Annotated in this window: 46 protein-coding genes and 1 tRNA gene (1 of these 47 running past the window's edge); 37 read left to right on the top strand and 10 right to left on the bottom strand. The window is 41.9% G+C overall.

The window, feature by feature from the left end:
- From I3252_RS11755 to I3252_RS11745, 3 genes are all read left to right on the top strand, one after another.
- Positions 1–87 carry the end of a Fe(3+) ABC transporter substrate-binding protein gene (locus I3252_RS11755; RefSeq protein ID WP_238035321.1) on the top strand. The gene continues 1,038 nt to the left of window position 1, outside the view, so 87 of the gene's 1,125 nt are visible here — the last part of the coding sequence; the start codon falls outside the window, past its left edge; it ends in the stop codon at positions 85–87.
- A gap of 173 nt (positions 88–260) precedes the next feature.
- Positions 261–1,961 carry an iron ABC transporter permease gene (locus I3252_RS11750; RefSeq protein ID WP_238035320.1) on the top strand — a complete coding sequence of 567 codons (1,701 nt, stop codon included), beginning with the start codon at positions 261–263 and terminating at the stop codon, positions 1,959–1,961.
- A gap of 112 nt (positions 1,962–2,073) precedes the next feature.
- Positions 2,074–3,426: an ABC transporter ATP-binding protein gene (locus I3252_RS11745; protein ID WP_238035319.1), complete on the top strand. Its 1,353-nt coding sequence runs from the start codon at positions 2,074–2,076 to the stop codon at positions 3,424–3,426.
- Positions 3,427–3,572: 146 nt separating this feature from the next.
- Here the strand turns inward: I3252_RS11745 and I3252_RS11740 are convergent, their stop codons facing one another.
- A complete protein-coding gene (locus I3252_RS11740) occupies positions 3,573–4,445 on the bottom strand; it encodes a methyltransferase domain-containing protein (RefSeq protein ID WP_238035318.1) in 873 nt (290 codons plus the stop codon).
- 322 nt (positions 4,446–4,767) lie between these two features.
- Here I3252_RS11740 and I3252_RS11735 point away from each other — a divergent pair, with 322 nt between their 5' ends.
- The 9 genes from I3252_RS11735 to I3252_RS11695 all read left to right on the top strand — a co-directional run bounded on the left by I3252_RS11735 (position 4,768) and on the right by I3252_RS11695 (position 14,823).
- Positions 4,768–6,459 (top strand): alpha/beta fold hydrolase, encoded by a 1,692-nt coding sequence (locus tag I3252_RS11735; RefSeq protein ID WP_238035317.1) that lies wholly within the window; start codon positions 4,768–4,770, stop codon positions 6,457–6,459.
- A 105-nt stretch (positions 6,460–6,564) separates the two neighbouring features.
- Positions 6,565–6,744 carry a hypothetical protein gene (locus I3252_RS11730; protein ID WP_193009516.1) on the top strand — a complete coding sequence of 60 codons (180 nt, stop codon included), beginning with the start codon at positions 6,565–6,567 and terminating at the stop codon, positions 6,742–6,744.
- 305 nt (positions 6,745–7,049) lie between these two features.
- Positions 7,050–9,869 carry a DNA gyrase subunit A gene (gyrA, locus tag I3252_RS11725; RefSeq protein ID WP_238035316.1) on the top strand — a complete coding sequence of 940 codons (2,820 nt, stop codon included), beginning with the start codon at positions 7,050–7,052 and terminating at the stop codon, positions 9,867–9,869.
- 186 nt (positions 9,870–10,055) lie between these two features.
- Entirely contained in the window at positions 10,056–11,126 is a 1,071-nt protein-coding gene (gene rarD / locus I3252_RS11720) for an EamA family transporter RarD (protein WP_238035315.1), read from the top strand.
- Between the two features lie 241 nt (positions 11,127–11,367).
- A complete protein-coding gene (locus I3252_RS11715; RefSeq protein ID WP_238035314.1) occupies positions 11,368–11,745 on the top strand; it encodes a hypothetical protein in 378 nt (125 codons plus the stop codon).
- Between the two features lie 7 nt (positions 11,746–11,752).
- Positions 11,753–12,439: a hypothetical protein gene (locus tag I3252_RS11710; protein ID WP_238035313.1), complete on the top strand. Its 687-nt coding sequence runs from the start codon at positions 11,753–11,755 to the stop codon at positions 12,437–12,439.
- Between the two features lie 192 nt (positions 12,440–12,631).
- Entirely contained in the window at positions 12,632–13,300 is a 669-nt protein-coding gene (locus I3252_RS11705) for a glutathione S-transferase (protein WP_238035312.1), read from the top strand.
- Positions 13,301–13,393: 93 nt separating this feature from the next.
- Complete coding sequence (locus I3252_RS11700; RefSeq protein WP_238035311.1) at positions 13,394–13,663, top strand: hypothetical protein; 270 nt, start codon at positions 13,394–13,396, stop codon at positions 13,661–13,663.
- A gap of 32 nt (positions 13,664–13,695) precedes the next feature.
- Positions 13,696–14,823: a ribonuclease Z gene (locus I3252_RS11695; RefSeq protein WP_238035310.1), complete on the top strand. Its 1,128-nt coding sequence runs from the start codon at positions 13,696–13,698 to the stop codon at positions 14,821–14,823.
- A 38-nt stretch (positions 14,824–14,861) separates the two neighbouring features.
- On the opposite strand, the gene I3252_RS11690 is transcribed toward I3252_RS11695, so the two are convergent.
- Positions 14,862–15,824, bottom strand: a complete 963-nt coding sequence (locus I3252_RS11690; RefSeq protein ID WP_193009510.1) for an ATP-binding protein — start codon at positions 15,822–15,824, stop codon at positions 14,862–14,864.
- 69 nt (positions 15,825–15,893) lie between these two features.
- Here I3252_RS11690 and I3252_RS11685 point away from each other — a divergent pair, with 69 nt between their 5' ends.
- From I3252_RS11685 to I3252_RS11670, 4 genes are all read left to right on the top strand, one after another.
- Positions 15,894–16,907 carry a serine/threonine-protein kinase gene (locus tag I3252_RS11685; RefSeq protein WP_193009509.1) on the top strand — a complete coding sequence of 338 codons (1,014 nt, stop codon included), beginning with the start codon at positions 15,894–15,896 and terminating at the stop codon, positions 16,905–16,907.
- An 817-nt stretch (positions 16,908–17,724) separates the two neighbouring features.
- The gene (locus tag I3252_RS11680; RefSeq protein ID WP_238035309.1) at positions 17,725–18,651 is read left to right on the top strand and encodes an IS30 family transposase; all 927 of its coding nucleotides are present in this window, start codon (positions 17,725–17,727) and stop codon (positions 18,649–18,651) included.
- Between the two features lie 44 nt (positions 18,652–18,695).
- Entirely contained in the window at positions 18,696–19,187 is a 492-nt protein-coding gene (locus tag I3252_RS11675; protein ID WP_238035308.1) for a hypothetical protein, read from the top strand.
- A 406-nt stretch (positions 19,188–19,593) separates the two neighbouring features.
- Positions 19,594–20,250, top strand: coding sequence for a hypothetical protein (locus I3252_RS11670; RefSeq protein ID WP_238035307.1), 657 nt, complete (start codon positions 19,594–19,596; stop codon positions 20,248–20,250).
- A 312-nt stretch (positions 20,251–20,562) separates the two neighbouring features.
- Here I3252_RS11670 and I3252_RS11665 read toward each other — a convergent pair whose 3' ends face one another.
- The 4 genes from I3252_RS11665 to I3252_RS11650 form a co-directional block, all read right to left on the bottom strand.
- Entirely contained in the window at positions 20,563–21,738 is a 1,176-nt protein-coding gene (locus I3252_RS11665; protein WP_238035306.1) for a DUF3596 domain-containing protein, read from the bottom strand.
- A 424-nt stretch (positions 21,739–22,162) separates the two neighbouring features.
- The gene (locus tag I3252_RS11660; RefSeq protein WP_238035305.1) at positions 22,163–22,507 is read right to left on the bottom strand and encodes a hypothetical protein; all 345 of its coding nucleotides are present in this window, start codon (positions 22,505–22,507) and stop codon (positions 22,163–22,165) included.
- Positions 22,508–22,574: 67 nt separating this feature from the next.
- On the bottom strand, positions 22,575–25,325 hold the full coding sequence (locus I3252_RS11655; protein ID WP_238035304.1) for a toprim domain-containing protein: 2,751 nt from the start codon (positions 25,323–25,325) through the stop codon (positions 22,575–22,577).
- A 66-nt stretch (positions 25,326–25,391) separates the two neighbouring features.
- Complete coding sequence (locus tag I3252_RS11650) at positions 25,392–25,568, bottom strand: hypothetical protein (RefSeq protein ID WP_238035303.1); 177 nt, start codon at positions 25,566–25,568, stop codon at positions 25,392–25,394.
- 480 nt (positions 25,569–26,048) lie between these two features.
- Between I3252_RS11650 and I3252_RS11645 the strand changes: the two genes are divergently transcribed.
- The 9 genes from I3252_RS11645 to I3252_RS11605 all read left to right on the top strand — a co-directional run bounded on the left by I3252_RS11645 (position 26,049) and on the right by I3252_RS11605 (position 37,012).
- On the top strand, positions 26,049–26,498 hold the full coding sequence (locus I3252_RS11645) for a helix-turn-helix transcriptional regulator (protein ID WP_238035302.1): 450 nt from the start codon (positions 26,049–26,051) through the stop codon (positions 26,496–26,498).
- 77 nt (positions 26,499–26,575) lie between these two features.
- Complete coding sequence (locus I3252_RS11640) at positions 26,576–31,621, top strand: type ISP restriction/modification enzyme (protein WP_238035301.1); 5,046 nt, start codon at positions 26,576–26,578, stop codon at positions 31,619–31,621.
- A gap of 52 nt (positions 31,622–31,673) precedes the next feature.
- On the top strand, positions 31,674–32,333 hold the full coding sequence (locus tag I3252_RS11635; RefSeq protein ID WP_238035300.1) for a hypothetical protein: 660 nt from the start codon (positions 31,674–31,676) through the stop codon (positions 32,331–32,333).
- Positions 32,334–32,375: 42 nt separating this feature from the next.
- Positions 32,376–32,771 carry a Rab GDP-dissociation inhibitor gene (locus tag I3252_RS11630; protein WP_238035299.1) on the top strand — a complete coding sequence of 132 codons (396 nt, stop codon included), beginning with the start codon at positions 32,376–32,378 and terminating at the stop codon, positions 32,769–32,771.
- 485 nt (positions 32,772–33,256) lie between these two features.
- Positions 33,257–33,727, top strand: coding sequence for a hypothetical protein (locus I3252_RS11625; protein WP_238035298.1), 471 nt, complete (start codon positions 33,257–33,259; stop codon positions 33,725–33,727).
- Positions 33,728–33,738: 11 nt separating this feature from the next.
- Positions 33,739–34,074: a plasmid mobilization relaxosome protein MobC gene (gene mobC / locus I3252_RS11620; RefSeq protein ID WP_238035297.1), complete on the top strand. Its 336-nt coding sequence runs from the start codon at positions 33,739–33,741 to the stop codon at positions 34,072–34,074.
- Positions 34,064–35,914: a relaxase/mobilization nuclease domain-containing protein gene (locus tag I3252_RS11615; protein WP_238035296.1), complete on the top strand. Its 1,851-nt coding sequence runs from the start codon at positions 34,064–34,066 to the stop codon at positions 35,912–35,914. Before mobC ends, I3252_RS11615 begins: the two co-directional genes overlap by 11 nt.
- 81 nt (positions 35,915–35,995) lie before the next feature.
- Positions 35,996–36,145, top strand: a complete 150-nt coding sequence (locus I3252_RS11610; protein ID WP_238035295.1) for a DNA-binding protein — start codon at positions 35,996–35,998, stop codon at positions 36,143–36,145.
- A gap of 30 nt (positions 36,146–36,175) precedes the next feature.
- Positions 36,176–37,012, top strand: a complete 837-nt coding sequence (locus I3252_RS11605; RefSeq protein WP_238035294.1) for a hypothetical protein — start codon at positions 36,176–36,178, stop codon at positions 37,010–37,012.
- Between the two features lie 216 nt (positions 37,013–37,228).
- On the opposite strand, the gene I3252_RS11600 is transcribed toward I3252_RS11605, so the two are convergent.
- The 3 genes from I3252_RS11600 to I3252_RS11590 form a co-directional block, all read right to left on the bottom strand.
- Positions 37,229–37,313: transfer RNA gene (locus tag I3252_RS11600), tRNA-Leu, on the bottom strand.
- 215 nt (positions 37,314–37,528) lie between these two features.
- Positions 37,529–39,373 (bottom strand): sigma 54-interacting transcriptional regulator, encoded by a 1,845-nt coding sequence (locus tag I3252_RS11595; RefSeq protein WP_238035293.1) that lies wholly within the window; start codon positions 39,371–39,373, stop codon positions 37,529–37,531.
- A gap of 83 nt (positions 39,374–39,456) precedes the next feature.
- Positions 39,457–40,872 carry an ATP-binding protein gene (locus tag I3252_RS11590; protein ID WP_238035292.1) on the bottom strand — a complete coding sequence of 472 codons (1,416 nt, stop codon included), beginning with the start codon at positions 40,870–40,872 and terminating at the stop codon, positions 39,457–39,459.
- Between the two features lie 135 nt (positions 40,873–41,007).
- Between I3252_RS11590 and rimO the strand changes: the two genes are divergently transcribed.
- From rimO to I3252_RS11530, 12 genes are all read left to right on the top strand, one after another.
- The gene (gene rimO, locus I3252_RS11585) at positions 41,008–42,615 is read left to right on the top strand and encodes a 30S ribosomal protein S12 methylthiotransferase RimO (protein WP_238035291.1); all 1,608 of its coding nucleotides are present in this window, start codon (positions 41,008–41,010) and stop codon (positions 42,613–42,615) included.
- Positions 42,616–42,843: 228 nt separating this feature from the next.
- The gene (gene pyrH, locus I3252_RS11580; protein WP_045444979.1) at positions 42,844–43,569 is read left to right on the top strand and encodes a UMP kinase; all 726 of its coding nucleotides are present in this window, start codon (positions 42,844–42,846) and stop codon (positions 43,567–43,569) included.
- 172 nt (positions 43,570–43,741) lie between these two features.
- The gene (frr, locus tag I3252_RS11575; protein ID WP_045451790.1) at positions 43,742–44,296 is read left to right on the top strand and encodes a ribosome recycling factor; all 555 of its coding nucleotides are present in this window, start codon (positions 43,742–43,744) and stop codon (positions 44,294–44,296) included.
- Positions 44,297–44,608: 312 nt separating this feature from the next.
- On the top strand, positions 44,609–45,367 hold the full coding sequence (gene uppS / locus I3252_RS11570; RefSeq protein WP_238035290.1) for a polyprenyl diphosphate synthase: 759 nt from the start codon (positions 44,609–44,611) through the stop codon (positions 45,365–45,367).
- A 201-nt stretch (positions 45,368–45,568) separates the two neighbouring features.
- Positions 45,569–46,378, top strand: coding sequence for a phosphatidate cytidylyltransferase (locus I3252_RS11565; protein ID WP_238035289.1), 810 nt, complete (start codon positions 45,569–45,571; stop codon positions 46,376–46,378).
- 153 nt (positions 46,379–46,531) lie between these two features.
- Positions 46,532–47,740, top strand: coding sequence for a 1-deoxy-D-xylulose-5-phosphate reductoisomerase (gene ispC / locus I3252_RS11560; RefSeq protein WP_238035288.1), 1,209 nt, complete (start codon positions 46,532–46,534; stop codon positions 47,738–47,740).
- Between the two features lie 85 nt (positions 47,741–47,825).
- Positions 47,826–49,202: an RIP metalloprotease RseP gene (gene rseP / locus I3252_RS11555; RefSeq protein WP_238035287.1), complete on the top strand. Its 1,377-nt coding sequence runs from the start codon at positions 47,826–47,828 to the stop codon at positions 49,200–49,202.
- Between the two features lie 262 nt (positions 49,203–49,464).
- Positions 49,465–51,888 (top strand): outer membrane protein assembly factor BamA, encoded by a 2,424-nt coding sequence (bamA, locus tag I3252_RS11550; protein WP_193216919.1) that lies wholly within the window; start codon positions 49,465–49,467, stop codon positions 51,886–51,888.
- A 146-nt stretch (positions 51,889–52,034) separates the two neighbouring features.
- Entirely contained in the window at positions 52,035–53,051 is a 1,017-nt protein-coding gene (gene lpxD / locus I3252_RS11545; RefSeq protein ID WP_238035286.1) for a UDP-3-O-(3-hydroxymyristoyl)glucosamine N-acyltransferase, read from the top strand.
- A 72-nt stretch (positions 53,052–53,123) separates the two neighbouring features.
- The gene (gene fabZ / locus I3252_RS11540; RefSeq protein ID WP_045444990.1) at positions 53,124–53,633 is read left to right on the top strand and encodes a 3-hydroxyacyl-ACP dehydratase FabZ; all 510 of its coding nucleotides are present in this window, start codon (positions 53,124–53,126) and stop codon (positions 53,631–53,633) included.
- A gap of 202 nt (positions 53,634–53,835) precedes the next feature.
- Positions 53,836–54,615 (top strand): acyl-ACP--UDP-N-acetylglucosamine O-acyltransferase, encoded by a 780-nt coding sequence (lpxA, locus tag I3252_RS11535; protein WP_238035285.1) that lies wholly within the window; start codon positions 53,836–53,838, stop codon positions 54,613–54,615.
- 310 nt (positions 54,616–54,925) lie between these two features.
- Positions 54,926–56,278, top strand: a complete 1,353-nt coding sequence (locus tag I3252_RS11530; RefSeq protein ID WP_087814621.1) for a sodium-dependent transporter — start codon at positions 54,926–54,928, stop codon at positions 56,276–56,278.
- 96 nt (positions 56,279–56,374) lie between these two features.
- Here the strand turns inward: I3252_RS11530 and tgt are convergent, their stop codons facing one another.
- Entirely contained in the window at positions 56,375–57,526 is a 1,152-nt protein-coding gene (tgt, locus tag I3252_RS11525) for a tRNA guanosine(34) transglycosylase Tgt (protein WP_193009500.1), read from the bottom strand.
- Positions 57,527–57,671: the final 145 nt, after the last annotated feature.

Here is a 57,671-nt window from a genome sequence, read left to right as displayed (position 1 = left end):
TTCAAAAAAGACGATATCAATGTGCAAAAGTTTGGTGAGCTGCAAACCCAAGCCATTCAGTTGATGGACAAAGCAGGCTATAAATAAGGTATTGACAGTCATACCATTCTCAAAAATGACAATGCCTATCAAGCACGAGTATCAAGCTTGATAGGCTAAATGATAGTGTTTATGTTCAAAGCAGACAGTGTTTTTAGCCGTATTTTTGAGTTTGGTATAATGTTATAAGGTCTTTATGCGTATGACACGGTAATAATGATATGATCAAAACGCCAGACGCGTCTGTACGTCAAAACGATACAGTCAATGATAGTGCTAATGCCAACAATATGGATAATCATAATATTGATGGAAAGCAGACTGTCAGCCAAGACCACGCCGTCCGTAAACGTATTATCTCAAAATCAGTCTTAGGACTGATTTCGTCGTTTATGCTTTTGCCAATTTTGATTGTGTTGCTGTCTTGGACGCAGCCAATTGCCGATATCTGGACGCACATGGCAGATTATGTGCTGCCGCAAGTGCTTAAAAATACCGCGATTTTATTGCTGATGGTAACGGTCGTGTCTGGCACTATTGGCACCGCGCTTGCTTGGGTAACCAGTATGTACCGCTTCCCTGGACAGCGGTTTTTTTCGTGGGCGCTGATGTTACCACTGGCGATACCTGCCTATGTATTGGCGTTTGTCACCATTGGTATTGTTGATTTTAGTGGACCATTACAGACAGGTTTGCGCGACCTAGGCTTTGATGCAGCGATTCCTTCGATCCGTAATGTCTGGGGAGCAGGTTTGGTATTGTCCCTAGCATTTTATCCCTATGTCTATTTGTTGGCGCGTCAAGCGTTCTTATCGCAAGGCAGGCGCGCGATTGAAGCAGGACAAATGCTGGGCTTAAGCCGTAGCCGCGTGTTTTTTCGGTTGGCCTTACCACAAGCATTGCCATGGATTATTGGCGGACTATTGCTTGCCAGTATGGAAACTTTGGCAGACTTTGGTGCCGTGTCAGTCTTTAATGTTGATACCTTTACCACGGCTATTTACAAAGCATGGTTTGGCTTCTTTAGTTTGACCACTGCGGCACAATTGGCAGCTTTGCTCATCGGTGTGATCTTTATTGTGGTATTGTTTGAGCAGTATTGGCAAACCAAGCGCGGCAATAACGTGACTCAAGGCAGCAGTCAGCGTTTTGATGCCAGCACGCCTGCGAAATTAGGTATGACATTGCTGTGTACCTTGGTGTTTGCTGGCGCTTTTTTAATCCCATTTTTGCAGCTCATCTACTGGACGGCATTGAATTTTCGCCAAGATTTTGATGCGCGCTATATTGATTTTGTGACCAACAGCCTCATGATTGCTAGCATGACCACGATTTTTATTGCCTTTTTAGCGATTATCATTGCGTGGATTAAGCGGCAGTATCCTGATAAATTGACCAAGCTCATGACTACTTTGGCAAATTTGGGTTATGTGGTGCCGGGTACAGTATTGGCAGTGGGCATCTTTATCCCAATTGCTTGGCTAGACAACCAAATGATTGCGTTTGGGATTACCACGCAGCAAGTGCTATCAGGCAGTGTGATAGTGATGCTATTGGCATTATCGACGCGTTTTATGACGGTGAGTTTTCAGCCAGTTGATCGACAGCTACAGCGACTAACGGTCAATCAAGAAGCGGCTGCCAAATTACTGAGTGACAGTCCTTATCAGCGCTGGCGTCAAGTGATGTTGCCCGTTATTAGTCCAGGAATATTGACTGGACTATTGATGGGGTTTGTTGAAGTCATGAAAGAGATGCCGATTACGTTAATGACGCGTCGCCAAGGCTGGGATACGCTGGCAGTGCGGGTATTTGAGATGACCAGTGAAGGAATGTGGGGACGAGCTGCATTGCCAAGTTTATTGATTGTGCTGGTTGGTCTGCTGCCTGTTTGGATATTATTGCGTCAAAGCGATAAGTAAAGTTAAGGTGTTTTTAGAGTGAATCTGAATTGTCCGATGACGCTCCATTTTATGATTGTTTTCACTGTTTTATCTATGGGTTTTATTTACTAATAGCTAACTGGTACCGTCTATGTACACTGATTCAATGAAAGGCTCAGCAGACTCTAAATCAATCAATGCCAAGTCAATAAAGGCGAAGGCAAGACTGGAGCATATAAAAAAATTACCAGTTGCTCAAGTTAAGACGCCGCCCGCCCAGCCTAGTAAGTTTTTAGAAAAAAGCAGTGCTTTTAGCCAAGATGTTGAGACAGATACTGAGGCAGCTACGGCTACTAGTCCTTATTTTAGTGTGCAAGATTTAATCGTCGGTTATGACGATACGATTATCGTCAATGGTTTGTCATTGCAATTGAAGCAAGGCGAGATTGGTTGCTTTTTGGGCTATAGCGGCTGCGGCAAGACCACGGCACTAAGAGCGATTGCAGGGCTGGAACAAAGCCGTGATGGTACGGTTCTCTTAAACAATCAATGTCTTACTGATAAAACTGACCGCAACTCATTTGCCGTCGCACCCGCCAAACGCGGTATGGGTATGGTGTTTCAGGATTATGCGTTATTTGGGCATTTGAGCGTGGCAAAAAACATCGCTTTTGGTCTGAATAAATGGTCTGCCTCTGACAAAAAATCCCGTGTCGCTGAGATGCTAGAGCTGGTTGAATTGTCTGAGCATGCTGACAAACGTCCAAATGAGCTATCAGGTGGTCAGCAGCAGCGGGTGGCATTAGCCCGTGCATTAGCGCCAAAGCCAAAACTATTACTACTTGATGAGCCGTTTTCTAATCTAGATGTGGTGCTACGTGAATCATTGGCAATGAATGTCCGTGATATTCTTAAACGCACTAATACCACGGCAATACTGGTCACTCATGATCAAAACGAAGCCTTTGCACTGGCTGATAAAGTGGGGGTGATGCATAAAGGTAAACTGGTACAGTGGGCAACCCCAAGTGAGCTATATCACGAGCCAATCAGTCCTTTTGTCGCTGAGTTTGTCGGCGAAGGCGCGATGATAGATGGTATCATCAAAGAAGGCCATGTTGAGACGGCATTAGGCGATATCTATCGGCGTATGGAAGTGTACGATGAATCAGGGTACCCACAGTATTGCGAGTATGATTATCCTAATGGCACACCGATTAAGGTGTTGGTGCGCCCTGATGATATCATTCATGACGATGAGAGCACACAAACCGCTTTAGTCGTTGGACGCGTATTTCGCGGTGCCAACTATCTATATCGCTTGCAGCTCGATGACGGGCAAACGGTACTGTCTTTAGTCGCCAGCCACCATAATCACGAGATTGGGTCACAGATTGGTATTTTACCTATCTTAGAGCACGTCGTGGTATTTGATGAAAAAGACATTAATGCGACGACTTGGTCAGAGTATGATAGGTCAGAAAGAGTTGATGAGACAGAATAGTCGCAGCATTTATAAATGATTAGGGTATTAACCTCGCGACATGCACACGGTATGCTATTGACGCTTGGCTGCCTTGTATCTACTTTAAACTGCGGCGACTATATTAATTCATGTTTACGTCAAACAACTGCGGCTTGCACTTACGCTTATCGCGTCGCCAATATGTGCAAATAACGTCCCAACCATTTATATGGCTCTAATTGCGAGTAGCGCAGCTCCATGCGTATCACGGCTTCTGGGTCATTGTGACCACCACGCTTAAGCGGGGCATAATCATGAAATACGCGCAGACCACTGGTGCGTATGGTCTGATAATGATGCGCAGTCAACCAAGATTCAACTTCTTCTTTGGCGACAGGATGGTTGGGCGTGAGGCTTTTTTTGTTATCAGCCTTATATTCTGTATTATCAAGTAAGTTAAAATTACCCATGATTAGGTTGCGATAATCAAAGCTTGCTGGGTTATAAAAGCATAAAGATAGCGCACCATTATCCGCTAATTGCTGATCAAAAAAGTCCATCACCGCAGCGGGCTCTGCCAACCATTCAAGCAGCGCATGACACATGATTAAATCAAACTTTTCACTATTTTCTGTACCCAACTTTTCTGGCAGCTCCTGATAGGGGCAAACGTACCATGTGATATTCAGGTCTTCGTCTATCTGCGCGGCACTCGCTTTCGCTTTTTCTAGCATGTTGGCTGAGATATCATTGATGACCAATGTATGACCTTGAGCTGCCAGCTCTATTGCAATCTGTGCTAGCCCTGCACCCACATCCAAAATACGTAAAGGTCGCCCAAGGCTTTCACTCATTTGCGCGCTATATTCAAAGATATCACGGCGTAGCACCGCCAATCGAATATCGCCTTTTAAGCCACCGTAGACCTTTTTTTCAAAATGATCCGCAATCGCATCGAAGCTACGATCGGCACGTATATCGCCTGATGCGTCGATTGGTTGTGTCAGATCAGCCGATTGGTTGTCATGTTCTTTGATACTTTCATTATTGGTTTGCATAAAGCGCTATCTGTATTAGGATGGTATTTTGGAACATCGTACAACAAAGACAAAATCTAAGCTAGGCTTGACGCCAATACTAGCTTTACCATAGCGTCAAAGATGCCATTAAATACCTGTTTTCCAGTAGCTTTTCACAATATTTTACGGTATAAGTAGTAAGGTTTAAGAAACAATTATTGAGTAAGTTTTATTGGAAATATCTGATACTTCACTGTATTCAATAAAAACCGTTCAATAAAAAGAGTCTGCCATACTGAAATTTTTTATTGTCAAGGACTCTCAGCAAACGTCTGATCTACCACCGCTAAGGACAGTAACCATGATCGTATCTAAATCTACTACCGCTATAAATAACAAATCATCTAGCAGTACCCATCAATCAGTATCCATTACGACGGGCAAGCCTGTGATGCTACGCTGCCTATTATCGGTCGCCATTGCCAGTAGCTTGCTGCTCGTCGGTTGTGGCGATGACAATGACTTTGATACTGTCATAGGCTCTGACTCTGCGATGTCAGTTAAATCAATCAGCTCATTTAACATCGCGCAAATAAATACCCAGTTCGGTCTTGATGGTGCGGCAACCCCTGATGCCAAATGCGATATCAAAATCGAAAAAGTCAGCTATCCGACAGTAGGGGCAGCGGGTGAGCGTACCAACGCGACAGCAGCTTTGATGCTACCAAGTGGTGACAGTGCTGACTGCCAAGGCGATCGACCTATCTTGCTGTATGCCCATGGCACAACTACGGATAAAGGCTACGATTTTAGTCAAGTCGCTAATCCTCAAAATCCAGCCGCTGGTGAGTCGACATTAATCGCTGCCAACTTTGCGGCTCAAGGCTACATCGTCGTTGCACCAAACTATGCTGGCTATGATGACTCAGATCTCGATTATCATCCATACCTTGTGGCTGAGCAACAAGCCACTGACATGGCTGATGCATTAGACAGTGCCCGTACCATCATTGCAAGACAACAGCGCGCTAATGATCCTGACTACACCAACCTTGATGACTCTGGTAAGTTATTCATCAGTGGTTACTCACAGGGCGGGCATGTGGCGATGGCAACTGCAAGAATGTTCGAGCAAAATGATGAGCCTGTCACTGCCATTGCACCTTTATCAGGGCCTTATGCACTGGCAGCGTTTGGTGATGAAATATTTAGAGGAAACGTCAATATTGGAGCGTCTAGATTTGCGCCATTACTTGGCATTGGTTTACAAGAAAAGTATGGCAATATTTATGGTAAAAAATCAGACATATTCTTGGATAAGTATGCTGATGCCCAGTTACCAAGTGAGACAGCATTTGGCGACTTAGTCACGGCGGGCAAACTGCCCAATAATGCTTTGTTTCAAAAGAACCCTACCGACGCAATATTTGCTGGTTTATCACAAGGGAAGTTGTTTTCTGTGCTGGGCGGTTATGATGAAAATGACTATTTGATTAAGACGGATTTTCGCGCAGCTTATGTAGCGGACACCATTAAGCATCCCGATGGGTTAATGACAGAAAACGGCGACAAAATGCCAGCTGTAGCTCCTGAGAATAACTTACGTAAAGCACTAAAGGATAATGACTTACGTGGCTATGTGCCGACAATGCCGACACTTATTTGTGGCGGTAACCAAGACCCGACGGTTTATTTTGATACTAATACAGGCTCTATGGTAGAAATATTACAAGCAGCCTCTGACAAAAACTCCGCCAAAAAGCTAAATATTACGGTATTGGATGTCGATAAAGACAATGCTGCCGAGCGTCCAGATAAATCGACCTTTATGATGATTGGACAGGCATCAATGAACAAATGGAATGCCACTGATATCGTAACCAATGTACAAACAAACTTCAGCAATAGCGTTGAAAAGGTGAAAGCGGATGCGACTGCACAAGGTGGCGTGCCGTTATTGGCTTTTTATACCAACTATCATGGCGGCTTAGTTAGCCCAGCGTGTACGCAAGCCACACGTGAGTTCTTTAATCAGGAATTTAAACCTGCTTAATAGAGGTCATTTTAACCATAAAAAATAGCCTGACTATCGAAAAGACTGTATCCACTGGATGCAGTTTTTTCATGAATATCATTTAATCCTCAATAAGAGAAAAATATGAAATCGATAATATTATCACTAATTGCTTGTGTCTTTATCACAGCTCCGATCAGTCAAGCGCAGGCTAAGAATACACCTTGTTCGGGCAAAATGGGCGGCGTATCTCACTGCTCAAAAGATGGTAAGTTTGTTTGCAAAAACGGCAAAATCAGTCAATCAAAACAAGTATGTCGTTAAAGTTGTTTTTACCCTTGTCATTAGAGTGAAAAAAACCGCTAATCAGCTGTTTTGCTTAATTTTAATAACAGCCAGACGCCCCTAAATCAGCAAATTTGTGCTAAAATAGCTTCTTTAATTGAACATTATTTTTAACAAAAACCGTATCACTATTTTCCTATTGTTTTGCACCTTTGACAGTGCTTTTTTAGGGTCACTATTCTGATAGTAGCTGCGCATTGATGCAGCTATATTTTTGTATAACCCATGAGTATCTTGAACAAACGTGTCAACATTAGAAAAACAATGTGAGTGAAGGAGTGTATATGAGCGAATCGGTCAGTCCTATTGGCATCGTAGAGGAACTAAAGCAATCCTATCTGGATTATGCGATGAGCGTGATTGTCTCGCGTGCGCTGCCTGATGTGCGTGATGGGTTCAAACCTGTACACCGCCGTGTGATGTACGCCATGCACGTGCTATCTAACGACTATAATAAGCCATATAAGAAGTCTGCACGTGTCGTCGGCGATGTCATTGGTAAATATCACCCACATGGCGATAGTGCGGTCTATGATGCCATTGTGCGGATGGCGCAGGATTTTAGTTTGCGTTATCCGATGGTTGACGGTCAAGGTAACTTTGGTTCGATCGATGATGATCCTCCGGCAGCGATGCGTTATACCGAAGTACGTATGACCAAGCTGACGCATCAGATGCTTGCTGATTTAGACAAAGACACGGTTGATTGGGAAGACAACTACGATGGTTCTGAGCGTATGCCTAGCGTCATGCCAGCGCGTGTTCCAAACTTACTAATCAATGGTGCGACTGGTATTGCTGTTGGTATGGCGACTAATATGGCGCCGCACAACCTGACAGAAGTGATTAATGCTTGTTTGGCTTATGCCGAAAACCCGCAAGTATCAGCTGAAGAGTTGATGTCACACATCTCAGGTCCTGACTTTCCTACAGGCGGTATCATTTATGGTCGCGCTGGTATTTTAGATGCTTATCGCACGGGTAAAGGTCGTTTGCACATCCGTGGTCGCTATCATATTGAAGCCATGAGTGATACGGGTGTCAACCGCGATCGTGAGCGTATTGTGTTTACCGAAGTACCTTATCAATCTAATAAAGCCAAAATGATTGAGCGTATCGCAGAACTCGTACGTGATAAAAAGATTGAAGGTATTAGCGAGATTCGTGATGAATCTGACAAAGATGGTATGCGTATCGCCATTGATTTGCGCCGTGGTGAGACAGCTGAAGTCATCGTTAATAACTTGTTCTTGCAAACGCCGCTCGAATCAAGCTTTAGTATCAACATGGTGGCGCTCGATAATGGTCAGCCTAAGCTACTAACTTTGCGTCAGCTGATTGCCGCCTTTGTACGTCATCGCCAAGAAGTGGTGACACGCCGTACGATTTACGAGTTAAACAAAGCACGCGTACGTGGTCATTTACTCGAAGGTTTGACCGTTGCGTTAGCCAATATCGACGAGATTATTGCAACGATCAAAGCCTCTGCTAACCGCGGTTTGGCACGTGAAAGCCTATTAAATAATACGTGGGGTTCAGGTAGCGTGGTGGCGATGTTGACCGCTGCTGGTAGCCAATCTGTGCGTCCTGACTATATCGAAGGCGAAGATCCTAAAGCACCATTTGGCTTGATTGAGGGCGAAGAACGTTATCGCTTATCACTTGAGCAGGTCAACGCGATTTTAGATATGCAGTTGCATCGTCTAACGGGTCTTGAGCAAGACAAATTAACCGAAGAATACCAAGATTTGCTACGTGAAATCGCTCATTTAGAGTCTATTCTTGGTGATTTTGATAAGCTAATGACCATTATCTCCAATGAGATGATTGAGATTCGTGATAACTTTGGTGATGAGCGCCGTACCGATATTATTGACTCACGTACTGACTTTAACCGTGAAGATTTGATTCCTGAACAGACGGTTGTCATGACGGTCTCGCGTACAGGTTATGCAAAAACTCAGCCGATTGATGATTATGTCGCACAAAAACGTGGCGGTAAAGGCAAGTCTGCAACCGCAATGAAAGAAGATGATGTGATTGATCATTTGGTTGTGACTTCAACGCATGCTACCGTATTGTGTTTCACGGATAGCGGTCGTGTCTTTAGCTTACGTGGTTTTGAAGTGCCGATTGCCAGTCGCGGTGCTCGTGGTCGTCCATTAGTGAATTTAATTGGCTTAAATCCTGATGAAACCGTCACTACGATACTGCCAATTCCAAAAATAGTGGAAGAATTATCGGTAAAAGGTGACGCGTTAACAGATGCTCTAATAGATGGGGATGATGATTCATTAGACGCTATCACGCAAGCAGAGCCACCTTTTGTATTCTTTGCAACTGCCAATGGTACGGTGAAGCGGGTAGAGCTTAAGCAGTTTGCCAATATTCGCTCGAACGGCTTGATTGCGGTTGGACTAGAAGAGGGCGATAAGCTGGTCAGTGCTCGTATCACTAATGGTAGCCAAGAAGTGATGTTGTTTGCATCCAGTGGTAAAGCCATTCGTTTTGATGAAAATGATGCTCGTGTGATGGGTCGTATGGCTAAAGGTGTCCGTGGTATGCGTTTGGCGGCTAATGAGTCGATAAGATCATTGGTTGTGATCGAAGATGATGTACGCGAAATCCTTATTGCTTGTGAAAACGGCTTTGGTAAACGTACCTTTATCGATGAGTTCAATACCCAAAATCGTGGCGGCGGCGGTGTAATTGCTATCAAAACCAGTGAGCGTAATGGTGCGCTAGTAAGAGCCACTAAGGTTGACTCTACGGACGATATTATTTTAATCTCTGATAAAGGTACATTGGTTCGTACGCCCGTTGAGCACGTCGCTAGCTCTGGTCGTAATACGCAAGGCGTGACGCTGATTCGTCTATCAAAAGACGAGAAGCTGGTCGCTATGGCGCGTGTTGAGCATGAAGAAGGTGACGATGAGCTGGTTGATGCCATGAGAGAAGACGGTACATTTGATGTGGCAGGTCAAGAGCAGATAGATATTGATGCGGCGACTGGCAACACAGCAACGAATGACGTTATGGATATTGCTACTGACAATGAATTAGATGTTGATAGTACAGACGGTGAAAACGCAGACGACGAATAAATGTCTCAGTAGTTAGCTTTTTGATCTAGTCTTATATGATTGTTCTATAAAAAGCCTCTGACGTTATCGTCGGAGGCTTTTATTTTTTTCTGTATGTCATCTATTGTTAGAGTCTGCCTTTAAGTTTCCGCTGCTCTAATTTTTTATAAATAATGCCCATAAAGTTCTATTTTTAAGGCTCTTGTTATGCTCTCGACCAATCAAACTTTCCAAGGAACCCTTGCTTCGATATCATCGAGCTTTTTATTTTCGATGATGTTTGTGTTTGGGCTATTTATGCTGCCTTTGACAGGTACGCAGGTAGCCTCATGGCGCGTACTCATGATGCTGCTAAGTTTGCTATTGTTGGTCAGTTTTACCAAGCAATGGCAACACGTTTTTGATTATTTGAAAACCTTAAAAACTCCGAAAGAGTGGCTGATATTTATTTTGCCCACACCGATTTTGGGTGGTCAAATTTGGCTATTTATGTGGGCACCAGTCAATGGCTTTGGTCTGGATGTTACCTTGGGCTATTTTCTATTACCGCTGGTGATGATAGTGCTGGGTCGTTTCTTTTATCACGAGCATATGAGTGCGTTGCAGTGGGTGGCCGCGCTATGTGCAGCCTTAGGTATTGGCTATGATATCTTTCAATATGGCTCAGTATCTTGGGTAACGTTGTTTGTGTGCTTGGGCTATCCACCCTATTATCTATTGCGGCGTAAACTGGCAGTGCCGCCTATCACAGGGCTGTTGTCCGATTTGGCTCTGTTAACCCCAGTAGTGCTCATTATGTTGTATTTTAGCGGCGGCTTTAGTACGGCAGCACAGGACATCAAGTTCTGGTATTTATTACCACTGCTAGGAGCCTTTAGTGCGCTGGCGATGTCCTTAACCATGATTGCCAGTAGCAAATTACCTGTATCATTATTTGGGGCGCTAAGCTATGTCGAACCTATGCTGCTGTTTGTTTTATCCATCACTGTTCTAAGTCAAAGCCTCGATGAGGGCGGCTCTTTGTTCATGTATGGTATGGTAAGTTTGGCGTTACTGGTGATGATTGCTGATAGTATAAAAGGTTATCTTAAGCGCCGCCGTGACAATCATTTGCATGGCTATCGAGAGCCACAAGTGGGCGGGTTTCCGCCGCGTCGTCGTTTCATAGATCAGCGTATTGATGGGGTTTTAACCGCGCATCGTTTTCGCAAGATTCGGCGCTATCAAAAAAAGATGGATAGAATGCAGCAAAAAATCGAGCAGTTGAGTGCAAAGTAAGATGCTGGATGGGTAGGTGAACGCTTTAGTAAAGCAGGTGTATTGCTTATCTATTCTGACTTTGACATAATACCGACCACAAGATAAACACGATATATTCCAAGTGTTTATCTCAATATTATATGATTATGTTGTAGATAACAGAGTTTATAGATCAAAAAGCCTTCGACGTCCGCGTCGGAGGCTTTTGTTTTTTTCTAAAATTGCCAAGGACGTGCGCTCATTTTTCAAGGTTGTCATTATGCTCACCACGAATCAAACGTCGCAGGGTACCATCGCTGCAGTGGCAGCAAATTTTTTATATTCATTGCTATTCTTATTTGGTCTATTGATGCAGCCGTTGTCAGGGACGCAAGTCGCTTCTTGGCGCGTACTGATGATGCTATTGAGTCTGGTGCTGCTGATTAGTGTGCTTAAGCAGTGGCAGCATATTTTTGATTATCTAAAAACTCTGAAGACGCCTAAAGAATGGTTTTTATTTATCATACCCACACCAATATTGGGCGCGCAAATCTGGATATTTATGTGGGCACCTGTCAATGATTTGGGAATTGAGGTGACATTGGGTTACTTTTTATATCCAATGATAATGATTATGGTTGGTCGGTTTTTTTTATAACGAAGACATGAGCTTGTTACAATGGATTGCCACCATATGCGCAGGCGCAGGTATTGCTTATGATGTCTTTCAGTACGGCAGTATTTCTTGGGCGACTTTATTTGTTTGCTTGGGTTATCCGCCTTATTATCTACTGCGTCGTAAATTGGCAGTGCCGCCGATCACAGGGCTTATCTCTGACCTTGTTTTATTGACGCCAGTGGTGTTGATTGCTTTATATCTCAATGGCGGGTTTACGCTGGCGATATCTACCGATAAGTTTTGGTATCTGTTGCCACTATTAGGCATTATCAGTACGGCTGCGATGTCATTGACCATGGTTGCCAGTCAAAAGCTGCCCGTCTCATTATTTGGTACTTTATGCTACCTTGAGCCGATATTTTTATTTATATTTTCCATCACGATTTTGCATCAAAGTATCGATGAGGGCGGCTCTTTATTTATGTACGGCATGATTTTTGTCGCGCTGTTGATGATGATTGTGGATAGTGCGCTTGGTTACTTGGCACGTAAGCGTGATGACCGTTTGCATGGTTATAATGAGCCACAAGTGGGTAGCTTCCCGCCACGTCGCCGTCTGAAAAACCGCCGTATTAAAGGTGTGTTAACTACGCATCGTTTCCGAAAAATTAGAAAGTATCAGCAAAAAATACATAAGATGACACGCAAAATTGAAGAGCTGCATTCAAAGTAGCACCTGCCAGCAAGTCGATATAGATTTGACTTAGCGGGCAATGTTTTTCGTCATTACTCTACACAGTTTCTGTGTTAAAGAGGCATTAATTACGCTATTATCGATGACAATAGCGTCACGCTTAATTGAAAGCGTGGCACTGTATCAAAGAGATTATGGCTGATTTAAAACAATATATAACTAGGACGGTTTATGTTACACCTTCATCATTTAGCAAATTCGCGCTCATTTCGTATTATTTGGCTGTTAGAAGAGCTTGGCGTCGATTATCAATTGACTTGCTATGAGCGCAATAAAGCATACCGTGCGCCTGACAGTTTAAAAAAAATAAATCCGCTCGGTCACGCACCCATGTTAGAAGTAAATGACCGTGTGCTCATCGAATCAGGTTTTATTATTGAGTACTTGATTAAGCATTATGATAGCGAGAAACAGTTCAAGCCTGCGGATGATAATGAAGCGGCGTGGGAGGCTTACACGTTTTGGTTGCATTTCTCTGAAGCATCAGTGATGCCGCCATTGGTCATGCGTTTGGTATTTACCAAAGTGGTCGAGCAGTCGCCCATGCTCATCAAGCCTGTGAGCAAAAGCATCCGTAACCAAGTCGAAAAAAATATGATAAGCAAAAGTCTGGATGCTATATTGGCGATGATGGAGCAGCATTTGCAAGACAATCATTGGTTTGCAGGGGCTGAATTTAGTGCCGCTGATATCCAAATGCATCTTGCGGTTGTGGGTGCCAATGCTGGTACAGGATTAGATAGCAGTAAATATGCCAATATCTTAATTTGGCTAAAACGTTGTGAAGAGCGCGATGCCTTTAAGCGTGCAGAAGAAAAGGGTGGTCGTTTGCAGTTCTAAAAGCGGCGCATTTAATCGTTCATAAATGACTGATTTGATATTAAAATGAAGGGTTTTGTTTATTCATAGACAAAACCTTTTTTAGGATAAGAAATGACAGACTTAAATAAATCGCATAACAAGCATACTGATGTCGATACTGGTATTGCTGCTAAGCCAGTGCTTGATACTACCGCCGACAATGTGAACCATCAGCAGGTATCCATTAAAGCATGGTCACAAAAATTGCTCGTAGTGATTCTATGTATTGCCAGCTTTTATGGCGGCTGGAAATCTTATGAGTCCAATATGGTCAGTGAATGTACGGCTAATGGTGGGCAGATGGTTGCAGCGCAAAAAACCATGATGTGCCAATTGTCATAGCAGATAAGCATCATGTGTCAGAGAGGTAATCTATGTTGAAGCTGACTTTTTTGGGTACCTCTGCTGGTGTGCCAACCAAACAGCGTAATGTGACCGCACTGGCGATTGAATGTCTGAATCCTTATTTATCTGGCGCACAGCAGGGTAATAAGTCACAGAGTGCTAATCAAAATAAAAAATCGCGTCCATGGCTACTGATAGATTGCGGTGAAGGCACGCAGCAGCAGCTATTGCATACAAAGCTCTCTTTGCATCAACTAGCCGCTATCTGTATCACCCATGTGCATGGCGATCATTGCTATGGGTTACCAGGGTTGTTGGCGAGTGCCGCCATGTCAGGACGCCGTGAGCCGCTGACCCTCATTGCTCCAAAAGCAATCGCGACATTGCTTGAAGCCATTACCTTAACCACGGAATTGTATTTACCCTTTGCTCTTAATTTTATAGCGATTGAAGAGGTGCTATCTGAGCAAAGTGATACAAACAAGGTGAATATCCTATTAAGCGACCAGCATCAGCTTGATATTGATATCACGCTGCTATCACATCGGGTTGCTTCTCATGCATTTGGTATCACGCAGACTATCCATCATCGCACGCTTGATACGGATAAACTGCTGGCGCAAGGTATTCCTGCAAGCGCACTATGGGGTAAATTGCAGCAAGGTCACGATGTCATCACTGAAGAGGGGCAGCAATTATGTGCAGGTGATTATGTCAATGATGACCTGTCACGAACGCGAGTAGTGGTGGCTGGTGATAACGATACGCCAGCGTGTCTCACTGCGGCGTTGGTTGATACGGATTTATTGGTGCATGAAGCAACATATACGCATGAGGTGTTGACTAAAATTCAAGGCAAAAATCCAGAGTTTGATCCAATGCATAGTAGTGCGCAATCGGTGGCGGGTTTTGTAGAAAAAAGTGGCGTAAATAATCTAATTTTGACTCACTTCAGCGCTCGTTATCAAAGCTTTGATAATCCTAATAGCAAGACACCAAATATGGCATACATTCGCTTGGATGCTGAGAGCGTTTACAAAGGTAATCTATGGTTAGCCGCAGATTTTGACCAATATATAGTCAATGGTGCAGCTGAATTGGTAGATAAACCTGATAATAACCACGTGCAGTATCTAGGCTCTGCACGCGGTCGTTAAGCACTGAGTGTCATCATAAAAATAACTTTTAATGAAGCTTACGATGGACTGTCTTCAGCTGCTAATCGTGTCTGTCCTATCCAGTAGCGGCTAAACTGATAAGCCACTCGTCCTGAACGTCCACCGCGCTCTGATGCCCAACGTAGCGCTGCTGCTCTGACGTTATCAGGTAGCGTCTTATTATTTTCTTTATTATTACTTTCTTTAACGTCATTTGCATTATCTAGATGGCGGTTTGGCGAAAGTGATAAATAATGGCGCACGATGTGTAAATAGGTATTTTGATCCATTGGATGAAAGGACAACCAAAGCCCAAAGCGATCAGACAGCGATACCGTCTCATCAATGGTTTCATAAGGATTAACCTCATCGGTTTGACCATTATAAATATTGACATTGTCTTTCATTAGCTGGGGCAATAGATGACGGCGATTACTGGTCGCATAAACCAATAACTTGTCTTGCTCCGAATCTAGCGAGCCGTCCAATACGCTTTTCAATGTCCGATAACTTTCATCTTGACCGTTAAACGCCAAGTCATCACAGTACACCACATAGTGACAACCACACTTGGTCGGCAGTGCATTAATGGCGGCGCGTATCTTATCAAGCACGCGCAGGTCATCACGGGCAATTTCAATAATGCGCAGTCCCTCACTATGATAGGCTTGTAGCAATGCCCGAATCAGCGATGATTTGCCAGCACCACGTGTCCCTGTCATTAAGACATGATTGGCAGGATAGCCCTTTAGAAATTGCCGTGTGTTTTGTACCAGTTTTGCCTTTTGGGTATCGATACCGTGCAAATCATCTAAACTTAAAAATAAGTTCACTGCCAATGGCTCCAAATGTCCATTATGACCACCGACCCAGCGATAGGCGAGCTGTGCAGGGTCAATCTCGATAGTTGGCGTGACTTGCTCTTGTAGATACTGTCCGAGTAAATCCAATAAATGGTCGGGTAGGGCGTAATTCGTAACAGGCTTAGTGGATTGGGGCATAATACTCAGTCGCTCATAAAAATTAAAATGACGTTCGGCATACTAGCTATATAGAGGTATCACTTTACCATGAAAAATAGTGCCAGTAATTCCTCTAATGCAAAAGCGTGTGCAAAACAAGCATTACAAATGCAAGCGCAGCAAATGTTGCCAACATTGACTACGTTATTCTCAAGCTTGAATTATAGCGAGATTTCGCATCAGCGCATCAGCCAGCAAGCTCAGAATAACGAGAATGACTTTCAAGGCTTGACGCGTGCCCAGCATCCACAATTTGGTCGAGTGATGATTAAATGGCAGTTAACGGCTGCTAGCAATCAAAATTTGGCTGGCTTAACCCATGAAATCGGTGTTCTAAAATCTATCAATAATTTATCAGCCAATCAAAATAGATTTCAAGACAGTCTTTTTGCTATTGCTCCGCCAATGCTCGCTTATGAAACTCTAAGGGTACAGGTACTAGATCAGTTTTCGCAGCTGACGATACTCACCATGCCATATTATCCCAGTGGTAGCTTAGCAACTCAGCTTAATGTTCGAAATCATTCGTTATTAAATTCTCAACGAAAGCATCATTTTATGGTGCAATCTGCGCACCTTATCGCCACTCTACATAGCGCTGGCTGGCTACACAATGATATTAAGCCTAGCAATATTTTGCTAGATGATTTTTTGCCAAATCATGTGGATGATAGCTGTATCAAGGCTGATTTATTGTTAACCGATTTTGCCTTAGCAGAATGTCTTAACGCCCCAATTTTGGCAAGTCCTGCTGGTACACCTGCGTATCTTGCCCCTGAACGCTGGCAGGGACAGAGTGCAACAGTACAAAGTGATATCTATGCGTTCGGTATCATGATGGTTGAAATACTAACAGGCAAGCGACCGTTTCAGATAAGTGCTAACAGTAATGACAAATTAAAAGCATGGGCGATTCAGCATTACCAACAGCCTATTCCAACCTTGCCGTTAAAATATAGTCACTATCAAGGTATCATTAATAAAGCATTGGCAAAGCGGGTGGAGAGAAGGTATCGGAGTATGGAGCAGATACTTTTAGATTTAGAAAATATTGCCAGGTAATGGCTCTACGAAAATAAATCGGAAAATATAAATCCACCACACTCTAAATACAAAAAGAACAGACACAAAAAAACCTGCTAAAAAGCAGGCTTTGATATTTGGTCTAAGATGTACTATCCGAAAATGGTGGGGCTGGAGAGACTCGAATTCACTGCTTACAGCATATTAACTTATTTTTCCCCAAGAGTCTATATAGATCAATGGTTTCAGATTTGATTTACGTAGAATAGGCAGCCCATGGATAGCCCATGATATTGTTCAATATATATATAAATCTTGATATGTAATGTAGGGTTTTAAAGTTTTTAGAATTTTAGGGGTAGTAAGAAAAATATGTAATGTAAGTAAGGTCTTTGATATTAAAGGAAATATCTTGTAATTTTAAGGTAATATCATTGTAATTAAATACCAATAAGAACGTAATATTAATATATTTAATTTCCTAATTAAATCAATTGGTTAGTGTTATTCCGTAAATTAGTTACTAGATAATACCTCTGATAAGTAATCTTAGAGCTATTGAAAATAAAGAGGTTGAGTAGAGTCTATTATGCTATTACATGTTTTACTGGTTTCAGCTGGTGCTATCGTTTGTGAGTAATAATTCACAAAAAACTCTTTATTGGAACTCTTAGATCAATATTCAAAATTAGTTGACTGTTACAATCGTGTAACTTAAACTGGAGCTGATATGAAAAGTTGTTTTTATGAATCTTAGATTAACACATGAAGTGCAATACCAAATGTGAGGTGAAAAAAAGGCCTAGATGCGCTAGCATCAAAGTCTTTATCCACCGACCAAAGTGAGATTGCAACCATGAACTATACGCATCTAAGCCTAGGGGAACGATACCAGATTTATGCCCTTATAGGGGCAGAACATAGTATTAATTTTATAGCGCGGGCGTTAAACAGAAGTCCCAGTACCATATTAAGAGAAATCAGACGCAATAAAAGCCTGCGCGGTTATCGAGTCAATAACGCTCATAAGAAAGCTTGTGCAAGACGATCAAACAATGCGCTCAGCATCATCGCTGACGTATGGGACTGGGTCACAGACAAGCTTAAAGAGAACTGGAGTCCCCAGCAAATAGCAGGTGTTCATGGTGGACTCAGTCATATGAGCATTTATCGCTATATATGGACAAACAAGCGTAAGGGCGGCAGGTTATGGCAGTGTCTCAGACGTAAAGCCAAGCCTTATCGGCAGCGTTTAACTGCTGAGACTCGTGGTCGTATTAATGACAGAGTCTCTATCCATGAGCGCCCCTCCATCGTTGATGCGCGCACGCGGATTGGCGACTGGGAGGCGGATACCATTATCGGTCAGCATCACAAGCAAGCGATTGTAACGCTCGTTGAACGTAAAACAGGGCTACTGAAGATGAAGCGTGTGGGTCATAAAACAGCACAGCAAGTATCAGAGGCAATGATAGGACTCTTAAAGCCAGTGAGGTTGCAGGTTAAGACCATTACCTCTGACAATGGTAAAGAGTTTGCTCAGCATAAAAAGGTGAAACAAAAGCTCTTTAGCTCTTTCTTCTTTGCCGATGCTTATGCGTCATGGCAGCGAGGAACCAACGAGAATACCAATGGCTTGATCAGAGAGTACTTGCCTAAGGGTTGTGACTTTAGACAAGTCTCTGACAATGAGATGCAGAACATTGAGAACAAACTAAATAACAGACCAAGAAAACGCTTAGGGTTTAAAACGCCTATGCAGGCGTTCTATAATATTAATTAGCGTTGCACTTGGTGTGTTAATCTAAGAATTTAAAGGAATGATAAATGAAGATTTTGCCGTTGGTTGTGACTACTATAGCCTTGAGTTTTTGCAGTATTGCTAACGCTGACATGATTGAGTATGAAAATAAATACTCGGATGAGGTTCCATTTATTGACTTAGGTTCCAGCTACGCTAACGTTTTCGATTATGATCAAAAAAAGAAAAAAATTTACAGTGATTCACCTGAGGTCAGAAATAACTCTTGGTACACAAAGCCCCATACTATTGTTAAAAATAAAGGTAAAGTCAAATATGTATTGGCTGATGTTAGAGGTGCAGGCTATAGCTTCAATGAACCTTTTGAAGATCTTGTCCTAGTTAATTGTGATAACCCAAGAAATTCTTATATAGACCGAGGAGACAGAGAACAGGTTTCTTTAAAAGATTCTATGGCCATTGGTCTTGAAGACAATATGGGGCCTTGGAATGAGAAATGGACTGACCATATCCCTAAAGAAGCAGTTAGTAGTCTATTTGCCTATTATTGTAAATAATAATCTAGCTCTATTTTGGGTGTGGATAGTGCGGAAGAGTTGCGTAGCTGTATTAGTGAAAAAATAGCGATTGTACACGTTTAGGCTGATAACCAAAAAGATAAATAATGTAGAATGCTAGCAAGAGTTGAGTTAGGAGAACTTGACTGTAATCAACAGCAGATGAAAAAAGTGTATGCCTTGGTTCTTTGAGAATACAGACGATAAGCTAAGCTATGATGACCACGCATTAGAAAATGAGATAGGTGTTTTAATAGTAGACTATAAAAGCGGCTTAGCCGAACATACAAAATAGAGATAAGTAATTATTTTTTGAAACTTAACATAAAAGCTTTGATTATTTATAATTTACGGAAAGAAGAAGTATAGTTATAAATTAAATGTTATGAATACAGGAGGTTTCAAAATGCTAGCTACAGCATCAGAGGTTTTTGCAGACAGTCTAATAGAAGAATTCGAGTTAAAATACGTTGAAGGACCCTTAAGAAGTATAGAGGACTCAGTATTTAACAGTATAAAATCTTTAACTAACAATAGGATAAAAGCTCAACAGTACTTGGGTGAAAATACTCTCGAATTTAGACAAATAGAAAGTAATATAAAAAGTAGAATAAAACAAGTAATTAAGTCGTCTAGAGAAGACTACATAATAGAGGTACTACAACAATTATTAGAGAATTCGCAGAAGTCATCTGAACATTTCACATTGTCCTTATGGAAAGAGCTTGCAAAGTCTTTGTTTGGTAAAGCTCCATCAGAGCTATCCTTGAAAAGAATGAGTTATAAATATACTAGTAATTCTAATAAGAATAAGCTTCCTAAAGACTGTTTTCCTGAGAAAATCATAGAAGTGTTACTTGATAGCCATCAGATACAAGTCAAAAAAATAAAAATTGATTATACTGACTATGTTGAGAATGCTAATAAGTATGCTAAAGATATGAATTCTATAAAAGCTGAAATAAAGTCTGCAGAAACTATAAAGTCTGAGCAAGCAGCCTATCAGGTTGGTCTAGAAGCATTTCAAAAAGCTTACGAAAAAGAACTTCACGATAAATATTAATATTATAGAACCAACCTCAAGGCTTACAACGTTCTTGGTGTGATGTGTGCTAATGGTTATGGTATGCGTTAAAGCAAGGAAAAGCCTAATAATTGATTAGGGCGTGTCCTCAATTCAAGCGATTGTATCTAAAGGGGTTAAAAGTGGCTAAATTTTGCCAAACATCGTCAAAAAGCTGATTAATACACCAATATTATTTGCGCTATTTTCCTCATTTGACTGCAATTCATCCCATTTTTATAACCATTCTTAAAATGAGGTTACGCCCTAGTCACTCTTGCATTATTTATCAAAATATATTAATAACGAAAGTTAAATGTTTGGTATCTTGCTTGAGAGTGCTTGCGATAATCTACTAATAATATGTTTGGAATCTTCAGGAATAAATTTTCCATAGTGTTTGTGGATCATATTGGTATTAGCATGACCTAACTGATTGGCTAACCATTCCGCAGTAACGACACCAGTAGATAATACTTGACTAGCGTATGTATGCCGACCAGTATTTAGTGGTCTATATTCGACCTTACATCTAGAAAGATGGGTTTTCCAACGTTTTTCAAGCTGAGAGTAAGTGTAGTGGCTAGTCGTATTGGGATTTGGCCATAAAAACGTTAATTCTTCACTCCGGTACGTACAGTTGTCACGGTCTAATACTTTAATTCTGACCATCTTATTTTCTTTTATAATACTTATCTGATCGAGAAGTGCATCAGTCGCGATGGGAAGTAGTTCAATTTGACGTTTGCGTCGGCGATTTTTGGTGACTCTGTAAGCACCTTTGACAAATCCTCTTTTTATATAAGCACATTCTTGCGCTAGATCTAAGTCTTCTATTGCTAATGGCATAAGCTCATGAGTAGATAGTCCTGACCAAATCATTACAGTCCAGAGATTACGTAATGTAGGCTGTGTTTCCATAGCTAAAATAGTAGTAATTTCTTGCTTGGTAAATGGGTTGATGTCATCGCTATCACGTATACCAAGCTTAATATATTGTGTTGGGTCATTAGCATTTTTTTGATCACGCGCCCAATATGTCCAAATAGTCTGAAATAGACCTAAAATATCTTTAATAGTCTTTGGGCTTAGCGACTGCATTAGAGTCTTGTAAACCCAGCGTTCGACATCTTCTGCTTTAATCTTAGCAACTATTTTACGTTCCCAATAAGGTTTGATATGGTTTTCAACTTTACTGACATATGAACTCCACGATGATGGTGCAACTGTGGATTCTGCTGTATCTAACCAAAGTTGAATATAATATTCAAAATATGAACTTTTCTTTTTTTCCGAATCTGGAAATATTTGATCTCGATCAAAAATACCTTTCTTTATTTGTCTATCAATAAGATCAGCTATGCTTTCAGCATATTCAATGTTAGCTGGAGTAGGTGGAGTGCCTTTTAGTGTCTCTCGATCTCTAACACCGTCGATACGCCACCAAATTCTTATACTAGTTTTTAGTTTTTCGATACCTGCTGACATGTTGACTCACTTATTGATGTAGAAAGGAATTAAATTTTTGTTATAAATGAATTTTGTGCATACTAATGTGATGGAATAATTTTCTGATTTTCCTACCTATAGTTTATTAGCACTTATTGATTGACTCGGGTGAGTTCATTGGTAATGGTATTAAAGCCTAGTGATTCGCATGCTTAGTTTGACAGTTGATATGTGGGACGAACCTACAGACCATTGTCTGTTTACTGAGATATAGATGCCGTGTTCTGGGTTGAGGGTTAATTAGAGATTAATTTATTAAACCTCTTACGTAAGTCATTGCTAGCCCTTGTAACGGCATTAGTGGAAGTCAATGAATTGATTCTTTTGCAAGAGGTCTAATAGTTAATCCGTTATCTACTATTTTTCAGAAAATGTAATTCAATATTTTGATGAGTCTTTCTGATTAATTTGTAGGAGCCCTGTCACATTCAGCACGTCTTTCTTTAAGAATATCAAAGTAATGTTCACCATTTTTCCACCATCTATGAATTTCTTTTGGGAAATTAGGTCGACAGTCCATTTCCATGATTGTGATGATATCAGCATATAAACTATGCCCAAGGTTGCGTAAGTCATTCATATTGAAAGGAAAGGCATATCCGTTATAGAGAGATAGTAAGAAGTCACGACATACTCTACTGGCTCCGCAACCATCAAGTGCCATTTTCATTACTGTTTCAAGAGACTCTATAAACTTAGATAGTTTCAGTGCTTCTTCTGCACGTTCTAATTCGATATGTGATTGCATAAATATATTTCCTGTATTGTTTTGGGTTGAGGGTTGAGGGTTGAGGGTTGAGGGTTGAGGGTTGAGGTTAAGTAATAGGTTCAGTTTTGGATTGCTCAAAAACCCAACAGCGTTTGCTTTTGCCTGTTTGTGCTGAGTTTATAACTTTGTTAGCAGCGATAAATTTGAATTGACGCGACTTTTTTAGTGCTTCTTCCATCTCTTTTTGAGGCGGTAAGGTGTAACGATATTCATTAGCTAGTTTATATATATCTACTAAACTTATAGCTAATGAGCTACTATCTTTAGAGTGATTAAGATGCATACGTCGAAAGGTATGATTGTTTTCCGGACTCTCCATAGGCTGAGAGTTCATGCTATATAAAATATCAAAAAACTGAATATTGAGTGCATTTTCAGTATTCAATGTATAATCACGTTCTTTTGCCATTGCAAATATCTCTTTATATACATCGTCTTCAACACTTTTAAGATCAGGAAATAAATGGATTTTAATAGCTTCGAATAGCGCCAATAATTGAGCATGACAATGTGCTACTCGAAACGTCTGAATACCTTCTTTTTTCAACCAGTTCTCTTTTGACATTTTGACATCGAAGAATGTTTCTAGAATTTTACTTTCTAGCTTGAGAATGTCGCTTAAAAAGTGACTAACGTTCTCAGTTTGCATGCTTTCAATACGACGAGCGGCAGCTTCCGATTCGGGTGTTTGGCTTTCTGTGGTCAGATAAAGATGACAAATTCGACTCATGATTGCTTGAGAGCCTACAACGGGCAGATTTTGACTAATGACGATAGTTCCTCGGAAGGGTGGTTCATATACTTCATTACCACCAGTTTTAACTCCTCGCGTACCAATAGTACCTCCGTCATATAAGTTTTTTAGCTCATCCCAATCAAATTGGCTATTACGATTCACTCCTGCGCCATCACGATCTGACTCGATAAATACACTGGGCATATTCGAGGTTTGTGACAGTGATCGTAAGCGTCCAGCTTTAGTTGTTTTATTGGGGTCAATGCCTTCGTAGTTGTCACGACCTATAAGTCGCCAGAAAAAACTAAGCAATGTTGACTTACCTGTACCTGGTTCCCCCACGATTTCCAAAAATGGATAAGACTTTTGATGTTTGCGTATTTGCTGTACAAACAGGCTCCCCATGAACCCTATTAAAGTGATAATACCTTTAGCACCCCAGCCTAGGATGATGTCACTTAACCACTCTATAGACTGCTCTGGACGTTTGTTAATAGTAATAATAGGGCTAGTAGATAATGTCTTTAAGCTTTTATTATTTGGAAGATCGAAGTAATCATCTTCATTCAAATAATATGTTTGCCCATTGCAAATAGCTGTTTTATTGAAAAGATAGGTTTTGTGCTTTTCGCTATAACCAATGAAATCAATAGTCTCTACAGTTTTTATATCAGTTATCATCTGACTTAGAATTGTATCTAGCTGCTTAGAGTTTCCCTGATAGATAACCCCTGGAGCCACTCCTAGTAGCCGTTTTTTGAAATCACTCGCACTAGATAACTGGCCACCTGTGAATGTATTTTTCGACACATTCTGTTTTGTCAAAATCCTAAAGTAATACCAACTCTCATCAGTAATCGTATTCTGCTGGTAATATAATGCTTGAGGTTCACAGTTCATAATTTGATTGACAGTAATACAAGACTGCATCAAGTCATCATGCCAGAGCTGACGTGCTTCCTTTAATTCCTCTTCAGTATCAAATAAGTCTTCAGCTGGTTCACTATCTGCATCCATCTTTTTTGCTTTATCATAGCTTTCGATATCAACTTTTATCCAGTAGGTGTACTGATTAAAAAATATATGGAAGTTAGTATTGCCTTTATAGTTATAAGATAATAAAGCTTTGTCTTTGACTGTATCGGCAATTAATAGTTCACCAAAATATATATATCTTGGTATATCTGACTTAGTAAGCTTTCTATTTTTGTGTAAGTCGTTCCAATCTTTTGATCCGCTTTGCTCACTTGACTGAGCAGCTGTCGCAGTGAAGCCTTGTTGACGAGCAAATGCCACTAATTTATCTGTCTGATCTCTCCCAGCTTTGTCGCTATCTAGCGCAATAATAATTTTGGGATAAGGTTTGCCTAGCTCATCCAGTCTTGCCTTTATTTGCGCCAAAGTTATATTGGGATAATTACCAGCCGTAATATTACTGATAGCATGAATGCCATTTTCAGTCAGAGCCATTGCGTCGAATATACCTTCAGTAATCCAAAGCTCAGTAACATATGACCAAACCCCATTTTTTAGATTTAGTTTAGAAGGTAACCAACCTAAGCCTTGAAATTTAAAACCTCCCTTTACTTTAGCTTTTGCGATTCCTGGCGCAGGTTCTATAAGCCGTTCCCAATAGCCAACAGCTTGACTGTCGCTAGTGACACTGAATCGCACGGTTGGACAAGTGAAGCCTGATTGATAGTCTTTATATACTTCTTGCGAATAACTGCCTTTCCATTTTTCTATATCAAAGCCACGCTCAGACTGTAAATAAGCATCTGCAGTAGCATTTGGATTGATTTCAGTGGGAGGATAGCGTTTTGACCAGTTAGCAAACACATCAGGATATAGTTCTGTTACTAACGCTTTATGGTTGCACTTGTTTTTTCGCCCACATTGTATAGACCAAGGTGCATTAGCATTAGCGAATAATTCGTTTTTATTACATGATGGGCATTTTCCATAGCGTAGATATTGCCCATCCAAGGAAATTTTGAGTGCAAAATCTCGTTTGAGACGAGTTATTAACTCGTCTCGAGTTTGTATGTTCATAGGTTTCATTTGAGTACTCTTCAGCTTCTAGTAGATGAGTATCTATAAGAGTTTTTTAGTATTAATATCGATGAGCTAATAATCAGCTGTGTAATTTTTTTGGTTATTGATTGTGCTATCAAGGTTATCAGTGAGCGCTTGTCGCAATACGTAAGCAATGTATTCCGTTACATACATATTGTGCTGAGCAGCTTTTTGTTCTAAAAGTTTAAGTTCATAAACTGTTGGAGAAACAATAATACTATTTAACATTTCGAGCTCCTTCTTAGGGGGTTATACTACTATTTTTAATATACGATTTAGAACTTGATAGTTCTTGATTACGACCAGTTAAATAGCGACGTATAGCAACGAAGTTCATTGATCTTTGTTGCTCATTAGCTGCGTCTTTTAGCTCTGCGTAGTCTTCATCTAGTAAGCGTATAGATATCGAAACTCGCTTCGATTTTAGTAGTTGTTTATTTAGTGTAGAATTTAATGTAGACATGAATTGTCGCCTTTGCTTTGGTTTAAAGTGTTTTGCTTCGATAATTAGATTCTAATAAGTATTTAAGAGATATGCAAGTGTTTTTATCTACAAACGACAATTATTTATACGTTTAGCAAGTAATTAGTAGTCTAATGACAGCTAATTTTAGTCATTAGACAATTATTTCTAGTCATATGACTTTATTTTTTATATATGATTAATATTGATCTGAGTTGCATTTTTAAATTTTATAGGAGATTTATATGGCTAATGACAGTACCGAATCGATTGGTAAAAGAGTAGAGCTAGAAAAAACACGTTTGGATTTAAAAAACTCAGAGGTTTGCTCAGCGCTAGATATTCATCTGAGCACTTATCGTAACTATGAAACAGGTAAGCGAGATATGCCTATCTCTCTATTAGTTAAGCTATGGGAAATGGGTTTTGATGTAATGTATATATTGACTGGAAATACGTTGCGCGAACTTCAGGCGCAGCAAATAAGCACTGATGCTAGTAGTAATGTTTCATCAGACTTAAACCAGCGCCTAATACCTTCAATTAATAGTGACTCCTCGAACTTCTTATTAGATAAAATGATACATGTTGAAGATGCATTTCAAATTGCGGGGGCCAAAGGTGGAGAGGATTACACGTACAAGGATTTGGTGCAGATAGCTTTGGTGACAGCCGATAAGCCGAATACGATATAGCTTTATAACTCTTTACATGTATTGATTAGCCGTTACTATGTACCAACAACCTCTATTACACTTTTTCGGAACTAAATATGAATAACGTCACACCATCTACTTTGCAACAAATTCTCAATGACTACCGTGAAGTAACCCAAAGCCAAAGAGATTCAGGAACGCTGTTTGAAGATTTGATGATCAAGTATTTTGAGCATGAGCCAAAATTTAAGTCCGAATACGAAACTGTTTTAAGCTATGCCGACTGGGCAGAAAAATATGAGGAGGCGCTAGGCCTACCGAATAAAAAAGATACCGGCATTGACCTTGTCGCCACTACTTATTCAGGAGAGCATCACGCGATCCAGTGTAAAAACTATCTGCCAAGCCACACTATGGCAAAGTCTGATATTGATAGTTTTATGGGTGCCTCTGGTAAAACTTACTTTAGCTATCGCATCATTGTTAGTACGGTGACGAATTGGACAGATAACGCCAATGACATGCTAGAAGAGCAAAACCCACCTATCACCACCATTAACCTATCTGATCTTGAGCAATCGGTTATCGACTGGGATTTGTACTATAAATCTCATGAGGTAAAGGCAGTTGAGAAATATGAGTTAAGACTACACCAACAGCAGTCTCATGATGCCGTTATCAAGGGCTTAGAAAATGCGGATCGCGGTAAGCTCATCTTAGCTTGTGGGACAGGTAAAACTTTCACTTCGTTAAGAATTGCCGAGACTATGGCAGGGAAAGGCAAAAAGGTACTGTTTTTAGTGCCAAGCTTAGCATTACTCAGCCAAACGCTGAATGAATGGACGCAGCAAGCAAAATTACCGCTAAAAAACTTTGCCGTGTGCTCAGATAGTGATATTGGTAAGACCAAAATCAGTGAGGACGACCGTGTGGTCGCCACACGCTCAGAGCTAGACTTCCCATCAACAACTAATGCAAAGAGCTTAGCTAACAGCATTAAAGCCTTGCACGATGATGAGCACATGACGGTAGTGTATAGCACTTATCACTCCATCAACGTGCTATCAGACGCGCAGATGAGCCATAACATCGGTGAGTTTGACCTAATTATCTGTGATGAAGCGCATCGTACCACTGGGGCTACCTTTGCAGACGAAGATGAATCCAACTTTGTTATGGTACATAGCGATGACAATGTCATGGCTAAAAAACGCTTATACATGACCGCCACACCGCGCATCTATAGCGAAGATGCCAAATCTACTGAAGCTGTAGAGCTGTGCTCGATGGACGATGAAGCCTTATTCGGTAAAGAGCTGCATGTCATTAACTTCTCTACTGCTGTCTCATTAGGGCTATTGGTTGATTACAAAGTCATTGTTCTTAGCGTTGAAGAAAGCGTAATCAACCGTAGGCTGCAAACCCTACTTCAAGACGATAATAATCAGCTTAACGTCGATGATGCCGCTAAAATTATCGGCTGCTGGAAAGCACTGTCAAAACAGGGCTTAGAAGGTCATGGCGATCCGATGCAGCGAGCAGTCGCCTTTTGCCAAGTCATCAACACTGACTATAAGGGTAAAAAGCATAAGGTGTCTTCTAAACTCATATCTAGCATGTTTAGTGAGGTTGTAGAAGCCTACCAAACCGCTGAGATTGCCGCTTTATTGGCAGAAGACCCTGATGCTGTCATACCGCCTTCGTTAAGCCTAAGCTGTCAGAGTAAGCACGTTGACGGCAGCATGAATGCTAGTAAGAAACAAGAAAAACTGGACTGGCTCAAACAAGATTTAGAAGATAACACCTGTCATATCCTCTCAAACGTGCGCTGTTTATCTGAAGGCGTTGATGTTCCTGCACTTGATGCGGTGATGTTTATGACACCAAGGCAGTCACAAGTTGATGTGGTGCAGTCAGTAGGTCGTGTGATGCGTAAGGCCCCAGGAAAGACGCAAGGCTACGTTATTCTACCTGTGGTCGTTCCTGCGGGAATGGAGCCTTCTGACGCCCTTAATGATAATCAGGTCTATAAAGTAGTATGGCAAGTGCTCAACGCCTTGCGCTCACACGATGATAGCTTTGATGCCATGATCAATAAGTTAGAGTTCAATGGTCGTGATACCAGTAAGATGGAAGTGATTGCCATTACCGATAAAGTGCAAAAGAAAACGAGTAGTAGTGGCGGTAAAGGAAAGGGTCAAGGCAAAGGGCGTGGTATCGGTGGTAGCGATACAGGTGGCGATGCTTTACCTGAGCAGATGTCAATGGAGTTTGAAGTCGGTGAGATAGAACGTGCCTTATACGCTAAGGTCGTCAAAAAATGTGGCAACCGCCACCATTGGGAAGATTGGGCAAATGATATCTCCAAAATTGCCAACACCCATATTGATCGTATCAGAGCCATTTTAGAAGATGACCAATACGAGAAAGAAATCAAACTGTTCAATAGCTTTGCTAATGAGCTACGTGACGACTTAAACAGCAGTATCAGTGATGAAGAAGTGATTGAAATGCTAGCCCAGCACTTGATCACTAAGCCTGTATTTGATGCTTTGTTTGAAGAATATGAATTTGCTAAGAAAAACCCGATATCGGTTGCTATGCAAGAGCTGCTTGATGTTATGCAAGCGCATAACATTGATAAAGAGGCCAAAACACTAGAATCCTTCTATGAGTCGGTCAAAATGCGAGCCAGTGGCATTCACAGTGCTGAGGGTAAACAGCGCATCATTCTTGAGCTATATGATAAGTTCTTCAAAAACGCTTTTCCTAAGATTACTGAACGCTTAGGTATCGTCTATACCCCTACCGAGGTAGTGGATTTTATCATTCACAGTATCGAAAACGTCCTAAACGATGAGTTTGGTTCAAGTCTTGCTGATGAAAATGTCCATATTATTGACCCATTCACGGGTACAGGTACTTTTGTCACTCGTCTCTTGCAAAGTAGCATCATTCCTAATGACAAATTGGCTCATAAGTATAAGCATGAAATCCATGCCAATGAGATCGTGCTATTGGCATACTACATTGCCTGTATCAATATTGAGACCGTCTATCACTCAGTTATGCTAGGTGACACTACAGACAATTCTAAGAGTAATGAGATAGGTTATGAACCATTTGAAGGTATTTGTCTAACTGATACTTTTGAGATGTACGAGAAAGAGGACTTAGTCAGCGAGCTACTAGAGGACAATAGTGAACGTCGTAAGCGTCAAAAGGCGTTAGATATTCGGGTAATTATGGGTAATCCTCCTTATTCGGCAGGTCAAGCTAGTGCTAATGATAACAATGCGAACGTAGCTTATAAAAACTTAGATAATAAAATTTCAGAAACTTATGCTGCTTTTAGTAATGCTACCCTTCAGAGAAATCTATACGACAGCTATATTAGAGCCATTCGTTGGGCATCTGATCGGATTGGAAATAAAGGAGTCGTTGGCTTTGTTACTAATGCTAGTTTTGTAGACGGCAACTCTATGGATGGCTTACGTCACTGCTTAGCACATGAGTTTAGCAATCTCTACATCTTTCACTTGCGAGGCAATGCGCGCACTAGTGGTGAAAAACGTCGTAAAGAAAAAGATAATGTTTTTGGACAAGGTACAAGAACTCCTATAGCAATCTCTATTTTAGTAAAAAATCCTGAATCTGAACACGTAGGCCAGATAAAGATACATGATATTGGTGATTACCATACTCGTGAGCAAAAGCTAGAAATTATTACTAAATATAAAGACTTAAGTGGTATTACTGCTGTAAATGGTTGGCAGGATATTTTCCCTAACGAATTTAATGATTGGGTCAACCAACGCGACCCTAATTTCGATAATTATATGGTTCTGGGAGATAAAAAGGATAAAAATGCCACAACTATATTTGATAATTATTCAGCTGGTGTCGTTACTAGTCGTGATATGTGGTTATATAATTTCAGTAAGAAAGCTTTGGTTAAATCAGTAAAAACCACAATCCAAACCTATAGTTATTCATTAGTAAATGATGTTGAAGTATTAGATGAAAAAAGAATCAGTTGGTCACGAGGCTTAAGAAATCTTCTTAACTCAAAAAAACCAATAGTTCTAAACTCTAATCTTGTTATACATGCTTCATACAGACCTTTTACTAAAACAAATATTTATTTTGATCGACCGTTAATTGAAATGATGTTACAGGTACCAAAAATATTTCCAAGCAATAAAATACCTAACTTAGCTTTCAGTATTACAGGACGAGGAGCTAATAAAGGTTTCTCCACTTTAATGACTAACGAAGTTCCAGACTTTGAATTTATTTCAAAAGGTCAATGCTTTCCTCTGTATTTGTATGAGAAAATCGAAGAAGATGAAACATCTAGAGGAGAAAGCTTTGATTTATTAACAGACTCTAATCAAGAATTTGTCAATAATGAATATATAGTCACTGATACAAATGGCGTTCCGATATATCGTCGCAAGGATGCCATTACTGACGAAGGTCTAGCCCATTTTGTTGACTATTATCTTGACCAAATGAGTTCAGACGATAGCATCGGTAAAGAAGACTTGTTCTACTATATTTACGGATTACTTCATAGCGAGGATTATCGTGAGCGATATGCGGAGAACTTAACTAAGCAACTTCCTAACATACCAAGAGTTAAGGCGTATAAAGATTTTTCTGCATTTAGCCAAGCTGGTCGCGAATTAGCAGATATGCATATTAACTACGAAAACGTAGATATGTACCAAGGCGTGAAAATTGTCTCTAAGCCTATTAATCTAAAGCTTGCAGACGGTCAGAATTGGGCAAAATCTAATATAGAAGATGCTAAGTTTTACGTTACTAAAATGAAGCGTCCAAAGCGCAAAAATGATGAAACAGGTAAGAATGAAGACGATCCTACTAAAATCATTTATAACAACCACATAACCATAGAACATATACCTGAAGAAGCCTACGACTACGTGGTAAATGGCAAACCTGCTATTGATTGGATTATGGAGCGCCAGTCTGTGAAAACGGATAAGAAGTCTGAGATTACTAACGATGCGAATGATTGGGCTATTGAAACGATGGGTAACGCTCGTTATCCGTTAGAGCTGTTGTTGCGTGTGATTAACGTCAGCTTAAAGACTCAGAAGATAGTGAATGGCTTGCCTGAATTGATGCTGGAATAAATGTATATTTTACAAATTTAAGAAACAATACAAAAGATAGGGTAAATCAGATATGGATATTGAGCTTTTTACAAAAGAGCGCATCAAATTTACTAAATATTTTTATGAGAATGGATGTATTCCGTTTCAAGAAACTATAGATTTGATTGAAAGAGAACAACATCCTTATGTGCCTGTCTATGATGAGTCAGGTGAGCCTCAGTTTATGAGCGAGTGGCTACAAGCACGAGATGGTATAGAGTCTATTGGTCTAGCTTCATTGTCGATGTTTTCATCGTCATTACAGATATATATGAATGCATGGTTGGATCGCTTTAACGTACCGAAATCTAAACGCAAGGGTAAAAAGGGGTGGTTTGATGCTATGAAAAAAGCGATGCGAAACCGTGGAGTGGAATTTACTACTTGTAAGTTAGACCTAGATATTTTGGAGCAGCTAGTTTTAGCAAGAAATAGGGTTCAGCATGCCGATAATATAACTAGCAACACTGTTACTCATCTACCCAAAGAGCTCGCTAGATTTCCTTCACCTACGTTTGTAGAGCCTAGTTATTCAAGCTCATCAAATACATGGTTTAGCTACCCTCGTGTTTATATAGATCAACCTAAAGTTGATGAAACTGCTTCGCTGATAGAAAGTTTTTGTGAATGGCTAGAAACTGAGTTTGTCCGTTTAGAACAAGACAGAGTGAGGAAAAAGCAAAAAGTATAAGTATCATATATTATTAACAGTATGAATATATAGGATATCAAAATGGGACAGGCAAAAAAAAGAGGCACTAAAGAGCAGCGTATAGCTGAAGCTAGAGAGAAGCAGATGGAATCACTTGATATCAGTCAGAAGCCGATGGAGGAGATTTATCAAGAATTTGATTTACCTGAAGATAGTGATTTTTTAGGCTACGTTATCAATATCGTAAAGTCAGATGAATACTTAGCTAGTTTTAGTGATTCAATCGATGAAAGACGAGTTAGCTACGCAAAATTTCCTGAGTTAGGGTTACGTTTTGAGGATTTCCACGAAGCTCTAGACGTAGGTAAAAAAGTAGCAGAGAAGTACGAAACTGATATATGTCTTTTATTTGAGACTGCTGAGCAGTATAGAGTTATACCTACATTCACGATAAATCTAGCTGACTTTAGCCAGTAAGCTATATAGTAAATCAGTATAAAGGCAATTTCTAAGCTCATCGCAAGATGGGCTTTTTTGTTGTCAAAAACATTTGATCTAATTGCACTTTGCTGTCCATGTCACTCTTATGATTTAAGGGAAAATAGAAGACTAGATAACATCCCAACATATAAAAAACAAACAAGCCTTGGCATCCTATTTGCTAAATTCAAAAATTTTACAAAAAAAATACAAAGAATTATTGATTCGATATATCTTCAAAACCTTTACGGGCATTAGAGCTGCTAGTAGCAAAATTTATTAAGCTATAAATACCTATAATAAGGCGATTTTTATCCGCTATCTATTGATATTAGTGCGATGTAGGCTGTTCCTACTAGTAAATATTTACAGTATAGCCAGCATATTCAGTACCCACAAAATCGCCCTATCGGTCAATTTTATGAGTACTGATGCAGGTAAGGGGAAACCCCTTAACCCCAAAAACTAAAAAGGTCTACGACATGAGCGACATTAATCCATACTTCTCAACATTAGAATTTCAAGAAGGTCTATTTCAGCTTAACTTCAATGCGGATGCTGATACCGATATAGAGCTATTGGTAACTGCGGAGGGTTGGAGCTTTATTCTCATGAAAACAAACAATATTTGTAGTGCTGATATCGAGACACATGATAATAAAATAGTCGTTAGTTTTGTTGACTTAGAAACTAAAGGACCTCCAGTCCCTAGGGTAAACAACCCTTATAGCGTTACCGTATCTGTTGACCAAACTAACCTCATCCCGCACTTTGATTTAGAGCGTAATGCTATTGTTATTAATACTGACGATATAGCAAGCCGAACTCACACACTCAAAGTCTACACAGAAGATAGCATAGAGCCAGTAGCTGAATTTAAGAATGTCAGAGCTTTTCGTAATGATAAACGAATAGTTAAAAATCACGTAGATAGATATATACGTTACAGCTAAGAGGTAGCAGCATGTCAGTACGTAGTAAGTTCTTAAAGCTAAGAGTTACTGATGAGGAGCGAGCACAAATTAAGCAAAAGGCAGGCGGCATATCAACGTCTGCCTTTTTGCGTCAACTTGCATTATCTCAACCGATACCACAACCATCACCCAAAGCAAAAGTAGTCATCCACTCAGCCGATCCCGAACTTGTCCGAGCTGTGGCATGGATTGGCAACAATATAAATCAGATTGCTAAGCACTTGAATAGTGGCAATGCCACAGATAATAGTATTTTGCTAAAGCTGATTGAGATACAGGCGGTACTTGATGACGAGCTAAAGCGAGTAATGACCGATGATCGTTAAGATGTTCAAACATGGCACAGGTAGTGCAAGCGGAGTTTTTAACTATCTGTTAGGTAAAGATAACAACCGCGAAGATGCCGAGCTACTGCGTGGTGACGTTGATACGCAAAAGCTGCTCATTGATAGTCTGTCATTTAAACAAAAATATACCAGCGGTTGCCTATCGTTTGAAGAAGCGCCCGATCAAATTAGTGAGCGGCAAAAAGCCGACCTTATGGATGGTTTCGAGAAAACGATTACCGCAGGGCTTGACGATAGAATCTCTATGACTTGGATAGAACACAGAGACAAAGGGCGCTTAGAGCTAAATTTTGTTATTGCTAATATTGATCTGAAGCATGGGCGACTATTTCAGCCCTATGTCCACAGCCAAGACCTTAAACGAGTCAACGCATGGAAAGATATACAGAATATTGAACAAGGCTTTACTGACCCTAACGACCCCAAAAAAAAGCGAATATTAGGTCAACGCGATAACCTACCGCGTGACATTAAAGAAGTGCGCGAACTTATCAATAAGTCATTAAAAGAGATGGTAGCTGACGGCTTGATAACTAATCGTGATGATGTTGCCAAAGCATTAAAAGATAATGATTTTAAAATAACCAGACAGACCAACAAGTCTATATCTATTGAAAACCCCGACCCTGATGCAACCCGACCCATAAGACTTACAGGCGTATTATATGAGCGAGCTTTTAAATTTAGTGCAGAAATTCGAAACGAAGTCATCAGCGCAAGCGAAGATTATCGAGGATCAGATCGAGAAAGACTTAGCACAGCTAAACAAGTCTATGAGCGAGAAATTAGCAGAAAACAAGATTATCATCGACAACGCCACCACAAGCCTAAGCAAAAGCACGAAGTTGATATACGATTACGAGACACGATGCAAAGACTTGATAGACGACTCACTTTTGAAGCTCCAAACCCATACGAACGAAAGCTTACAACAGCACAAGCTACAGATGAGTCAGATCATGAGCGATCATTTAGAGAGTATGAATACAATCGTGACCGACAAGCAAACACGCTTCATAAAATTGATGACTACAAAGCTATGGGTAGTCGTATTATTGAGCCTGTTACTAATGGCACTTGGCTTCGTGAACGGTTTAATGTGGGGATAATGGCAGATGCAAAAACAGTTACTAGATCAGATGCAGGAAGCACTACAAGCGAACTTAGACACGATAGCGCGTCAGTCACAAATGCTGGACGACAAAGACAAACTGATAGCCGAGTTAAGCAGCTCATTGAAGCCATCAGTGACGCAACAATCCGAGTTACTGCCGAACCACTTGCAGAAGCTAAAAGAGTTATTGATAACGCACTCAGAGAGTTACAGTGCAGCGATAGTCAAGCTCGACACAGCTACAGTACTACAGCAGCGCATGACAGAGATAGAGAAGCTTTTGAAGTCATTGGCTCAGCAACTAAGAGAGTTGAATCTATAGCGAGCAGTAAGCAGGATTTAATTCAAGAAGCTATCGAGAAGTACAAAGATGTTAAGAATTATCAGCCCATCTTATCCCGTAGTGATTGGGGAGAACCTAACTTGTCTGCTCCTACTGCTACGCTTAACCCTGAACCTGATCCACGCGATAATTATGATGCGCGACAGCTCGATATTATAAATAGTATAAGGAGCAGCGACAGTCTAAAGTTATCTGATAACAAGCACATAGTAGCCATGCTTGTTGACCCCGAAGCAGACCATGCAGAGCATAGTGCTGAAAATGAAATAACTAAGCATGAGACAGTCATTGAATCTCATGACATACCAACACTCGAGCCCACGCTACCAACCCCTGCGCCTTATCAAAGACCGCGCCTATAATGAAACAAAAATTCATTTCACCTAACTATTGTATTATGTATTGTAATACAAAATACAATATAATATAAAAAGGAAGTTATTATGGCCCTTACAACAGAAGGCATCCACGCAGCAGCCGACAAGTTACAGGCTAATGGCACCACACCAACGCAAACAAAAGTACGTGAAGCGCTTGGTGGTGGCTCATTTTCAACTATTGGAGAAGCACTAAAGACATGGAAGCAAGAGTAGCAAGAGAATGAGCAACTTAAACGAACCGAGATGCCTGATAACCTACGTGATGAGGGAGTTGTATTCATAGCTAAGCTTTGGCAAGAAGCGAATCAGATCGCTAATGCTAATCTAAGCACTGAACGTGAGGCCCTTACTATTGCTCAGACTGAGATACAAATAGAGATTAATAATGTCAACGAAGCAATAGTAGCACTCGAAGCCGAGCAGCTAGAAACGCTCAATCTACTAAAGCTCAGTAAGAATAAAGAGCAAATAGCAATTAGTGAAACTGCTGCATCTGCTATTAAGATCACTTCTCTTAATACCTTTATTACAGACCTGACCCATAAGCTAGATATTGAGAAAGAGCGTACAGCTACAGCCAAAGCTTTATCAACAGACGCTAATAACAAGCTTGATACTATACATTCAGAGCTTGACACCATTAGTAATAGTCTTATCCAATCGCGTGAGACTATCGCTACATACAAGGCAAATAACCAAGCTCAATCAAACGATATAGAGCGCTTACAAGTTGATGCTGTTAAACATAAGCAGACACATGATGTGACACTCTCGCAGCTAACAAAACGCACCTTAGAGCGTGACGATTTAACTAAGCAGTTAGCATCAGTAAGCGGTAAACTTGAAGCTGTAGCAGAACAGAGCAAGCAGCTTGTAGCAGAGCGAGATAGCTCTGTCGGTGATAACAAAATATTAGCAGCAACTAACACCAAGCTTGAAGCTATTAACGAGCGTTTAGTTTTGGATATAGAAAAGCTTGAAAATGAGATAGATAGCTTACGTGCAGAGCGTGATAGCGTTGTCACTGATAATGAAGCTTTGCTTAATGAGATTAGTAAGCTTACAGATACTAGTAAATAATTTAGAAGCTACTTTTAGCCCACGGAAGAATCTGGGCCAAGCCTATCTAGAACCCTCTAAACACATGTAATTAAAGCCTTCTATAGAAATGGAATAGATTCTACTATCCCATAGATAAGCCCACGATGAGTTTCACTATCAAATTTCAGACATAAAAAAACCTGCTTAAGGGCAGGTTCTATATAGGTTTGAGACAATCTAATCACTATCGAAAAATGGTGGGGCTGGAGAGACTCGAACTCTCACACCTTGCGGCGCCAGAACCTAAATCTGGTGCGTCTACCAATTCCGCCACAGCCCCATTTTCCGTTACTCTATCATTATTAGCGTTTAAACTCAAACACAGTATAGACAGTTAACTGATTCGGTAGTGCGTCTCAGTGGTTGGCTATTATATAGAGTTTGAAACGTTTGGCAACCCCTATTTGCAATTATTTTTAAATATTTATCATTTATTTTCACTTATTTTTATAAGTTATTGATATTAATGGTATTAATATTTATAAATTTGCGCCTTTAATGACGATTATTTTGCCCTTCTGCTGAAGAAATATCTAATTGCTGTAATTTACGTGTCAGGGTATTGCGCCCCCAACCGAGTAAATTAGCAGCAGCGATCTTTTTGCCACCACTATGGTTGAGCGCCGCCGTCAATAAAACACGTTCAAACTCAGGGGTTGCCGCCTGCAAGATATCGGTTTCTCCTGTTTGTAGCGATTGCTCAGCCCAAGCAGCCAATGCTTGTTGCCAACTTGAACTGTGGGAATGAGGGCGTATTTGCTCATTGTGAGTCATAGCTTGTGAAGGCTGACTTTGCTCTTGATATTCTTCTAAATCAGACGAGATATTTTCAAGTAGCTCTGGTGGCAAATCATCCACCATCACGGTGTCGCCTGTGGCCATCACGGTCAACCAAAGGCAGACGTTCTCAAGTTGGCGGACATTGCCGCGCCATTCAAAAGCCTGCATGATATGTAGTGCTGTCGGATGTAACTGTTTCTCTGCACTGTTCATCTGTTCAGCAGCGCGCTGCATAAAATAATTGGCTAATGCTGGAATGTCTTCAGGTCGTGTCCGTAATGGTGGCAGGGGCAAGCGAATAACGTTAAGGCGATAAAACAGATCTTCACGGAATTTGCCTTGTTTGACGAGTTCTTCTAAGTTTTGATGAGTAGCGGCAATGATGCGTACATTCACTTTGACCGGCTGCTGTCCACCGACGCGAAAAAACTCACCATTGGCCAGTACTCGTAGCAGCCGAGTTTGGGTACTATAAGGCATATCGCCAATTTCATCTAGAAATAATGTTCCACCATCCGCTTGCTCAAAACGCCCTTGTCGCGTCGTCGTCGCACCAGTAAACGCCCCTTTTTCGTGACCGAATAATTCAGATTCAATCAAATCATGTGGTATGGCAGCCATGTTGAGGGCAATAAAAGGCTGCTGGTGACGCGGTGAATGCTGGTGCAACGCACTGGCGACCAACTCTTTACCCGTGCCTGATTCACCAGTAATTAAGACGGTAATAGGCGAGTGCGCTAAGCGCCCAATGGCACGAAACACCGTCTGCATCGCTTGAGATTGTCCAATGATGCCACTTGGATTGTCATTAGCGCTGATGGCAGGTTTAACTTTGATTTTAGGGCTGGATGTTTTATTGGTTTTGCTGACCAGAGTAGCCTTGCTAGCAAGCTTGGGTCTGGTATTGGTATTGGGTTGTACCTGCATATTGGGTAAAGTATCTGATAGATTTTTGGTAATTGTCTTCGGAGCAGATTCAGCTGTAGAGTTTGCTGCCGCCGCTGCCAGCATATTGGGCTGATAATTAATGGCTTTATAAATCGTGACGACTGCATCATCTAAGTCAAAAGGTTTTGGCAGATATTCAAAAGCACCTGTTTGATAGCTATTAATAGCAGAGGTGAGGTCAGAATGCGCCGTCATAATGACAATAGGCAGCTTAGGGAAATGCTCATGTACCCAATCACTAAAAGACAAACCATCCATCATGGGCATACGAATATCGGTCAATATCACGTCAGGCAACTGAGCAACTGATTCCTGCTGTTGCAAAATATCGTTGAGGCGTGTCCACGCCGCTTGCGCTTGGGTAAAGCTGATAACCGTCAATCCTGCGTCTTCAAAAGTATCTGCCAACACCAAACGCAGGGCTGCATCGTCATCGATGAGCCATAACGTTGCAGGGTTAGTATTAGGTGCATTATTGACCGTTACTTTTGTAGCTTGGTTATCAGGTTCTCGTTTATCAGACTCTCGGTTACTAGACTCTTGATTGTCTGATGTTTGGGCAGAGCCTTGATTGTCGCTGTTAGATGTGGCGTGGTCATTATATGCAGTCATTTATCAGGCCTAATAAGCAAGTGATTCAGGGTGATTGTTTCATAAGTTAGGTCATGGTTTCTAAGCCTTGGGTGCTGGCTGTTTTAAGCATGGTGCGCTGGCTGATTGAAAGGCAAGTACAGCGTAAAACTGGTGTGTTGATGGTTATGATTGTTTTTGACACTGTCGTGAAGGTTTTTTGATTGTTGGGAGCTCACGTCAATCATACCATGGTGATGACTGATGATATCTTGCACGATAGACAATCCTAGCCCGGTCCCTGCGGCACGGCTGGTCACCATTGGGAAAAATATCTGTCCGATCAATGCCGGATCAATGCCTGAACCGTTATCGGCAATATTGATTTGTAGCACTTGCTTGTGCTGTTGCCCAGCAATGGTATGTTGAAAGGCAATGCGAGTTTGAATGTGTAGCGTTGGCTTATAACTGGTGCTGTCGTGATTGCTCATTTGTGAAGTGACAGGTTGTCGCAGCTTAGGCTCGGACAACTCTCTTTGCTGCAGCGTTTGCTCAAACTCAGTCATCGATTCACAGGCATTATTAATCAAATTTAAAAACACCTGTATTAGCTGATCTTTATCAGCGCATAACTCAGGCAATGACAAATCATAATCGCGCTGTAGCGTCACTTGCGGATATTGATTGACGACCAAAGATAAAACATGCTCCAGTGGCTCATGGATATTTAGCGTTTGCCAATTTGGTAATTGATTGGAGCCAAGGAATTTCCCAATAAGATGGGTTAGACGATCCGTCTCTGAGATGATGATATCAGTATAATTACGCAGTTTTTCAGCCGTTTTTTGCAGATGGCTATTCGGGTTTACCATAGGGTTTGTGCCAAGAATAGCAGGAGGAGCACTGTTAATAGGCGAGGCGTCACTGAATTTGATGAATTGCCGCTGTAATAATTGCGCCGCCCCGCGAATACCGGCAAGCGGATTTTTGATTTCATGAGCGACCGAGCGCAGCATATGACGGGCAACATTATATTGTTGCTGCTGGCGTTGTTCCTCTGATATGCGACTTTGGCGATCCTTGCCCCACATCTCAATAATAAAATAAGGTTGCTGCTCATAAATGACAGGGGTCACGCTATAATCAACTGAGAATGATAAATTACCATTTAGCGGTGTGCTGATAAGGTGATCATGATCGATAAAGGGTTGTTGATACTGCTTTGCTTGCTGAAATCGTTCTTTTAAAGAGCAAGTTTGTTCATGAGTATCTTCACCACTACTTTTATCGACAGCTACATGGTTATCACTGTCATGATTACTATCGGCTGATTTCAATGCTTTGGATGTTTCGGATGCAAGCAGGGTCAATATAGACTGACCCAGTAAGCGTCCACTACTAATAGCAAGTAGTTGTTCGGCTTGGGCATTTAGCCAAGTGATCGATAAGTCATCATTGATCCATAAAATAGCGGTGAACAAATGCTGTGACATAAATGCTAAGTCAGGTGTCGGTTTTACGGTTGTCAAATGGGTTGTCATGGCTATTGCCTAGAATAAAAGAAGACGCGATATAATATTTAACCATAAATCAACACTATAGAGCGGCAAAACTGGCGATTTTTGCAAAAAAAACGTACAATGCGCACAGCCAATTTATCTCTAGCAAGGTCAGCCATGCCCAACACTTCTACCGAGTCGGTTAATACGACTGTTACTACCTCACCGTCAACTTCTACGCCAACAGATTCTATGTTAAAAGACACTGCCACCGTTTTTAATCCTGCCAAACCAAATATAGCACAAGACAATCAGGCAGATGTCAGTCAAGCAAACACTAACCAACCTTACCATCATAAAGCCAATCACAATCAAAACCGTAGCATTGAGCAAAGCAGCGATGTGACTTCAGGTGCTTTATCGACTGAAAATGCGCCAGTGAACGCAGCGCCAAAGATTGGGTTTGTGTCACTAGGTTGCCCAAAAGCCTTGGTTGATAGTGAGCGCATTATCACTGAGCTTAGCCGTGATGGTTATCAAGTGGCGAGTGATTACGAAGGCGCTGATTTAGTGGTGGTCAATACCTGCGGCTTTATCGAGTCAGCAGTACAAGAGTCGCTAGATGCCATCGGCGAAGCGATTAGCAAAAACGGTAAAGTAATCGTTACTGGTTGCTTGGGTAAAGAGGCGGACAAAATCCGTGAAATGCACCCAGCCGTGCTAGCTGTAACTGGCGCTCATGCTTATGATGAAGTCATTAGAGCCGTTTCGCTGCATGTGCCCAAGCCTGACCGCAGTCAGGACGCTAGTTATGATCCAAAGATAGATTTGATTAATGAAGCGGGTATCAAATTGACGCCAAGCCATTATGCTTATCTAAAAATATCGGAAGGCTGTAACCATCGTTGTACTTTCTGCATCATTCCAAGCTTACGTGGAGACTTGGTTTCACGTCCGATTGACAGTGTGATGAATGAAGCGTTGGCGCTGAAAAATGCTGGTGTGAAAGAATTGCTTATTATTTCGCAAGATACCTCTGCTTATGGACTGGATTTGAAATATAAGACCAGTTTTTGGAATGGCATGCCGCTGAAGTCGAAGTTTTATGACTTGTGCCAAGCCTTAAATGACTTAGGCATTTGGGTGCGCTTGCATTATGTCTATCCGTATCCGCATGTCGATAAAGTGGTTGAGCTAATGGGCGAGAAAAAGCTACTGCCTTATCTCGATATTCCGTTCCAACATGCTAGCCATCGCATCCTAAAAGCGATGAAACGCCCAGCGCATAGCGAAAACACCTTGGCGCGTATCCATGCATGGCGTGAGATTTGCCCTGATATCGTCATTCGCTCAACCTTCGTTGTGGGCTTCCCTGGCGAGACAGAAGAAGATTTCCAATGCTTGCTTGATTGGTTAGTAGAAGCTCGCCTTGATCGTGTTGGCGCGTTTACCTATTCAGAAGTCGAAGGCGCAGTGGCTAATGACCTGCCAAATCATGTGCCTGAAGACGTCAAGCAAGAACGCTATGAGCGTTTGATGACGCTGCAACAAGATATCTCAGCGCAAAAGCTACAAGAGAAAGTCGGTAAAACCTTGATGGTATTGGTCGACGAAATTGATAGTGAAGAGGGCATTGCGATTTGCCGTAGCTATGCCGATGCACCAGAGATTGACGGTCATGTCTACGTTGATGAGATTACCGCTCAAGTTAAGGTCGGACAATTCCTAACGGTTACGATTGACGACGCTAGCGAGTATGATTTGTTTGCCAGTTACAAAGGCTAAGCAGTCACTGTAGCTGATTAGTCACTACAATATAAGAGTGAAAATTGCCCAATCGCGGGCAGTTTTTGCTACAATTAGCGCAATTTAGCCTTTTTACACGTTTGTCATCAGTTGCGGTGCTTCCTATATAGTACCTCGGTGATGACACTTCGAGTAAATTCGAAGGCAAACTCTATTTGTGTTTTACCGCTCATTTTAATTATAATTTAATGCTAACAAGGTGACCTCATGTCTGACAAAAACCCGCGTTACTCTCGTATCTTGCTGAAACTCTCTGGTGAAGCCTTAGCTGGTGGCAAAGAGATGGGAATTGATAGCGAAGTGCTCGATAAGATGAGCTTGTCTATCGCCCATTTGCGTGGTCTTGGTGTTCAAGTCGGTATTGTGGTCGGCGGCGGTAACTTATATCGCGGCGCGCAGTTGCAACAAGAAGGCTTAGTCGGCCGTGTGACTGGTGATCAAATGGGTATGTTAGCAACCGTTATGAATGGTCTGGCGATGCGTGATGCGCTTGAGCGCCGTAATATTAAAACCCGCTTGATGTCAGCCTTGCCAATCGGTGAAGTGACCGAAAGCTATAGCAGCCGTAATGCCATTCGCTATCTCAAAAATGGCGAAGTATGTATCTTTGTTGCTGGTACAGGCAATCCTTTCTTTACCACTGATACCGCTGCTTGCTTACGTGGTATTGAAATTGAAGCTGGCTTAATTCTAAAAGCCACCAAAGTAGATGGCGTTTATGACAAAGACCCAAGCTTACATGACGATGCAGTTAAATATGATGGTTTAACTTTTGATGAAGTATTAGAGCAAAAGCTTGGCGTGATGGATTTAACTGCCATTGCCTTATGCCGTGAGCACAACGTGCCGCTACAAGTGTTTGATATGACCAAGCCTAATGCGTTATTAAACGTCATTATGGGCGAAAATGAAGGCACACGCGTTTATCACTGATTTGCCTGAATACTTTAAACGCTCTGAACGCTCTAAATATTAATACGAGAATACCAGTCATTAAAATTAGATTGGTCGCTAATAACTACCAGTCGCTAATAATTAGTAGTGAACAACCGTATATTTACTAACAAATGAATGATTTATCGATAGCGATAAATAAGGATATCTAATGATCAAAGAGATTAAGCAAGACGGCGAAGCGCGCATGCAAAAAACACTGGAAGCGCTTGAGAGCACTTTTAGCAAAGTCCGTACAGGGCGCGCACATCCAGGTATGTTGTCAGGCGTGATGGTTAGCTATTACGGGTCGCCTACACCTTTGAATCAAGTGGCGAGTGTCAACGTTGAAGACTCACGTACGCTCATGGTTCAGCCGTTTGACCGTACCATGGTACAAGCAATTGACAAGGCCATTCGCGAAGCAGATTTGGGTCTCAACCCAGTGACCGCCGATGTGATTCGTGTGCCAATGCCTGCATTGACAGAAGAGACACGCCGCGACATGCAAAAGCTTGCGCGTGGAGAAGCAGAAAGTAGCCGTGTTTCTATCCGTAATATTCGCCGTGATATGATGAATGACATCAAAGAATTGGCCAAAGAAAAAGAGATCTCAGAAGACGACGAGCGCCGTGCCAGTGATGACATTCAAAAAATCACTGACAAGTATATCGAAACCATCGATAAACGTTTGAGCAAAAAAGAAACTGACTTGATGGACGTATAAAGCACTGGTTTTTCGATCATTTTAGAAAAAATCCGTTATGTCATATCCTTATAATAAGCAGCCAATCTGTCAGTACTATTGGCTGCTTATTATTGTGTAGACGGTACCGATAATAGCGTCAATATTATATCAATCGGATACGGCAATAGGCTTGCTCAGATTTGTAAACTGTATTTTATAAGCGCTATCTTGCAAACTAAATCACGCCCATAGATGGGTTTATGATAAGTTTGTGAATTATGGTTATGACGCTTTCTAATCGTTATCGCAGCCGTTATTATTATTTTACCTCAACAATAAGCACTTTCGCCTATGTCCACTTCAGCCGTTTTGGCTCCTGATCTTCTTCCACGCCATATCGCTATCATCATGGATGGCAATAATCGTTATGGTAAAGCCAATGATTTGGGCAAAGGCCAAGGGCATGTGGCTGGCAAAGATGCACTCGATCCTATCGTCGAGTATTGCGTTAATACGGGTATCAAAGTATTAACGGTATTTGCATTTTCTAGTGAGAATTGGCAACGCCCGCCCAGTGAGGTGGCACTACTCATGCAACTGTTAACCTCAACCATTCATGAGCAAATACCACGCATGAATGAGTATCGTATTCGTCTGCGTTTTATTGGTGACCGCAGTCAGCTGAGTGATGATTTGCAAGCATTAATGGCGGACGCTGAAGCAAAAACAGCAGACTTTGAAGCCATGACTCTAGTCATCGCTATCAGTTATGGTGGGCAATGGGATATTGCCCATGCGGCAAAACAGCTAGCGCAGCAAGTAGAGGCTGGTCAGTTACGTGCTGATGATATTAACAAAGAATTGCTCGGTAACTATGTGCAATTAGCAGATGCACCAGCAGTAGATATGCTGATACGCACAGGCGGTGAATACCGAATTTCTAACTTTTTATTGTGGCAGTCAGCCTATGCCGAGCTATTCTTTACCCAGACATTATGGCCAAATTTTGCAGCCGATGAGCTGGCAGCAATGGTAAAAGAGTTTGCTCAGCGGCAGCGCCGTTTTGGCAAAACCAGTGAGCAGATAGTGATAGAGCAAGCAAGTCGTTAATGGTGTTAAGCATTTGCCTGTTATTTTGTAAAGGAAAAAGCTCTTACAAAGCCGCTATCGTATATGTAGTTAATATTGCTTGTTTGTGAAATAATAAACCGCGTCAATAAGCGTCAACTGCTATTAGTGGGCTATTGTAGATTAGCTGCTATAATGCACGTTTTGACCATGCGTTTTTCATTATTATAAGGCTCAATAAGTATGTGGCAACGAATTAAGACGGCAGTTGTTCTCGTTATTATCGTTGGTATTGCAATGTTTGCGAGCCAAACCCCTATTTTATTTGCACCGCTGTTAGCGATTGGCGTTAGTATCGCCGCTCACGAATGGACTAAGCTGATGCCCAAGTGGCGTCATCCTGCGCTGTTTGTGCTATTGGTTTTGGTGTTGACCCTAGTATCACTCATGTTTAAAGTGACATGGTTATTTTGGTGGGTGGCTTCACTGGCTATATGGCTAATGGCGCTGTCTTGGGTGCGAGTGTTCCCGACTCATACCAATTGGTATGGCAAGAAACTGGCATTGATGGGTGCGGTGATATTGACCGCATCGATTACGGCGATGTTTTATTTATGGCAACTGTCAGCATGGTGGTTACTCTATGTGTTCCTTTTGGTCTGGTGTGCAGATAGTGGCGCTTATTTTGTGGGGCGTAAACTGGGTCGCCGCCAGATGGCACCGAACGTCTCACCCAATAAAAGTATGGAAGGGCTGGCTGGTGGTTTGGTCACTGGTCTGCTCGTGGTTATTGCCATCAGTGTATTTAAGTTACAATTGACGGGTGTGCCGTTAGTTGCATTTGTAGCATTATCAGCCTTGACCATTTTAGCCTCTGTACTTGGCGATTTATTTGAGTCGATGCTTAAGCGCCGCGCTGATGTCAAAGATTCAGGAACGATTTTACCGGGGCATGGCGGCGTGCTTGACCGTATCGACTCACTGCTCTCTGCCACACCGATATTTGCGCTTGGTTTTTGGGCGATACAGCAGTTAGGTTTGATAGTGGTTTAGGACTGAAAAAATAATTCATAGACGATGATACGCCCTAATTATAGTAGTTAAGATGAGTGACTAGTCAATACATTGGATATCGTCCATCTCTTATTTATCAGACGTTTTATCGATTTCTTATTTAATTTTTTACCGTATCATTTACAGGCACCGATGGTTATGACGCAACGCATCGCCGTACTAGGCGCGACAGGTTCGATTGGCGATAGCACGTTAGCAATATTAGCGGCGCAACCACAGCTTTACACGGTCTACGCTCTGTCAGGCTATCACCGTTTAGACAAACTGTTTGCACTTTGCCAGCAGTTTTTGCCAAAGCGCGTTAGCGTACCGACCGCCGCAGTCGATGATTTTTCCCAGCGACTCCGTGCGGCAGGTCTTGACATCGATGTGGTAGGCGGCGAAGCAGGGCTGGTCGATATTGCCACTGATTCGCAGACGGATACCGTTGTCGCTGCGATCGTAGGCGCAGCTGGTCTGCCTTCTACTTTAGCCGCTGCTCGTGCAGGTAAGCGTATTTTACTAGCGAATAAAGAAGCGCTGGTGATGGCAGGGCAAGTGATGATTACTGCCGTCAAAACGCATAACGCTACTTTGCTGCCGCTTGACTCTGAGCACAATGCTATTTTTCAGTGTTTACCACTGGCTATTCAGCAGGACAATACCCAAATTCATCAGCCAAACCACGGCGTGCGTAAGCTATGGTTAACGGCCTCTGGTGGGCCGTTTTTGCAAAAATCGTTTGCGCAGATGCAGCACGCGAACGTCGCTGAAGCGGTCAAACATCCAAATTGGTCAATGGGTCAAAAGATATCCGTCGATTCAGCAACGATGATGAATAAAGGGCTTGAGCTGATTGAAGCTTGTCATTTGTTTGATTTGCCTGAAAATAAGATAAATGTGGTGATTCATCCACAAAGTATCATTCACTCAATGGTAGAATATAGCGATGGTAGCTTTTTGGCGCAGCTCGGCAGTCCCGATATGAAAACGCCCATTGCCCATGCGCTCAGTTACCCTGATCGTATCGATAGTGGCTCGCAGCCGTTAGACTTATTTGCGCTCAGCGGCTTAGAGTTTATTGAGCCTGACTTGCAAAAATTTGCCTGTTTGCGTTTGGCACGCCAAGCCATGCAAGCGGGCACGCAAGCGACGATTGTTTTAAATGCGGCCAACGAAATTGCCGTGGCGGCGTTTTTGGCTGGGAAAATTCGCCTGACTGACATTGCTGATATCAATGAGCAAGCATTAAATGACATACAGCTGCCACCGTTAAACGAAACGGCTGACATAGAAGATATACTCGCAATTGATAAAATAGCGCGTCACCTGACGGACAAACTTGTGGCAAAGTTGATGTAACTGTATCAACAACTGCGTCGTTAAAAAACGATGTCAATAAAAGATGCTAAGAAAGAATGCTGAGAAACCATACTGAGAAAAGATCATGACGTTTTTATTAACGCTCCTTGCGGCAATATTTGTCTTAGGTCCGCTTGTTGCCTTACATGAGTGGGGACACTATATCGTCGCTCGTCTTTGCGGCGTTAAAGTCTTGACCTATTCTATCGGGTTTGGTCCCAAACTCTTTGGCTGGACGAGCAAAAAAAGCGGTATTGATTATCGTATTTCCGCTTTGCCACTTGGTGGTTATGTCAAAATGCTCGATGAGCGCGAAGGTGAGGTAGCAAAAGCTGAGCAACATTTGGCGTTTAATCGTCAGCATCCGCTAAAAAAGATTGCGATTGTTGCCGCTGGTCCTATCATGAACTTTATCATTGCTATTGCGCTGTTTTGGGTGTTGTTTATGACACCATCAGAGCAGTTAGCGACGAAGATTGGGCAGGTATTACCCGAGACGCCTGCTGCTATGGCACAGTTGCCAGTTGGCGACAAAATCGTTGCGATTGATGGGCATGAGGTACAAACGTGGGAAGGCATCAACTATCGGCTTGCTGGACGGATGGGCGAGACAGATAATGTCAGTATTACTCTGCAATCAGAGACACAAGCTGATAATGCAATCAAAACTTATCAAGCGCCCGTAACTCAGTTTATGCAAGGCAGCGCGCAAGGTAAAGATGCGTTGACCAGCTTTGGCATGCTGCCATGGCAACCAGATATTGCACCGATAGTAGGTGATTTGACCCCTGATGGTGCCGCCAGTCGCCAAGGTCTAAAAGTAGGCGATCGTATTATTGCTATCAATGATCAACCAATTAAAGATTGGCTCAGTGCCACTCGTATCATCCGCGACAGTCCTGAAATTTTGCTTAATTTCACAGTATTGCGTGATGGTAAACCCGTACAGCTTCAGATTATGCCGCAAGGCAAAAAAGACAATTTGGGTAACGATTATGGGCAAATTGGTGCTATGGTGGCACAGTCCGAAATTGTTATTCCTGACGCTTACAAGTCCACCGTAGTCTATGGCCCTGGTGAGTCATTGGTGAAATCATTTGAGAAAACTGAACAGCTTGCAGTGATGACCGTCAGCTCAATGGGCAAAATGCTGTCTGGCATGATTGGGTTGGATAACTTATCAGGTCCTATCACGATTGCTAAAGTTGCCAAACAGAGTTTTGATATCAGTTGGCAGATGGTGTTATCGACGGCGGCTTTGATTAGTTTGAGCCTTGCTGTACTCAATCTTTTGCCCATTCCTGTGTTGGATGGCGGTCATATTGTGTATTATCTTATTGAATTGATTCGTGGTAAGCCACTCTCGGAAGGGGTGCAAATGATTGGACTAAATATCGGCTTACTCTTGCTGGCAGGTTTCATGGTGTTAGCAATTGGTAATGATATTAGTCGGCTGTTTTGACCAGCGAATCGCTAATATGATGGATAAGGCACGAGATACTAATGGTTTTACGCCTATTATGGGATGATTATGACCATGATAGGTAGCATGCTTTGTATCATAGCCTCTGTACTAATCGTAATTTTTAGTTTATTTTGTGATGCATTTTATATAAAGTGTTCTGAGTCTGCTGCGTATGCGCTTAAATTTCATGCGAAATGCGCTAGACAATATGGGCTTTTTAACTTAACTTAAGCAAGTTTTTTATTGACGGATAGTGTTTATGCGTACGCCTTTATTTATGAGCGCGGCAGGGTTGCCGTTAGTTGTAGCGATGATGAGTATGCCAGTACAGGCTGCAGAATTTGTAGTCACTGACATCGGTTTCAATGGTTTGCAACGTTTAACCCCCGATAGCCTCTATCCGGTTCTACCTATTTCGGTAGGGGATACGGTAAATGACAGTAGTTTAGCAGCCAGTATTAAGGCGCTTTATGCGACCGAAAATTTTGCTGATATTCAAAGCCGTATCGAAGGTGGACAGCTACGGTTTGATGTCGTTGAGCGCCCCACGATTGCTGAAGTCAATTTTGAGGGCAATAAGCTCATTCCAAAAGAAGGGTTAGAGCAAGGGTTGGACAATGCTGGTCTGTCTGCTGGTAATGTGCTGAAACAAGCCACGCTACAAGGCGTCGCCAATGAGCTACAGCAGCAATATATCAGCCAAGGCTATTACAACAGCAATATCGAGGTTGATCAAACGTTACTTGATGGCAATCGCGTCAAGCTCGACGTGCGTTTTGTCGAAGGCAAACCTGCCAAAGTGGTCGATATTAATATCATTGGCAATAAACACTTTAGTGATGAAGAAATCAAAGACGTTTTTGCGGTAAAAGAGTCTTCGTGGACGCGCCTGTTATCTAAATCTGATCGTTATGCCAAAGAAAAGCTGGCTGCCAGTTTAGAGAATTTAAAAGCGCTTTACCAAAACGATGGTTATGTGCGTTTTGCAGTAGATAATGCGGTGCTCAACATCAGTGAAGATAAGAGCAGCGTGTTTATCGAAGTGAGTCTAAGCGAAGGCGAACAATATCAGTTTGGTGAAGTGAATTTTTTAGGTAAGCCGACTTTTGAGAACAATGAACTAACAGAGTTGGTGACTTTTGCACCCAATGAAAAATACTCGCAAGCCAAGCTCGATGAAACCACCGCGGCACTTAAGAGTCGTTACGGTAATGAAGGCTATTATTTGGCGCAGGTGAGACCAGTACCACGTATCAATGACGAGACCAAAGTAGTGGATATCGATTATTTCATCGACCCTGCACGTCCTATTTACGTTCGTCGTATTAATTTTACTGGTAACATCAAAACTCAAGACGAAGTACTGCGCCGTGAAATGCGTCAATTAGAAGGCGCATTGGCAACTAGTGACAAAATCCAGTTGTCACGGACACGTCTGATGCGTACAGGCTTCTTTAAAGCCGTCAACGTTGATGTGAAACCAGTACCGAACCAACCAGACCAAGTAGACATCAATTATACGGTTGAAGAGCAGCCTTCTGGTAGTTCGACGATTGCCGCGGGTTACTCGCAAAGCGGCGGTGTGACTTTCCAGTTAGATCTAACACAAAACAACTTTATGGGTACAGGTAACCGTGTGAAAGCGGCACTATCACGCTCAGAAACCCGTGATTCTTATAGTTTGGGTTATACCGATCCGTACTTTACCGAAAACGGCGTCTCACAAGGTCTTAGTGCCTATTATCGTGAAACGAAATACGATGATAGAAACGTCAGTAACTATGTCACCGATTCTTATGGTGCTACGCTGAACTACAGTTATCCTGTTGACGAAACCAAACGCGTTAGTGCGGGCTTGAACGTTGATAATACGTCAGTACGTGGTGGTCGCTTCTTGGGTGTATCAAACGTTCAGCAAATTATTGATGATGGCGGTACGTTTGAGAACTTTGTTAATGATGAAAATGAAGCTTCTGGACGCACAGGCTTTAAAAATGATTACAATACTTATAACCTACTGTTTGGCTGGGACTATAGCACCTTAGATCGTCCAGTGTTCCCGACCAAAGGTATGAGCCATACGGTCGATGCCACCATTGGCTTGGGTGATACCAACTATCAAAAACTTGTTTATAGCGGCAACATCTATTATCCCTTCTACAAAGACTGGGTAGCACGCGGTTATACTAAGCTTGGCTATGGTAATGATTTGCCATTTTATGAAAACTTTTATGCTGGGGGCTATGGCTCTGTACGTGGTTATGAAGCCTCAACCCTTGGGCCAAAATCACAAACGTATTATGATGCCATAAATGATGATGTGCGTTACAAAGATGAAGACATCGGTGGTAATGCGCTAGTCAGCTTCGGTAGTGAGCTAATTTTGCCAATGCCGTTTAAGGGCGATTGGGCAGATCAAGTGCGTCCAGTATTGTTTGCTGAAGGCGGTCAAGTATTTGATACGACTGATAAGGAAGATCGTACTTTTATCAATCCTAATGACGGTACTGATACGGGCGTACCACTGTTGACGCAAGACAATAGTATGCGCTTTAGTGCGGGTGCAGGTATAACCTGGTATACACCAATTGGTCCAATTTCATTAAGTTATGCTGTACCTATTGGTGATAAAGAAGGCGATGAAACTGAAAAAGTTCAGTTCCAGATTGGTAATACGTTCTAACGTAGCATGATTGTTTGCGTTCATGTCGTTAACCATAGCAGTTACTTGAATGAACGCAGCATCTGTTAGATATTAGTAGATCGCCAAGGTGATTGTTCAGCTTGGCGATTGTCTTATTCATAATAATATTTATATTAATAGTCACTATGATAACGATTGAGCAACTTATCACTCGGATTGAGCAGCGTCAGCCCATCACCAATAAGGCTGAAATCAGCGCTGAACAGTTACGTCAAAAATTCAGCAGTATTGGTAGTTTGACCACGGCTGGTCATAATCAGTTAAGCTTTTTGGCCGATCCTCATTATATTTCTAGTCTGGCTATTAGCGAGGCAGGGGCTGTATTGGTTACTGCGGAATATCGCGACCAAGTGCCCACCACAGCGATAGCGTTAGTCGTCGCAAGCCCCTACTTAGCTTATGCTGGTGCTAGCCAGTTGTTTGCTCGTGAGTCACTGTCTGGTGGTATTCATCCTAGCGCTGTGATTGCTGATAGTGCGGTCATTGGTGAGCAGGTGAATATTGGACCTTTTTGTGTGATAGCCGATTATGTGCAAATTGGTGCGCGTAGCTCACTTGCGGCGCATGTGGTGATCGAAGAAAATACGACTATTGGTACTGATGGTGTTATTAAATCACAAGTGGTGATCGGGCATGATTGTGTCATTGGTGATCATGTGAGGTTACACGCGGGTGTCAGTGTGGGTGCAGAAGGTTTTGGTTTTGCACCAACCAAAGATCCTAGTACCACTGGCTGGGAGCGTATCGCTCAGTTAGGACGGGTCGTAATTGGCAACCATGTGCGAATTGGTAGTCAAACTTGCATTGACCGAGGTGCCATTGATGATACGATCATTGGCAATCACGTTATTATTGATAATTTGGTACAAGTTGCTCATAACGTGCGTATCGGTGATGGCACAGCCATCGCGGCTCAAACGGGTATCGCGGGCAGTACTAGTATCGGCAAGCGCTGTATTATTGGCGGTGCGGTCGGTATCACAGGTCATATCGAGATTACAGATGATGTCACTTTATCTGGGATGACCATGGTAACCAAATCTATCAAAACCGCTGGTTCATACTCCTCTGGAACGGCTGCTATGCCGACAGCTAACTGGCGACGGGCAGCTGTACGCTTCCGTCAGCTTGGGCGTGATTAGCGCAAATATCAATGCATATATACAAACACAGTAAAATCATAGCGATTTGAAACATAGCAAGGAAGCACCATTATGAGCAGCACCGATATCGATATTTTGAATGATAAAGAAATGAAAAGCTTAGCTGAGCAAGGTCTTACGCTGCCATTAACCTATCATACGTTAAAGCATTATTTGCCACACCGTTATCCTTTTCTTTTAGTAGATAAGATTATTGATTGCACGCCTGGTGAGTGCATTACGGGTATTAAGAATGTGACTATCAATGAAGAGTTTTTCAATGGTCATTTTCCTGATGAGCCGATTATGCCAGGAGTACTTATGGTTGAGTGCATGGCTCAGGTCTCAGGCGTGCTCGGATTTATCAGTGCCGGTCTGACCGCAGAAGATGGTTATTTATATCTGTTTGCAGGTGTTGATAAGGTCCGTTTTAAGCGTCGAGTGATTCCTGGTGATCAGCTGACTATTCGTGCTAAAACAGTGATGCAGAAGCGCGGTATTTATAAATTTGACTGTACTGTACATGTTGACGATGAGTTAGCTGCCAGTGCGCAAATAATGATTGCTCGCCAAGAACAATAACGTTTACTAATAGCCATTGTGCCTCGTAGCCGACCTAATTCTTTAAACAAAGCATCTAAAAAATTAGGTCAAAGCGGGTCACAAGCATTATAATTGACACTCGCATTTAACAGCAGAGCCATGCTTAGGTTTTCTCATAAAACTGAATTGGCTGTATTTGTTTTACCATTTACGCGCATCAGATCATACAAAGGCCCACATTATGAGTCAGATCCATCCAACAGCACTCATCTCACCGTCTGCCCAAATTGATGAGACTGCTATCATTGGTCCGTATTGTATCGTCGGTGATGAGGTCACTATTGGCGCTCACACGGTTCTGCATCGCCATGTAGTTGTTACCAAATTGACTCGTATTGGTCAACACAATGAGTTTTATCAATTTGCGAGCATCGGCGAAGATCCTCAGGATTTGAAGTATGCTGGTGAGCGTACTTGGCTTGAGATTGGCGATCATAATACCGTTCGAGAAGCCTGTAGTTTACACCGCGGCACCGCACAAGATAGTGAGCTCACTAAAATAGGCAGCCATAATCTACTGATGGTGAACACTCATGTGGCTCATGATTGTGTGATTGGCGATCATAATGTATTGGCCAACAATGTTGGCGTTGCAGGGCATGTGACTATTGGTGATCATACGATCATTGGCGGTAATTCAGGTATTCATCAGTTTTGTACGGTCGATGACTATAGCTTGATTGGGGGCGCAAGTCTGATTCTAAAAGATGTAGCCGCCTTTACCATGGTATCTGGTAATCCAGCAACGACTCATGGTCTCAATGTGGAAGGCATGCGTCGTAAAGGATGGTCAAAAGAGACTATTGAGGTATTGCGTCAAGCTTACCGTATGATTTTTAGATCGGGTCTTACGACCGTGCAAGCGCTTGAGGTTTTGAATAATGAGCTGCTACCAAAAGAGCCGAAAATCCAGTTGCTCATTGATTCACTACAAAAAAGTCGTCGTGGTGTGGTGCGCTAGAACGGCGATTGGCTTTTACTGAAAATTATATATAGTATGCCTTTTTTAATTAGCCAAACTCTTGTCAGTTATAGATGAAATTACCAGAAGCCATAACCAATTGTTATGGCTTTTTATGTTTATGAGCGCTTGACTTTTTTGGTGGCTTAGCAGAAACTGAGCCTTTACGATATTGTAAACAATTCTTTCTTAATGTTGCTGGATGCCTCACATTGAGGTGTTTATTGAATAGCCTGATATTTCTCATGGCTATTTATGATAATCAAGGAAGATTATCAGTGATGTTAATTGAAGCACGAGGACGGAAAAAATGGCTATTAATAAACAAGAACATGCACAGTGGAGCTCAAGTTTTGGCTTCGTATTGGCAGCGGTTGGTTCAGCAGTTGGTTTGGGAAACATATGGAAGTTTCCTTATATGGTCGGTGAAAGCGGTGGTTCAGCTTTCGTTATCGCTTATTTATTCTGTATCGCGCTGGTAGGTTTTCCGATTCTAGTCGCTGAATGGCTGATTGGTCGCCGTGGGCAAAAGAACCCAGTCAACACTTTTGCGGATGTTGCAGCAAGTGAAGGTAAGTCGCGCAGTTGGGGCATCATTGGCGCGTCAGGTATTTTAGGTGGTTTCTTAATTCTATCGTTTTATAGTGTGATTGGTGGTTGGGCACTCAACTATATTACTAAAGCAGGTACAGGCAGTTTTATTGGTCAAGACAGTGATTCTATCGCTGCGACCTTTGATGCTATGTTGGCTTCGGCAGGGACGTTGACGATTTGGCATACCGTGTTTATGGCTATTACTGCTTTGATTGTCGGTATTGGTGTGACCAAAGGTATCGAAACCACGGCTAAAGTCTTAATGCCACTACTAGGCGTGATTTTGTTCGTCATCGTTGGTTATAACGTGATAAACGGTGGTTTTGGCGAAGCAGTGGCTTATCTATTTACACCAGATCTTAGCAAGCTGACGGGCGATGTGATGCTTGCAGCATTGGGTCATGCCTTCTTCACACTATCTATTGGTATGGGTATTATGATTGCTTATGGCTCATATTTGGGTCGTGAAGTGAACTTACTAAAAACCGCCCGTACTGTTGTGATTTTAGATACGGTTATTGCGTTGGCTGCTGGTCTAGCAATCTTCCCAATCATCTTTAGCAATGGTCTAGACCCTGCTTCGGGTCCTGGTCTTATCTTTGTCAGCTTACCGATCGCTTTTGGTAGCATGGGTGCAGGGACGATCATTGGTACATTGTTCTTCTTACTTATTACTTTTGCTGCTATTACTTCATCAATCTCATTGCTTGAGCCAACCGTTGAGTTTTTAGAAGAACGTACACCGATGAGTCGTACGGTATCAACCATTGTTGCCAGTACGGTAATTTGGCTATTAGGCGTTGCGGCACTACTATCATTTAACCTATGGTCTGACTTTACTATCATGGGTAACGGTATCTTTGATGCATTGGATAAAATTACAAGTAAATTCCTTCTCCCGCTAACTGGTCTTGCTGCAATTATTTTCGTTGGTTGGCAAATGGATCAACGCAGTATTCAGCAAGAGCTTGGTCTGTCTAATGGTGCATGGCAATTATGGCAAATCGTTGCTAAGTTTGTAGCACCAATTGCCGTGCTCGTGGTATTTGTAACCTCGTTAATGGGCTAGTACTGATTAACTAGAAATAATAAAAGCAACACACTAAAAAGGGCTTAAGATAATTCTTAAGCCCTTTTTATAGATATGACAATTGCAAAAATATGATTAGCGTAGATTTAACTCAGGTACTGTTTGTCCACGTTTGTTATAAAATTCGCTGACAAACTCATCAAATTTGTCTTGTTCAATGGCATCACGGATACCTTGCATCAAACGCTGATAATAGCGCAAGTTATGGATAGTCGCTAATTGAGCGCCCAGCATCTCTTTACACTTATTAAGATGGTAGAGATAAGCACGGCTAAAATTTTGGCAAGTATAGCAGTCGCATTCAGGATCTAATGGACCTTCGTCATTGCGATACTGGCTGTTACGGATACGTACCACACCAGCATTGTCTGCATCGCCTGTGACGAAGTAGTGACCATTACGCGCGTTACGCGTCGGCATCACACAGTCGAACATATCGACACCGCGACGTACGCCTTCAACTAAATCCTCAGGCTTACCAACGCCCATCAGATAGCGTGGCTTATCTGCTGGCATATCATCAGGGAGGTAGTCTAGGACATCTATCATTTCATCTTTTGGTTCACCAACTGACAGACCACCGATGGCATAACCATCAAAGCCGATATCGAGCAGGCCTTCAAGTGATTGCTGACGCAAATCAGGATACATACTGCCTTGAATAATGCCAAATAATGCGTTGGTGCTGCCCAGTCTGTTGTGCTCATCAACACAGCGCTGTCCCCAACGTAATGACAGCTCTAATGACTTTTTAGCTTCGTCATGAGTCGCAGGATAGGGCGTACACTCATCAAATTGCATGACGATGTCTGAGTTCAAGCTGTACTGAATCTGCATCGATTTTTCTGGCGACAGAAAAACTTTCGCACCATCGATAGGAGATTTAAAGTCGACCCCTTCTTCGGTGATTTTACGCATGGCGCCCAGACTGAATACTTGGAAACCACCTGAATCGGTCAGGATAGGCTTATCCCAATGCATGAACTTATGCAAGCCGCCAAACTTATCGATCACCTCGGTACCTGGACGTAACCATAAATGAAAGGTATTGCCCAAAATAATATCAGCACCGATGGCTTCAATATCACGTGGCAGCATGCCCTTGACCGTACCATAAGTGCCAACAGGCATAAACGCTGGCGTTTGTACGTCGCCATGATTGAGATGAACCGTACCACGGCGCGCACGCGTGTCACCGCTGGCCGTTTTATGTAAAACAAATTGCATATGATAACCGCTATGTGAGCTATGAAAATGGTGCTAATTATAGCATTGTTAGCATTTTTTTGGACATGGATGTTTATGAGGTATTGATATATCTGACCCCTGCCGTCAATCCCGTAGACTTAAACTTGGGAGATTTTAGTTACGC

The organism is Psychrobacter sp. Ps4, from assembly GCF_022129285.1.
GTDB lineage: Bacteria > Pseudomonadota > Gammaproteobacteria > Pseudomonadales > Moraxellaceae > Psychrobacter > Psychrobacter immobilis_A.
Note: the sequence above shows the minus strand (reverse complement) of the source record. Positions and strands in the feature narration are given on the sequence as shown.

Coding starts and splice junctions, on each gene's coding strand:
- I3252_RS11665 (WP_238035306.1), bottom strand. CDS start 21,738: ATGTCAGCAGGTATCGAAAAACTAAAAACTAGTATAAGAATTTGGTGG.
- I3252_RS11680 (WP_238035309.1), top strand. CDS start 17,725: ATGAACTATACGCATCTAAGCCTAGGGGAACGATACCAGATTTATGCC.
- fabZ (WP_045444990.1), top strand. CDS start 53,124: ATGAGCAGCACCGATATCGATATTTTGAATGATAAAGAAATGAAAAGC.
- rimO (WP_238035291.1), top strand. CDS start 41,008: ATGCCCAACACTTCTACCGAGTCGGTTAATACGACTGTTACTACCTCA.
- I3252_RS11715 (WP_238035314.1), top strand. CDS start 11,368: ATGCTCACCACGAATCAAACGTCGCAGGGTACCATCGCTGCAGTGGCA.
- I3252_RS11710 (WP_238035313.1), top strand. CDS start 11,753: ATGAGCTTGTTACAATGGATTGCCACCATATGCGCAGGCGCAGGTATT.
- I3252_RS11690 (WP_193009510.1), bottom strand. CDS start 15,824: ATGCCCCAATCCACTAAGCCTGTTACGAATTACGCCCTACCCGACCAT.
- pyrH (WP_045444979.1), top strand. CDS start 42,844: ATGTCTGACAAAAACCCGCGTTACTCTCGTATCTTGCTGAAACTCTCT.
- I3252_RS11650 (WP_238035303.1), bottom strand. CDS start 25,568: ATGTTAAATAGTATTATTGTTTCTCCAACAGTTTATGAACTTAAACTT.
- bamA (WP_193216919.1), top strand. CDS start 49,465: ATGCGTACGCCTTTATTTATGAGCGCGGCAGGGTTGCCGTTAGTTGTA.
- ispC (WP_238035288.1), top strand. CDS start 46,532: ATGGTTATGACGCAACGCATCGCCGTACTAGGCGCGACAGGTTCGATT.
- gyrA (WP_238035316.1), top strand. CDS start 7,050: ATGAGCGAATCGGTCAGTCCTATTGGCATCGTAGAGGAACTAAAGCAA.
- I3252_RS11630 (WP_238035299.1), top strand. CDS start 32,376: ATGGGACAGGCAAAAAAAAGAGGCACTAAAGAGCAGCGTATAGCTGAA.
- I3252_RS11700 (WP_238035311.1), top strand. CDS start 13,394: ATGACAGACTTAAATAAATCGCATAACAAGCATACTGATGTCGATACT.
- I3252_RS11745 (WP_238035319.1), top strand. CDS start 2,074: ATGTACACTGATTCAATGAAAGGCTCAGCAGACTCTAAATCAATCAAT.
- I3252_RS11640 (WP_238035301.1), top strand. CDS start 26,576: ATGAATAACGTCACACCATCTACTTTGCAACAAATTCTCAATGACTAC.
- I3252_RS11615 (WP_238035296.1), top strand. CDS start 34,064: ATGATCGTTAAGATGTTCAAACATGGCACAGGTAGTGCAAGCGGAGTT.
- I3252_RS11730 (WP_193009516.1), top strand. CDS start 6,565: ATGAAATCGATAATATTATCACTAATTGCTTGTGTCTTTATCACAGCT.
- I3252_RS11605 (WP_238035294.1), top strand. CDS start 36,176: ATGCCTGATAACCTACGTGATGAGGGAGTTGTATTCATAGCTAAGCTT.
- I3252_RS11670 (WP_238035307.1), top strand. CDS start 19,594: ATGCTAGCTACAGCATCAGAGGTTTTTGCAGACAGTCTAATAGAAGAA.
- I3252_RS11655 (WP_238035304.1), bottom strand. CDS start 25,325: ATGAAACCTATGAACATACAAACTCGAGACGAGTTAATAACTCGTCTC.
- I3252_RS11695 (WP_238035310.1), top strand. CDS start 13,696: ATGTTGAAGCTGACTTTTTTGGGTACCTCTGCTGGTGTGCCAACCAAA.
- I3252_RS11685 (WP_193009509.1), top strand. CDS start 15,894: ATGAAAAATAGTGCCAGTAATTCCTCTAATGCAAAAGCGTGTGCAAAA.
- I3252_RS11595 (WP_238035293.1), bottom strand. CDS start 39,373: ATGACTGCATATAATGACCACGCCACATCTAACAGCGACAATCAAGGC.
- I3252_RS11705 (WP_238035312.1), top strand. CDS start 12,632: ATGTTACACCTTCATCATTTAGCAAATTCGCGCTCATTTCGTATTATT.
- I3252_RS11750 (WP_238035320.1), top strand. CDS start 261: ATGATCAAAACGCCAGACGCGTCTGTACGTCAAAACGATACAGTCAAT.
- lpxD (WP_238035286.1), top strand. CDS start 52,035: ATGATAACGATTGAGCAACTTATCACTCGGATTGAGCAGCGTCAGCCC.
- I3252_RS11675 (WP_238035308.1), top strand. CDS start 18,696: ATGAAGATTTTGCCGTTGGTTGTGACTACTATAGCCTTGAGTTTTTGC.
- lpxA (WP_238035285.1), top strand. CDS start 53,836: ATGAGTCAGATCCATCCAACAGCACTCATCTCACCGTCTGCCCAAATT.
- I3252_RS11645 (WP_238035302.1), top strand. CDS start 26,049: ATGGCTAATGACAGTACCGAATCGATTGGTAAAAGAGTAGAGCTAGAA.
- uppS (WP_238035290.1), top strand. CDS start 44,609: ATGTCCACTTCAGCCGTTTTGGCTCCTGATCTTCTTCCACGCCATATC.
- I3252_RS11610 (WP_238035295.1), top strand. CDS start 35,996: ATGGCCCTTACAACAGAAGGCATCCACGCAGCAGCCGACAAGTTACAG.
- I3252_RS11625 (WP_238035298.1), top strand. CDS start 33,257: ATGAGCGACATTAATCCATACTTCTCAACATTAGAATTTCAAGAAGGT.
- I3252_RS11590 (WP_238035292.1), bottom strand. CDS start 40,872: ATGACAACCCATTTGACAACCGTAAAACCGACACCTGACTTAGCATTT.
- I3252_RS11660 (WP_238035305.1), bottom strand. CDS start 22,507: ATGCAATCACATATCGAATTAGAACGTGCAGAAGAAGCACTGAAACTA.
- rseP (WP_238035287.1), top strand. CDS start 47,826: ATGACGTTTTTATTAACGCTCCTTGCGGCAATATTTGTCTTAGGTCCG.
- rarD (WP_238035315.1), top strand. CDS start 10,056: ATGCTCTCGACCAATCAAACTTTCCAAGGAACCCTTGCTTCGATATCA.
- I3252_RS11735 (WP_238035317.1), top strand. CDS start 4,768: ATGATCGTATCTAAATCTACTACCGCTATAAATAACAAATCATCTAGC.
- I3252_RS11635 (WP_238035300.1), top strand. CDS start 31,674: ATGGATATTGAGCTTTTTACAAAAGAGCGCATCAAATTTACTAAATAT.
- I3252_RS11740 (WP_238035318.1), bottom strand. CDS start 4,445: ATGCAAACCAATAATGAAAGTATCAAAGAACATGACAACCAATCGGCT.
- mobC (WP_238035297.1), top strand. CDS start 33,739: ATGTCAGTACGTAGTAAGTTCTTAAAGCTAAGAGTTACTGATGAGGAG.
- I3252_RS11565 (WP_238035289.1), top strand. CDS start 45,569: ATGTGGCAACGAATTAAGACGGCAGTTGTTCTCGTTATTATCGTTGGT.
- frr (WP_045451790.1), top strand. CDS start 43,742: ATGATCAAAGAGATTAAGCAAGACGGCGAAGCGCGCATGCAAAAAACA.
- I3252_RS11530 (WP_087814621.1), top strand. CDS start 54,926: ATGGCTATTAATAAACAAGAACATGCACAGTGGAGCTCAAGTTTTGGC.
- tgt (WP_193009500.1), bottom strand. CDS start 57,526: ATGCAATTTGTTTTACATAAAACGGCCAGCGGTGACACGCGTGCGCGC.